Below are 42,632 nucleotides of genomic sequence, written 5' to 3'. Positions count from 1 at the left end.
AGCAGGAAGTGGCCGAGGCAGTTGGTGGCGAAGGTCGTCTCGTACCCGTCGGGGCTGAACGTGACGTCGCCGTCGAAGCGGCCACCCGCGTTGCACAGGAGCGCGTCGAGCTCGGTCACGGACAAATCCCTGGCCGCTGCCCGGACGGACGCCAGGCTGGACAGGTCCAATGCCAGAGTGGTGACCGAGACACCGTGTGCGGCGCGCAACTCGTCGGCGACGGCCTGCATTCGGTCGGGGCTGCGCCCGACCAATATCAGATCGACCTTACGGGCGGCGAGCTCGGTCGCGGCTGCGAGGCCGATTCCCGAGTGGCCGCCGGTGATCAGGATCGTGGTCATCGTGTTCCGGTTCCGTCAGGAGGGCGCCGAGGACGGATTGGCCTAGGTCCTCTGCTCGGGCCTCAGTGTCCATTGCTGGTTGGCGGCGTCGGTTCTAGGCGGTGCCCGGCCCGGTTTGTGAGAGGCGGACCATGGCGCGGTAGAGGGCGGTGGGCCTCGGGGCTTCGGGCAGCGGGGGGATTGGTGCGCCGGGCGCGGCGTAAGAGCGGATCATGTGGCCGACGAGGCGGCGCCAGGTGTCGGGGGCGGCGTCGCCGGTGGCGGTGATGACTCCGGCGTTGGCGATGAGCAGGATGACGACGTCCTGGTGAGTGAAGTCCTCGCGCAGGTGCCCGGTGTCCTTGGCGCGGGTGATGAGTTCGAGTAGCCGGTTGTACGCCTCGGCGCGGCGGGCTTCCAGCGCCTTGGCGGCGGGGAAGGACATGGTCAGGACGTCGGCGAAGCCGCGGTCGGCGGCCTGCATGGCGCAGATGGCGTGGAGGTATCCGGTGAAGCCGTGCCAGGGGTCGGGGTCGGCGAGTGCTTCGGCGGTGGCGTCGGCGTAGGCGTCCATGCGGTCGGCGAAGACCGCGTTGACGAGTTCCTCCCGGGTGGCGAAGCGCCGGGAAAGCGTGGCCTTGCCGACGCCTGCCTCGCGGGCGACGGAGGCCATGGAGACGCCGAGTCCTTCGGTGGCGTAGAGGCGGCGGGCGGCGGCCAGGATGCGACAGCGGTTGCGTTCGGCGTCGGCGCGCAGTCCCGTGCCGGGCTGCTGGCCTGGCGTCTGGTCCGAAGGTGGCGAGGTCATGCCCCCAGTCTACCCAAGTGGAACGGGCGGCCCGCTTCTGCTGTACGGTGGGTGACAGAAAAAGTGGGACGCCCGGCCCACTTACCTGAAAGGACTTAAACGTGCCCAGCATCGCCATCGTCGGAGCCGGCCCCGGCATGGGCCTCGCCATCGCCCGCACCTTCGGCTCGCGCGGCTACGACGTCGCTCTCATCGCCCGCAACCGCGCCAAGCTCGACGACCTCGTCGGCCGGCTCACCGCCGAGGGCATCACCGCCGCCGCGTTCCCGGCCGATGTGCGCGACCACGGCGCGCTGACCCAGGCCCTCAAGGACGCCGCCAGCCGGTTCGGCGGCATCGACGTCCTGGAGCACTCCCCCGCTCCGAGCATCGCCTCCGTGAACCTCACCTCCCCGTCCCAGACCAGCCCCTCCGATGTGCAGGGATGGATCGACTTCCTGCTCTGCAGCGCCATCACCGCCACCCAGGCCGTCCTGCCCGCGATGCGTGAGGCCGGCGCGGGCACCCTGCTCTTCACCAACGGCGCCGGCTCGGTCGATCCCATCCCGATGCTCGGAAACGTCAACCCCGCTCAGGCGGCGCTGCGCAACTGGGTGCTCAACCTGCACAAGGAGCTGGCCGGCACCGGTATCCAGGCCGCGCACGTCGCCATCGGCGTGTGGATCGGCGCGGGCGGCCCTCCCGAAATCCCGACCGCCGAGGCCGAGGACATCGCCCCTCTCTACTGGGACCTGCACACCCAGCGCGACGAAGCCGAGCGCGTCTTCACCGCCTGACGCCTCCCAGTTATCCCCCGTTGAATCCTGATCCGCTCCATCCTCATCCGCCGCGGCAATCCCCACCGCGGCGCGACCGAAGAAGAAGGTCTCCGCTCCGATGAACGTGTTCCTGTGGATCCTGCAGGGCGTTCTCGCCGCGCTGTTCGTGGCCGCCGGCGTCACCAAGTCCACCCAGCCCCGCGAAAAGCTCATATCCCAGCTGCCGTGGGTCAGTGGCGTCTCGACACCCGTGGTGCGTCTGATCGGCGTCGCCGAACTCGCCGGCGGCCTCGGGCTGATCCTGCCGGGCGCTTTCGACATCGCCACCGTGCTCACCCCGCTGGCCGCCACCGGCCTGGCTGTGATCATGGTCCTGGCCATGGGCCTCCACGCCCGCCGCAAGGAGCTGCAGGCCATCGGATTCAACGCGATCCTGCTCATCGTCGCCGCGGTCATCATGTGGGGCCGGTTCTGGCCCTACTCCTTCTGACCACCCGGCCCCCTGCCCCTGCACAGCGGCCCGGCCCGCGACCACGCCGGCCGGGCCGCTCCCTCTCAACCCCTGTCTGCCTACCGGAGACGACCGTCGAACTCGGCATCATCTCCCTGTCCGACCTGCAGACCGACCCCGCCACAGGAAAACCGCACGACCCGGGGCGCCGCGAGTTTCCGTCCCGGCCCGATCCGCTCGCCCTCAGTTCAGGTACTGCGCCAGCCGGGTCGCCGTCACCACGGCTTGCTGAGCCGTCCGGACCGGGACCGCAGCCGCCAGTCCGGGGTGCCGGTCGTCTAGGGAGCCCCGCCCGGGTGCGTGTGCCGCGCGGGCGACTGCGTCCCGCTCGCCCGCCGGCATCCGCTTGAGAGGCACCGCTGGGGAGGACGCCCACTTCCGCGCCGCAGCTTGACGGATTCGTTCGAGCGGACAAGGAGACCCATCCTCGCCGCCGCCCTGGGAACAGGGCGCTGAGCGTCGCGCACACGATCGCCCCGAACAGCAACCCGCTCCATGGCATTTCATCCAGGCGATGGGTCGTCGCCACGTAGAGGAAGGAGCCGAGCCCGCCGCCTACGAAGAAGACGTCGAGGCCGACCTGCTCGGCCGGCACGAGGTCCTCGCCGCGCAGGGTGAGGGCGGTGATCCGGCCGCGCTGCAGTCCCACCGCGTCGATCAGCCGGTACGCCACCGTCCGCAGGTCGTTGTCATGCGCGGACGCTTCCGCAAGGCGCCGGGTCTTCTCCCAGGTGCCGCCGCCGGCGAAGCGCAGGGCCAGGGTCAGGCCGCGGGCCACCTGGTGACGGCCTTCGAACGGCTCTACCGCCACGAGCCTGCGGTCCACGGCCGCCGCCCGACCTCCGGGAACCGGGAGCAGAGCACCGGCGGCGGCATCCCGGCATCCCTTCGTCCTGGACGGCACCGGACCCGCCGGCACCGAGGACGAGGCCACGGCTCTGCCCGCAGGGGCCGGGCCACTTGCCCAGTGCAGGTCGGCGGCCTGAAGTGCCGCTGGCGGGGCAGATGCGAATTGAGCCGTCGGCTCAGTGAGGTTGGAGGGACATCATGATCGCTCTCGGCGTCCTGCTGCTCATCCTTGGTTTTCTGTTCCACATCGGGATCCTGTGGACGATCGGGATCATCCTTCTGGTCATCGGCGCGGTCCTGTGGATCCTGGGATCCGTCGGACACGCCGTCGGAGGCCGACGCCACTACTGGTGACCGTCGGGAGTACCGCTCCACTGAGCCGACGCCATCGGCTTCGACAGCGGTCTGAGCTGGACTGTCATTGCCGCCGGCTACGGTCGCCCTCGCCGCCGGAAACCGTGACCCGCGATCACGGCGATCCGGACGCAGGATCCGCCGGTCGCCGCCTACTGCGGATGGGCGGTCCATCCGGTCCCCAATGCTCCGGCCCTCCCCCGCGCCAGTCGATCCACCGCGCCTGCGCCACCTCCGCCAGGTCGATCTCCAACCCGGCCCGGCGCAGAAACTCCGCCACGTCGTCCAGTCCGTACGCCACACCGAGACTCTCGCCATCCACACGCACCCGCCGGCCACCCACCGGTGTCGGCGCCTGCACGACCACGCATATCGCTCCCGACGGGCCCGCAGGATCATCCGCACCGTGGGGGACGGCGCTGCCGCAGGGTGGCATCAGGAGACCCGCAGGAGTGTGGTGGCAGGGCGGATCGCGTCCGCACCGAACTTGGCGCGGATACGGTCACTGACTTCTTCGGCGACCAGGCGGGCTTCACGGGCCTGGTCGAGGCTGACTTGCTCGGCCACCTGACCGGTCGGCACCAGGTCCTCGCCTCGCAGGGTGAGGGCGGTGATCCGGCCGCGCTGCAGCCCGGCCGCGTCGATCAGCCGGTACGCCACCGTTCGCAGGTCGTCGTCGTGGGCGGACGCTTCCGCGAGACGCCGGGTCTTCTCCCAGGTGGTGCCGCCGGCGAAACGTAGAACTAGGGTCAGGCCGCGGGCCACCTGGTGCCGGCGGCGCAGCTGGTGGGCGAGGGTGACGACCACATCGAGCAGGGCCGCGCGCACGCCGGCGCCGTCCAGGGTGTGCCGGGGAAACGACCGGTGGATGCTCGCGGTGGCGGGCAGGGCGCGCGGGACGACGGGGCGGGGGTCGATGCCGCGGGCCCGGTCGGCAGCGGTACGCCCGGCCCGGCCGCCCAGCAGCCGCTGCACGCTGGCAGGCGGAACCGCCGCGAGCACACCGACGCAGTGCACGCCATAGTCGTGCAGCGCCTGGGCCTGGCGGTGCCCGATGCCGTGCATGGCTTCGACCGGGAGCGGCCCGAGGAACTCCGCGACCTGGTCGGGTGCGACGGTCAGGACGCCGCCCGGTCCGGTGATCTGGGCGGAGGCGGTGGCCGCGACGGTGATGGATGGGCCGATCCCGACCCGGACATCGAGACCGAGCCGGGCGAGGATCCGCACCCGCAGCACCTCCCCCAGGCGGCGGGCGTCAGCACGGTGATAGCGCAGCGCGCCTTTCAACTCCACCAGTGCCGCGGTCGGCGGCAACGCCTGCACCACCGGGGACACCTCCGCCAGCTGATCCAGGACCTGCCGGTAGAGGTCCTCCGGCAGTCGGTCCGGGTAGCCCACATGCATCACACTCGCCACCTGCCGTGCTCCAGTCCCTGTCACCGCACTCACCTCCTCCCACCCCACGTTATCGAACAAGAATTCGAACACGCGAGTCGGCGAACGCGAAGTGGCCCGTGGACCTGTGACTGTGACTTAGCGCCGTAGTTGGCCCTTTAGCGGTCTACTTGGCCCGCCTGAGCGTTCTAGGTGGCCCGTAACGCGGCAGAAGCACACCTGACCTGCGTTGATGTCTTGGCGGAGGGCGGGGGCTCGCTCAGCACAGGGCAGTGGCCTGCGACGATGTCCGGGCTGGACAGTCGGCACGCACGTTGGAAAGCGCGCGATCGAAGTCGGCCACTACGGACTGACGAATGAAGCGGGTGTGGCATGCAAACGCTGGTGGAGGGGGATGTCGCGGAGGCACTGCGCGACAGCGGCGGCGAGGCGATCCGTCTGTACGTCGCGGCCTGCGCCGAGCGCATGGCGCCGCTGTTCATAGGCCTGCGGGCGGGGGTGCCCGGGCGGGAGGCCGACCTGGACTTCTGCGTGCGGTCCGTACGCGACCTCTGGCATACCGGCCAGCCGCTGGCCGACGCTGCTGAGCGAGTAAGCGTGCTGGAGCGGTTCCCCGAACTTCAACCGAGCGAGGAGGGGATTACCGACGTCGCTGACACCTACGCCTTCTTCGGCGCCCTCGTCCTGCGGCACGCCCTGTTGGCCAACGGCACCGGGGATGCCCGTGACGCGGTGGCCTGCGGCCACGCGGCGCTCACCGCGATGGGGATGCTGGACCAGAACCTCGCGGGTGCCGGCTTCAGCGCCGAGGAGCAGCGGCTTCAGTCCCGCTCGGCGACCGGCGACGCCGCAGGTCTTTGGGAGGCCAGCGTGACAGCGGGACGGGAGCGGTTCCGTGCCGTGCTGGGTCGCACCGGGCGTGGCGGAGGCTGAGCGCCGTAGTTGGCCGCACGGGCCAAGTCGGCCGCTCAGTCACAGGTGTGACTGAGCGCCGCAGTTGGCCATTGGCGCTTCACTTGGCCACTTCAGTGCTCAGTGTCGGTCACAGGACGCCTTTGGCCGGGTAGCTGGTCCCAGCGGTTGATCAGGTCATGGGACTCGGCGGACCGTACCGGTGCTGAGCCACTGCAACAGCGTTGCTGCGAGGTGTACGGCCGCCTGAGCCGCCTCCGGCGAGATTGGGGCACTGGTGAGCAATGCTCAGTACCTGTGGATCGAGGCTCGGGAGGCGCGCGAAGGGCGTACCTTCCCGAGTGATCGATTGATGGTCACCGAGTAGGCCGACGCTGCGAACGTCGGTCGGTGTCAGCGGTCACGTAATTCCCCACGATCTGCATGATCAACATCACGTAATTCCCCATCCCTGCGATCACGACTCCCCATGGGGACGGCGAATCCGTCGGTGTGCACTCGGCAGGCCATGACCGGCCTCTACGCTGATCCGATGCGCCAGCCCGCCGAAGACCCCTACTGGAACACCAACGTTGCCCGGCACCCGGGCATCCTCCGGTCTGTTCCCGAGGGGTGCGGCGGTGCTTTGGACGTTGGCTGCGGGGACGGGCTGCTGGCACGGAAGCTTGCCGGGCGGGCGAAACACGTCACCGGGATCGACAAGTCGCCGGCCATGATCGCCTGCGCACGTGAGTCCGCTGCCGGTCACCCGCAACTCACCTTCGTCGAGGGGGACTTCCTCACCGCAGAACTTCCCTGTGCGGAGTACGGCTTCGTCTGCTCGGTGACCACGATCCATCACATGGACTTCGAGGCGGCCCTCGTCCGCATGCGTGATCTGCTGCGGCCTGGTGGCACGCTGGTGGTGGTCGGTCTGGCTCGCGAGGCGAGCGTTGCGGAGTGGGCGGCGCTGATCGCGGCTGCCCCGATCGTGCGGATCATGAAGGTGCTGCGTCGCGCGCGCGGCCCGCAGGGCATGCCGGTCGCCGAGCCGCAGATGAGCTATGGGCAGGTGCGGGCTGCTGCCTCTTGCGGGCACCGCCGGCCTCTCGCTCGTCCACCGGATGCCTCCGTTCGCCGACCGTCCGCACAGACTACCCGGCCATCTCCTACTAGTTGTAGGAGGTATGCTCCGGGCTTCGAACCGCGAACTATCACAACTTGTAGAGTTCCGCCGCTCCCGCAGGGCCACGCCGTGGAGCGCTCAACCCGCTGGAGTGCTCCCAGCCCACCTGGGCCGCACCGTCCAGGAGGGCTATCACCGGCTGCCGGCTCGGGCCCCCTGGGCCTACCAGCGGATCTCCTCCAGCACCGAGCGCACCGGTGGCGCGGGCGCTGCTGCGCACGGCGCAGGACCCGGTACTGCACGCCCTACCCGCCGGGCACCGACACCGTCGTCTCCACCTCGCTGGAGGCATTCGCCTGCAGCGCGCCCGTCTCCAGTTACCGCTGCATACCCGGGCACGGGCTGACCAACGCCGCCGCCTTGAACGAGGCCGGTGCGGCCATCTGGATACGCGACCCGGCCGACCTCACGGCGGTGCGGGTCCACCTGATCGGTGGCCCGCTCGGACGCCGACAACGGGCAACGGGATTCGCCCTGTTCGCTCAGACCCCCGACGGCTGCCCGACGGCCGAGATTGCGCGCGGGCACCGGTCAGGAGCCCCCGACCGGGGTTTCCGTCCGGCTGCACAACGGCACCGAACGAAGCACCGACTCGCCGCCACGGCCGTCCTCGCGTCCGTCGTGTGCGCCAGCGCCGTCGCCACCGGGGTGGCGACGGCGTACGACAGTCCCGACCTCCATCCACGCCATCAGCCACCGGCGACGGGCACGACGGCGCGGGGCTCGGACTGCCACTCGCACGGCGCCTGGCACGCGCCGTCGGCGGCGAGGTGTCCCACGATCGCGGTCACACCTGCGGGGCACGCTTCCGGGTCGACCTGCCTGTCGGGTGCCCGGACTCAGTCGGCCCGCTGAGTGACCGGCTCCCGTCCCGTCGGCCGCGGTGCGGCGGTGCGGCGTTCCTGGACCTGCGCGTAGGCCACCAGACTGAGCAGGATGCCCAGGAGCACGGCCGAGGACCCTGCGGTGCCGAGGTCCAGGCCGCCCTTGGCGACCGGCTTGGTCAGGAAGTCACCCGCGGTGGCGCCCAGGGGGCGGGTGAGGACGAAGGCGATCCAGAACAGCAGCACGTTCGGCACCACCGGCACCTTCATCAGGGCGACGAGAACGGCGAGCGCCCCGCTCACGAGCAGAGCGCCGCCGGCGTAACCGAGCCCGGAGCTGTCGGAGAGGAAGTCACCCATGGAGGTGCCGAGGGTGTTGGAGACGAGGATCGCCGACCAGAACAGCGCCTCGCCGCGGAAGGTGACGATGTCGCGGATCTGGAAGGTCATCCCGGACATCTTCCAGACGGCGAAGATGACCAGCAGGATCGAGATGAGGATCGCCGCCCCGGTGGGATAGCCGAGGCCAAGACCCTGAGGCCCCCAGCCGAGCGAAGTGACGCCGCCGGAAAGGAACTTGGTGCTGGCGTCCCGGTTCATGAAGTCGGACATCGTGGTGCCGGCCATGCTGGTCGACAGGATCACGGTCCAGTAGAAGAACGGGTTGTAGCGGCTCGACCTCAGCTGGACGACCAGCGTCACCACGAAGAGCAGGAACAGGGCGATCGTGGTCAGGAAGTAGCCGAGTTTCAGGGTCTGGGCGAAGAGGTCCCCGGCCGTCTCGCCGAGAGTGGTCGCGGCGACCTTCATGATCCAGAACGCCAGAGTGACTTCGGGTAATTTCTTCATCACCGACTTGGTCGCGCTCGCGACGTCGAGATCAGTGAACATTTCCGGTTGCTGCACGGTGGGGGGCTCCGATTCGGTCGTACGACAGAACGCCCGCCCCGCGATGGGGGCGGGCACCCTGCGTCATGAGGCGACCCCGAAGAGTGATCGCCACAACCGATCTTGGCAGCGTCAGCCTGAACGCATCCTGAACGCCGGCCGCGCCCCTGCTCAGGCCGCGTGCCGGGCGGCGCGCTGTGACTGCGTCACGTCTTTGCGGGTCACCGACAGATACACGACCAGACCGAGGACGACCGTGAGGAACAGCGCACTGGTGACGACGGTTCCCATACCCAGGCCGCCGTCGCCGGTGGGCTGGGAGAGGTAGTCGCCGATGGACGCGCCGAGCGGTCGGGTGAGGATGTAGGCGATCCAGAAACTCCACACCGCGTCCAGGTCAAGGGCGAAGTGCGCGAGGGCGACCGCGGCGATGACCAGGGCGAACAGCAGCGCGGAGAGCCAGTGGCCGAGGACCACGCGCGCGGAGACCAGGTCGCCGGCCGCGGTGCCGAGTGCGAAGGTGAACAGGACGGCGAGCCAGTAGAAGGACTCCCGTCCGGTGGTGTCGATGTGGTGGATGGACAGCGTCCGCTCACACCGGTACCAGACCACGAAGACGATCCCGAGGACGACCGCGAAGACGGTCGTGCCGGTCTCCAGTGGTACGCCCAGGTTGACGGTGAGGCTGTCGCTGATCAGCGTGCCGACGACGCTGGTCAGGGCGACGGCGAGCCAATACACCCCCGCACGACAGGCGGCGGTACGGAACTGCACCACCAGGACGACCGCCAGCAGCGCGCTCATCAGCACCGACACACCGGTCAGGCCGAGACCGGCCTTCTCGTCGAGCAGGCCGGCCGCGGTCTCGCCGACCGTCGTGCACAGCACCTTGATGACCCAGAAGCAGACCGTGACTCGGGGCACCTTGTTCCAGTCCGGTCGGCGGTCGGAGGGCGAGACCTGGATGTCGGCCGCCGAGGGCGTGGGCGTCTGGGAAGTCCCGTATGTCATGAGGCCGGACCGTGCCACGGGATACCTGAACGCATCCTGACCGCCGTGCGTCATCGGCTGCCCCATCCGCCTCACCCGAGCACTATGAGTGACATGACGACTCGTGATCACGGCTCCTGCATAGCGGCGTTACGCCCCGTCCCCTCCGCCGCCCTTGAAGAAGGCCGCCTTGAACCGTCCAACTGCCTCCCCACCGTCTGCCGACCCGGTGACGATCTGGCTGCGCCGTCGGCTCGGCCGGGCCGTCGTGCTGTCCTACGTCGCCGCCCTCCTCCTGCCCGACCCAGGCCTGTGGCTGCGTCGCGACCACACCGTGCCGATCGGCGCCGTCACCGCCCTGCCCCTGAGCACCGCCCCGCTGCTGCTGTCCCTGGTGCTCTTCTCCGCCGGACTCCAAGTACCCGTCCGCGAACTGGGCCGTCTGCTCCGCAAGCCGACCGCCCTGGTGGCCGGGATGGTTCTCCATCTCGTGATCCCGCTCCTGGTCATCCCCGTCGTCGCGTTCGGACTGCACCGCACCCCGGACAGCGACGGCGGCAGCGGACTGATCACCTCGATGATCCTGATCGTGGCGATGCCGGTGGCCGCCGGAGCCACCGTCTGGACCGGCAAGGGCGACGGCGACCAACCCGCCATGGTGGGGCTCGTCCTCGCCTCCACACTCCTCAGCCCGCTCACCATCCCGCTGATCATCACCACCCTGGTGCCGCTCCTCGACGGCGGCTACGCGGACACACTGGCAACGACCGGCCATACGGCCCAGGGCGGCTTCGCTCTCGTCACCGTGGTCCTCCCCTGTGCGTTCGGCATCCTGTTCCGACTCGCGCTGCCGACGGCGTGGCTCAGCCGGGCTCTGCGCGTGATCGTGCCCGTGGCGCTGCTCGGATCGCTCGTCCTGACCTATGTCAACGCCAGTGGCGCCCTGGGCTCCTTCCTCGCGCATCCGCGCCCGCTGCTGTTCGGCGCGGCACTGGTCGTGGCGGCGCTCGTCTGCCTGCTGTCCTTCGTGCTGGGCCGGACCGCCGCTCGGCTCCTGCGCCTGGACGCCCCCGCCTCCTCCTCGCTGACCCTCGCCTGCGGGATGAACAACAGCAGCGCGAGCGCGGTCCTGATCACCACCACGCTGCCCGACAAACCACACCTGCTCCTGCCCGTGCTCGCCTACGGGCTGCTGCAGAAGACGGCCGCGAGCCGGGTCGTGCGGACAGGGGCTCGTCGGCACCCGCCCTGCCCTGCGTCACCGTGAACTGCGCTCAGTGCGCGACGCGGTAGAGGTGTTCGGGGCGGCCGGTGGCCCCGTAGCGAAGTTCGAGGCGGACCATGCCCTCCTTGACCAGGTAGGAGAGATAACGCTGAGCCGTGGCGCGGGAGACTCCGGTGCGTTCGGCGGCCTCCGCGGCCGACAGGGCGTCGGGCGCGCCGCGCAACGTCTGGTGCAGCAGGGCGAGCGTCGGCGCGGAGTGCCCCTTCGCGGGGACGCGGGGCACGGCCGGCGGCCGGGCGGCGCTGAACAGGGCGTCCACGTCGGCCTGGTCGGTCTCGGGGACCGTGCCCAGGGCGTCCATACGGTGCTGGAGCTCCCGGTAGGCGGTGAGCCGCTCGGCGAGGTCGGGCGCGCCGAAGGGCTTGACCAGGTATCCGACGGCGCCGAGCTTCATCGCGATCCGTACCGAGGTGATGTCCCGGTCGGCGGTGATCATGATGGCGTCGGGGCGGTCGCCGCCCTCGTCGCCGCTCAGCCGGCGCAGCACGTCCAGTCCGCTGCCGTCCGGCAGGAAGACGTCGAGCAGCAGCAGGTCGGGGTGGAGGTCGCGCACCGCGGCCAGCGCCTCGGCCACCGTCGCCGCCTGGCCGACCACCTCGAATTCCCGGACGCGGGTCACGTAGTCGCAGTGGATGCGGCTCACCCGGAAGTCGTCGTCCACCACCAGGGTCCGGATCACCAGCGATCGCCTCCCGCCACGCCGTCCAGTACCGGTGAAGCCGTCGTGAACAGGGCGCCCCGTGGGCCTGGCGCGGTGTCGGGCACCGGCAGCATCACGGTGAAGACGGCGCCGGGCCCTTCACTGACGGCGATCGTGCCGCCGTGCCGCTGCACCAGCCGGTGGACGAGCGCGAGGCCGAGGCCGCGCCGGGCGGTGCCGCGGTCGGGGCGGGTCGACCAGCCGTCCTCGAAGATGGACTCGGCGGTGTCCGGCGGGATGCCGGGGCCGGTGTCGGCCACCTCCACCCGCACTGCGTCGACGGCCTCGATCAGCGACAGTGCGACCTCGGCACCGCCCGAGGGCGCCGGTCCGGTCGCGGAGGCGTCGATCGCGTTGTCCAGCAGGTTGCCGATGATGGTCAGCAGCCGAGGCAGGTGCGGCGGGTCCTCGCCGAGGGCGGAGTCCTCGCTGAGCACGATCCGCACCCCGCGCTCTGCGGCCACCGTGGTCTTGGCGACGATCAGTCCCACGAGCAGCGGGTTGCCGATCCGTTCCCGTACGGACTCGGTCAGCGCCTGCTCGGCACCGGCCGTGTCGACGGCGAACTCGTAGGCGGCGTCGTGGTCGCCGATGTCCAGCAGCCCGGCCACCGTGTGCATACGGTTGGTGAACTCGTGCTGCTGGGCGCGCAGCGCGTCCGTCAGCCCGCGCACCGAGTCGAGCTCGCGCAGCAGACCGATGATCTCGGTGCGATCGCGCACGGTGACCACGGCGCCCAGTTCCCGTCCGTGCAAGGCGACCGGCATCCGGTTGACGACCAGGCAGTGGTCGTCGGTGAGCACGCTGATGTCGCCGCCCGCCAGGGTGCCGTCCAGGGCTCGGCGCAGCCGCCCGTCGGGCAGGACCTCCGCCAGCGTGCTGCCAAGCGCGGTGCCCAGTCCGAGCAGGTCGCGGGCCTCGTCGTTGACCAGCGTGATGCGGCCGTCCGGGTCGAAGGCGACGACTCCCTCACGGATTCCGTGCAGCATCGCCTCCCGGTCCTGCAGCAGCCCGGCGATCTCCTCCAGCTCCAGCCCGAACGTCGTCCGCTTGAGCCGTCTGGCCAGCAGGAACGCGGCCGTCGAGCCGAGCGCGACGGCGATGGCGCTGTACAGGCCGAAGGTGGGCAGCTCGCGCCACAGCTCACCCAGCACATAGTGCTCGGGGAGCCCCGCGGACACTTCGCCGACCAGCTTGCCGGTGGGCCCGTACAGCGGGGCCTTGCCGTTGGCGGAACGCCCCGTCGCGCCCTGGTCGGTGCCGACGTGCGTCCTGCCGTCCAGCACCACGATCCGGTCCCCCGTCGGTTCACCGACCAGCGCCGGGTCGGGGTGCGAGTGACGGATGCCGCGCAGGTCGAGCACGACCACGTACGACGCGCCCGAGGCCTTGCGGATCCGCTCGGCGACCGTCTGCACCACATCGCCGCCGCCCCCGTACTGCATGGCGTGGCGGATCTGCGGTTCCGCGGCCGTGGTCTCGGCGATGGCCAGGGCCCGCTTCTCGTAGGCACGGTCGATCTCGCCCCGCTGCGCGAAGGCGAACAGCACGAAGCCGATCAGCCCGGTCAGTGCCAGGATGGCCAGTTGGTTGGCCAGAATGCGCGCGGAGAGCCTCCCCTTCCCACCGCGGCCGATCGGGATACGGATGCGTGTCACGCGTGTCTCTGCCTGTCGTACGGGGCCCGGGCGCGGCCCCTGCGCCGTACCCGTGGTGGCGTGATTGTGCCCCCGTCACCGGCCTTCTGCCCACCCCCGGCCGGCTGAGCAGAACGAGCAAAAGCACGGCTAACACGGCTAACGCGAGATACGGATGAAACAGCGACGTAACACCCGCCGGCCTCTAGCGTCTGCCTTCCTCGACCTCCGAGGTCAGGAAGGAGACAGCCTCAGATGGCTTCACGAAACGATGTCGCGACGAGCCCCGGTGCCGGGACGACCGGCCGGGACAGCGCACGAGTCGAGATCTCAGGACTCACCAAACGGTTTCTGACTCCCGCGGGTGGAGTGTTCACGGCGCTGCAGGACGTCTCGTTCACTGTGGAGCCCGGCCAGTTCTGCGCGGTGGTGGGCCCGACCGGCTGCGGCAAGTCGACGACGCTGAGCATGGTGTCCGGGCTCGACCGGCCCAGCGAGGGCTCGGTCAAGGTCGGCGGCCATGAGGTGAACGGCGTCACCGACGGCGTCAGCTTCATGTTCCAGAGCGACGCGCTGCTGCCCTGGAAGACGGTCCTCGGCAACGTCCTGATGGGCCCGGTCTTCCGCAGGGTGCCCAAGCAGCAGGCCCAGGCCTCGGCCCGCGACTGGCTGCGCCGGGTGGGCCTGACGGGGTTCGAGGACCGCTATCCGCACCAGCTCTCCGGCGGTATGCGCAAGCGCGTGGCGATGGCAGCGGCGCTGATCAACGAACCCAAGATCCTGATCATGGACGAGCCGTTCGGCGCCCTGGACGTGCAGACCAAGGCGATCATGTCGACCGAACTGCTCGGTCTGTGGGAGCAGATCCGCCCGTCGGTCATCTTCATCACCCACGACCTCGACGAGGCAGTGGCGCTCGCCGACCGGGTCGTCGTCATGACGTCCAGCCCCGGCTCGGTCAAGGCGGTCTTCGACATCGACCTGCCCCGTCCGCGCGGCTCGGTCCAGGAGATCCGTTTCCAGCCGCGGTTCATCGAACTCCAGCACCAGATCTGGGACTCGCTGCGCGAGGAGGTGGAGCGCGCCTACGCACGCACCGCAGGAGGTACGGCATGAGCACGACGTCCACCGTCTCCACGGCCCCGGTCGAGGACGGCGCACCCGTCTCGGCCGCGGCCGCCGCCAGAAGCGCCGTCCGGCGGCGCACCGCTCTGGTGTGGGCGGGGCGCATCGGTCTCGCGACCTTCGTCCTCGGTGGCTGGCAGGCGTTCACCGCCTGGGGGATCGTCGACAAGTTCTTCTTCGGGCAGCCGTCCGGCATCGCCCAACGGCTCGTCGACCTCTTCCGGCACGGCACCGAGTTCGGGTCCTTCTACGCCAACATCTGGACCACCATCCAGGAGGCGCTCGCCGGCTTCGCCCTCGGAGCCGTCACCGGAGTGGTCGTCGGCGTCGCACTCGGCCAGAGCCGCTTCCTCGCCGACGTGCTCGGCCCTTACATCAAGATGGTCAACGCGATCCCGCGTATCGTCCTCGGCTCGATCTTCATCGTCGCGTTCGGCATCGGCGTGCTGCCGAAGATCCTGCTCGCCGCGGTGCTGGTGTTCTTCATCGTCTTCTTCAACGCCTTCCAGGGCGTCCGCGAGGTCGACCGCAACATCCTCGCCAACACCGAGGTCCTCGGCGCCTCGCAGCTGCAGATCATCCGGCACGTCACCGTGCCCTCCGCCCTCACGTGGATCATCGCCAGCCTGCACAGCGCCTTCGGTTTCGCCATCGTCGGCGCGCTGGTCGGCGAGGTGCTCGGCGCGCAGAGCGGCCTCGGCCTGGTCATCAAGACCGCGCAGAACAACTTCGACCCCAACGGCGTGTTCGCCACGATGCTCGTCATTTCGGTCATCGTGCTCGGCGCCGAGTGGCTGATCGGCAAGCTCGAGCACCGGCTGCTGTCCTGGCGCCCGCCGGCCCCGTCCGAGGCCGCCAACACCATCTGACACGTCGCCCCTTCCCCCCTCCTCCCCTCAACACCCTCAGCAAAGGAATGTGATCAGCCATGTCCAGACGACCCGCCGCCGTCGCCGCGTCCGTCCTCACCCTTGTCGCCCTCGGCGGAGTCAGCGCCTGTTCCGGCAACTCCTCTGCCTCGGCCGGCACTTCGGGCTCCACGCCGACTGTCAAGCTCATGGCCGGCGGACTCGACAAGCAGATCTACCTGCCGTACCAGCTCGCGCAGCAGCTGGGCTACTACAAGAAGTACGGCGTCAACGTCGAGCTGAGCACCGAGCAGGACGGCGGTGTCGGCGCCGAGGAGGCCATGGCCTCGGGACAGGTCGACATGGCGGGCGCCTGGTACAACCACACCATCGAGTTCCAGGCCAAGGGCAAGGCCGTCGAGGACGTCGTCCAGTTGTCCGGCGCGCCGGGCGAACGCGAGATGTGCACCAAGAAGTCGGGCGTCACCTCGGGCGCCGACTTCAAGGGCAAGACCCTCGGTGTCACCGACCTGGGGTCGGGCACCGACACCCTCACCCAGTTCCTGGCCGCCAAGAAGGGCGTCAAGACCAGCGAGTTCCACCGGATCGGAGTCGGCGCGGGCTCCACCGCCATCGCCGCGCTGCAGAACGGGAAGGTCGACTGCGTGATGACGACGCAGCCGACGGTCGCCGCGATCCAGAAGAAGGGCGTCGGTACCTCCGCCATCGACCTGGCCACCACGCGGGGTGCCACGGCGGCGCTGGGCGGTGCCTTTCCCGCGGCCAGTGTGCTCGCCCGCACCGACTGGGTGAACTCGCACAAGGACACCGTGCAGAAGGTCGTCGACGCGCTCGTGGCCACCATGCACTGGATCAACACCCACAGTGCGGCCGACATCGCGAACAAGCTGCCCGCGTCGTACGTGTCGAACCAGTTGGTGACCAAGGCCGACTACATCGCGGCCCTGACCGAGGACAAGGGTCAGTTCCTCCCCGACGGCCTCATGCCGGCCGGCGGTCCGAAGACCTCCCTGGCGACGGAGAAACTGGTCGGCAACGTGAAGGGGTCGGTGGACCTCGGCAAGACGTTCACCAACGACTTCGCCCTCCAGGCCGACAAGACCGAGGGCTTCAATACCACCACGATCCCGGCAGGCCCGAACGGCTGAACCCCCACCCGGCACGGGCCGCCCAGGTGACCTCCACCTGGGCGGCCCGTCCGTGTCGGGCCGGGGCTCACCTGATCGCTCAGCGGACCGGCAGTGCCGTGGTGTGCTCCTCGCGCACGGCCTGCAGGGAGCGGGGGTTCAGACCGAGCAGGCTCAGGATCGTCGGTGCGATCTGCTTGGTCTGCACGCTCGCGGAGTCGCGCACGCCGTCCGGAACCGAGGCACCCGACACCACCAGCGGAACGTCGAGGTCGTCAGCGTGGGCGCCTCCGTGCTCGGCGATCTTCTTGGTGCCGCCGGTGTAGACAACGCCGTACTGCGCGAGGCCGAAGATGTCCGGGACCCGGGCGTCGCCGGCTTCGACGTGGAAGTAGCGGGCCGCGGCCTTCCCTGCGTAGACCTTGCTGAGCCCGCCGCGCGTGAAGCCCTTGGGCGCGGCATTGATGTCGGTCCCGGTGCCGCTCTGCGCCAGCAGGTACCTCTTGGCGAACTCGGCGGCAGCCTGCGAGCGGTCGGTCAGCCAGAGCAGCATCGCGTCGTCGTCCACGGAGTGCGCGACCAGCTCGCCGGCGGCGGGATGGAGTTTCTTCCAGGCGGCGTTGAGGCCGTCCAGCAGCGGGCCGTCGTCGATCCGGGTGAGCGCGGTGGGGTCGGTGGGCGACTGACCGTGCTTGGCGGACAGGATGACCGTGGTGCTGCCGGCCAGGTGCTGCATGGCGATCTCAGCAGTCAGGGCACCGATTTGCGCGTTGACGAAGTCCAGGTTCTTCGCCAGCAGCGGTCCGGGCACGTTCTTGGCGGTGTAGCCGCCCTTGAGGCCGTCGGAGGCGGGCAGCTTCTGCGCGGTGGAGACCGACTGGAAGTTGAGGCCGAAGATCGCCGGGGTGCCGACCTTGTGGGTACGGCTGTGGTCGTAGCCGTCGATCTCGTTGAGGACGGCCTTCACCTTGTAGCCGTCGTACTGCTCGGTGGCCTTGTTGTCCTTGGTCCAGTCGACGCCGGCCTGGTAGCCGAGGGCATCGCTGTTGATCTCGGGCGTGAACAGGTCCTGGATGCCGGTGCCCGAGGGCCCGTTGAGGATTTCGTACGCCGCGTGCTTGTCCGACCACGCGGTGCGCAGGCCCGCGCTGCGGGCCACCTCGAAGACGGTGTTCACCTTGAGGTAGGAGTGCGGGTAGACCGGTTGGCAGGTCTTGGGGTCGACCGGCAGTTTGGAGGCGTTGATCAGGCTCGCCGGGTGGCCCGTCATCGACAGGATGCTGTCCGGCAGGCCGGTGAGTCCCTGACCAGCGTCGATGGAGGCCTGGTTCTTGTCCAGGTCCTCCGTGAGGTCCACCTCTACACCCGGCTTGACGGCCTTGCAGCTGGTGGTCCCGGCGGGCAGGAGCGCCGCGTTGTAGGTGTCGTCGTAGTAGACGCCGGTGGTGCCGGGGCCGCCGCCGGTGGCCTGGGCGACCATGCCGGGGAAGGAGTCGGACGGCGTGGTGGTCCTGGCGTGGGTGTACTCCACACCGCCGCCGACCAGCCGGGCCAGCGCGGAGTTCGGGTTCCGGGAGACGTACCAGGCCAGGTCCGACTGGTGCAGTCCGTCGACCGAGATCAGCAGGACGTGCCTGGCGGGGGCCTGATGGTGGGAGGCGGCGAACGCCGAGGGCTGGACGGCGGTCACGCCGGTCAGGACTCCGGCAGCAGCGAAAACGGCTGCGAGTCTGTCATGACTTCTGGACATTTGTGCATCTCCCGGCTCTTTGGGGCGCGTTGCGAGGGCCCGGCCCATCAGAGTCGCGCCTTGCGTACCGGAAACGGCGCATGTGTGAACGCACACGGAAGAAGCGGTCGTGTGTTCATCAAGCAGGTCTGCTTTTCTTCAAGACCGAAGGACGGCGACAGACCTGTCGAGCAGCCACGGCCCCCCTCACCCGGACGACTCCTGTGCCTCGTCCCGGTCGACGGGAATGAGCAGGGTGAAGGTGGCGGGGCGGGCACTGGCCAGGGAGATCCTGCCGCCGAGCGAGACGGCCAGGTCCCGGGCGAGAGCCAGGCCGATACCCGCTCCCGGTCCGCCCTCGGTGTGCCCCCGGTCGAACAGCCGGGCCGGCTCGCCCGCCACGGCACCCTCGTCGCTCACGTCGAAGGCCAGGGCGTCCTCCAGGTCCCGCACAGTGACCCGGACGGTGCCGCGCCCATGCACGCGGGCGTTGTCCAGCAGGATGCCGAGCACCTCCGACACGGGCGCGCCCGGGACCAGGACATCGGTCGGTGTGCCCCGTGCGGCGCGCTCCAGGCGTCTGCCGTCCCGGGCGAACAGTCCGTGCCAGCGTTCCTCGGCGTCCCGCAGCAGTTGCCCCACCGCGATCTTCCCGGCTGCGGAGGAGGACACCTTGCCCACGCCCGACAGACGCAGCACCTCCTCCACCGTGTAGTGCAGGCGGTGGGTGGTGGCCAGTGCTTCGGCCAGGACGGGTCGCAGCCCGGCGTCGTCGTCCTGGGCGAGGCCCGCCTCCAGGGCGAGTTGCAGACCGGTGAGCGGGGTGCGCAGCTGGTGGGAGGCGTTGGCGGTGAAGTCGCGTTCGTGGCGGAGGAGTTCGGAGAGGCTGTGCAGCATCTCGTTGTGGGTGCGGGCGACCTGGTCGATCTCAGCGATGCTGCTGGGGGCGGCACGGGCGTTCAGGTCGCCCTCGGTCACGGCCCGGCAGTGGCGGGAGAGGTCCTCCAACGGGGCTGCCAGCACCCGTGCCTGACGGCGGGCGACGACGACCGCGACGGCCAGCGCCAAAGCCGCCACCCCCAGCAGCACCACCCACGCGACGAGGACGCGGTCGCGCACGGAGGCCGCGGGGGACGAGGCCCGCACGACGCCGATCACCTTCTCGGCGTGGGAGACGGGCACGGTGACCACCAGGTCGCCGCCCGAGTGGCCTCGTACGGCCTCTCCGCCCAGGGCACGACGGACCGGGGCGTCGCCCGAGCGGGGCCCGCTGCCCGCCCGCAGCCGCGACTGCGGGTCGTACAGGCCGAGGCGCCCGCCCGCCGGGGGCCTCGGCAGTTCCGCCGGGTCACCGGCCGCGTAGTCCGGGCTCACCCGTACGGCCCCGGCCAGGGCGGACCGCTCGAGGGTGTCGCGCTGGCCGGCGTACAGGGATGCCCTGATGGCCAGGGCGAGCGGGACCGCGAGGAGGACGACGGCGACCAGAGCGGCGGTCAGGGCGACTCGCACCACGCGCTGTCTCATGGCCCCATCATGCGGGCCGTTCACCTGGACGGTCGTGCTGCGCCACACGCTTTTGCCGTCCTCTAACCCGTCGCGGGCGGGGCGTTAACCGGCCTCTCCCTAGCGTCGGTGCTGTGGATCGTCCGGTCCGAGGGCTCCCCCTGGAGGGCAGTGGTCATGGCAGCACGCACACGGACGTACGCGGTCGTCGGACTGGCCCTCGTGGCAGCGGTGACTGCGGGCTGTTCCGGGACGGGCTCGGGCTCGGGCTCCGGTTCGACGACGTCCCCGGCCGGTTCCTCCTCCGGAGGCGGCGGCGGGCAGAACAACGCGGCGCCCACCGAGTCCAACCCTCCCGGCGACATCCCCGACAACCAGGCCTTCGTCGCGTACCGGCCGAGCGGCGGTTCCTTCACCGGCTTCACGGTCAAGGTGCCCGAGGGCTGGGCCCGCACCGGCCAGGGCAGTACCACCGTGTTCACGGACAAGCTCAACTCCGTGAAGATCGCGGCGGTCTCCGCCAACAGCGCGCCGACGACCGGCTCGGTCACCGACAAGGTGATACCGCAACTGCGCTCCCAGGTACCGAAGTTCGCCGCTCCCAAGGTGTCGGAGGTAACGCGGCACTCCGGCCGCGTGGTCCTGCTGACCTACCAGGGCGATTCGGCGAAGGACCCGGTGACCGGCAAGGTCGTGCGGGACGCGTTCGAACGGTACGCCTTCTATCGCGCCGGGCACGAGGTCGACCTGACCCTGTCCGGCCCGGTCAAGGCCGACAACGTCGATCCCTGGCGCATCGTCAGCGACTCCTTCGCGTGGCGGTGAGCGCGGTGCCAGTCGACTCGTACGACTCCCGCGACTCGGCCGACGATGTGCTGACGGCCCGAGAGCTGTACCGCTTCTACCGGGCCGGCGAGGAGGAGACGCTCGCGCTGCGCGGGGTGTCCCTCACGGTGCGACGCGGTGAGACCGTCGCGGTGGTGGGACCTTCCGGGGCCGGAAAGTCGACTCTGCTGGCGTGCCTGGCCGGACTCGACGAACCCTCCGGCGGCGAGGTCCACGTGGGGGACATACGGATCAGCCACCGGCCGGAGACCGAGCGGGCCCGGCTGCGCGCCCGGCACATCGGCGTCCTGCTGCAGACCCGCAATCTGCTGCCCCACCTGAACGTGCGCGACAACGTCCGCCTGCCGCAGCAGACGCTGGGCCGCAGGGCCCCCGTCCCGGCCGAGACCCTGCTGGCGCAGGTGGGACTGGCCGGGCGGGCACGTGCCCTGCCCCGGCAGCTGTCCGGCGGCGAGCTGGCGCGGGCAGGGCTCGCCGTCGCCCTGGCCAACGCGCCCGCCGTCCTGCTCGCCGACGAACCGACCGGTGAACTGGACGGCGAGACCGAACAGTTGGTGCTCTCCCTGCTGCGGGAGCGGGCCGCGGAAGGCTGCGCGGTGCTGCTCGTCACGCACAGCGCGGAGGCGGTCCGGGTCGCGGACCGGGTGATCACCCTGACAGACGGCAGGGCCACCGGTGCCCCGCCGTCACATGACCGCGAGGAGGCACCCGATGTCGTCGGATGACGTGCTCGTCAGCTGCACGGACGCGGCCCTGACCTTCGGCCGGGGAGCCCAGGCGGTGGTGGCCGTGGCCGGCGCCGACCTGACGATCCGGGCCGGGGACCGGCTCGCGGTGGTCGGCCCCTCGGGATCGGGGAAGAGCTCGCTGCTCCATCTGATCGCCGGACTCGAACAGCCCACCCGCGGCACCGTCACCCGTGCCTCCTCCCTCGGGCCGTACGACATCGGCCTCGTCTTTCAGGGTGACAGCCTGATCCCCGCCCTGAACGTGGCCGAGAACACCGCCCTGCCCCTGGTCCTCACCGACCACGCGGAGGACGAGGCCAGGCGGACCGCGCTCGCCGCGCTCGCCCGGGTGGACGCCGCCGACCTCGCAGCACGGCTGCCCGAGGAGATCTCCGGCGGCCAGGCCCAACGGGTTGCCGCCGCCCGGGTGCTGGCCCAGGCGCCCCGCCTGATCCTCGCCGACGAACCCACCGGCCGCCTCGACCACGCCACCGGCGCCCGTGTCCTGGACACCCTGCTGACGGCCGCCGACCACACCGGCGCGGCCCTCGTCGTCACCACCCACGATCCGGCCGTCGCCGCGCGGCTCGCCGTCCGGCGCAGCATGCGCGACGGACGGCTGCTCGCGCCCGAGGAGGTGTCATGATCACCGCATGGGCTCGCGGGCTGGCCCTCCACCGCACCGGCCGGCTGCTGGCCGCCGTGGCAGGCGTCACGCTGGCGGTCGCCCTCGTCGCCGCGCTCGGCTCCTTCCTCACCGCGTCCAAGGCGACCATGACCCAGCGCGCCCTGCGCTCGGTCGCCGTGGACTGGCAGGTCCAGGTACAGCCCGGCGCCGACCCGAACGCCGTCCTGTCCCTCGTCCAGAAGACTCCCGGCACCCGCACCGCGCTGCCCGTCGGCTTCGCCCACACCAGCGGCTTCACCGCCCGTGTGCAGGGCAGCACCCAGACAACCGGCCCCGGTGTCGCCCTCGGGCTGCCCGACGGCTACCGTGCCCGCTTCCCGGACGCCGTCCGTACGCTGTCGGGCTCCTCCACCGGCGTCCTTCTGGCCCAGCAGACCGCCTCCAACCTGCACGCCGCCCCGGGCGACACCATCGGCATCCAGCTTCCCGGTGCCGGCCTGCGCCGGGTGAAGGTGGACGGCGTGGTCGACCTGCCCCAGGCCGACTCCCTCTTCCAGACCGTCGGCGCCCCCAGCCAGTCGCAGCCGACCGCGCCCCCGGACAACGTCATCCTGCTGCCCGCCGCCCGGTTCGCCTCCCTCACCCGCGGCGCCACGGCCGTCACCGCCCAGATCCACGTCGCCCGCGGCAACACCGGGCTGCCCTCCGACCCGGCCGCCGCGTTCTCCTCGGTCACCGGTGCCGCCCACAACCTGGAGGCCCGCTCGGCAGGCACCGCCCTGGTCGGCAACAACATCGGCGCCGCCCTCGACTCCGCCCGCCAGGACGCCCTGTACGCCCAGGTTCTCTTCCTCTTCCTCGGCGTGCCGGGCGCGGTCCTGGCGGCCGCGCTGACGGCGGCGGTCGCCTCGGCCGGCGGCGAACGGCGGCGCCAGGAACAGGGGCTGCTGCGACTGCGCGGGCTGCGCCCCCGGCAGATCACCGGTCTCGCGGGCCTGGAAGCCGCCCTCATCGGCCTCGCCGGGGGCCTCGCGGGGCTCGGTGTCGCCGCGCTCACCGGCCGTCTCGCGTTCGGTGCGGCCTCGTTCGGCGCGAGCGCGGGCTCGTGGACCGTCTGGTACGCGATCGCCTTCGTGCTGGGAGCCGCGGTGGCCGCCGCTGCCGTTCTGGTCCCCGCGCTGCGGGACCTGCGCACGGTCACTGTCGCCGACGCCCGCAAGCAGGAGGGCGTACGCCCCTCCCGGTCGCCCTGGTGGCTGCGGTACGGCTTGGACTTCGTGCTCCTGATCGGCTCGTGGCTGGTCTTCCGTGCCTCCTCCGGCAACCAGTACGCGCTGGTCCTCGCCCCCGAGGGCGTTCCCAGCATCTCCGTGTCGTACTGGGCCTTCCTCGGCCCCGCCCTGCTGTGGATCGGCGCGGCCCTGCTGCTGTGGCGCCTGACCCTGCTGGTCCTCGCACATGGCCGTCCCGTTCTGACCCGGCTGGCCCGCCCGCTGACCGCGACCTTGGCCGGGACCACCGCGGCCGTACTGACCCGGCGCCGGCGACCGCTCGCCCGCTCGGTGGTGCTGCTCGCTCTGGCTGTCTCCTTCGCCGTGTCCACCGCCGTCTTCAACGCCACGTACCACCAGCAGGCCGAGGTCGACGCCCGGCTCACCAACGGCGCCGACGTCACCGTCACCGAACCGCCCGGGGCACGGGTCCCACCCGCTTCCGGAGCGGCCTTGAAGATCTCGGGTGTCCGGCACGTCGAACCCCTTCAGCACCGCTTCGCCTATGTCGGCTCCGACCTCCAGGACCTTTACGGCGTCCGCCCGGACACCATCGCCAAGGCCACCTCGCTCCAGGACGCCTACTTCGCCGGCGGGACCGCCCGGCACCTGATGCAGCGCCTTGCCCAGTACCCGGACAACCTGCTGGTCAGCGTCGAGACCGCCAAGGATTTCCAGCTCTCCCCCGGCGACACCGTCAACCTGCGCGTCCAGGACGCCCGCACCAAAGCCCTGCACACGGTCCCCTTCCACTACGCGGGCATCGCCAAGGAGTTCCCCACCGCCCCCAAGGACAGCTTCTTCGTCGCCAACGCTTCCTATATTGCGAAGGCCACCGGCAGCGACGCGGTGGGCGCCTTCCTCCTAGACACCGGTGGCAGCCACCAGAAGCAGATCGCCGCGCAGCTGCGCGGGCAGCTAGGCACCGGTGCCACCGTCACGGACCTCGCCCAGACCCGCGGGACCGTCGGCACCAGCCTGACCTCGGTCGATCTGGCGGGCCTGACGCGCATCGAACTCGCCTTCGCCGTGCTGCTGGCCGCGGGCGCCGGTGGACTCGTCCTCGCCCTCGGGCTCGCCGAACGCCGCCGTACCTTCGCGATCGCCACGGTCCTCGGCGCGCGGGCACGTCACCTGCGCGGCATGGTCCTCACTGAGGCCCTGCTGCTGGCCGCCGGCGGTCTCGCCGGAGGCGCCCTGATCGGCTGGGCCCTGTCACAGATGCTGGTCAAGGTCCTGACCGGCGTCTTCGATCCGCCACCCGCCGGCCTCTCGGTCCCCGGCGCCTACCTCGCACTCACCGGCACCGCCGCCGTCGCCGCCATCGTCGCCGCGGCCCTCAACGGCATCCGCACCACCCGACGCCCCGCCGTGGAGGAGCTCCGCGACCTGTGAACACTCCCCGCACGCACGACGGGCCCGTCACCCCGTCCACTTCTAGGCTGTGGTCCATGCGCACGCCCGCCGCACCGGACCGCCATCGCCACCGTGTCCTCGTCGTCGAGGACGACGACACCATCGGCCGCCATCTGGATGCCGGCCTGCGCGGCCACGACTACGCGCCGACATGGTGCCGGACAGGGGCGGGCGGGCTGGCCGAGGCCGCGCGGGCACCGTACGACGTGCTGCTGCTGGACCTGGGGCTGCCCGACATGGACGGCCTGGACGTGGCCCGGGATCTGCGGGCCCGCCTCCCCGATCTGTTGATCGTCGTGCTGACCGCACGGACCGAGGACATCGACGTCATCGCCGGACTGGATGCCGGGGCCGACGACTATCTCGTCAAACCGTTCAGCATGACCGTGCTGCTCGCCCGGCTGCGAGCGCATCTGCGGCGGCAGGCAGTGGCTGCCCCGGCCCCGAAGCCGGTGCGGCTTGGCGATCTGGTCGTCGACGTCTCCGCCCGGCGATGCGCGCTGCACGGTGTTGAGATCCCCCTGCGGGCCAAGGAGTTCGACCTGCTCGCGGTGCTGGCCGAGCGGGTCGGCAAGGCGGTGTCGCGGGAGACATTGATGGCCGAGGTGTGGGACGAGAACTGGTTCGGACCGACCAAGACACTCGACGTGACAATGGCGGGCCTGCGACGCAGGCTGACCGAGGCAGTGCAGGCCGGGGGCGGACCTGTCCGCCTGCCGGAGATCACCACGCTGCGAGGGCACGGATACCGGCTGGAACGGCAGCCGGATCCGGTGGATTGAGAAGCGGCTGACGTGTCCGCGAGCAAGGACAGGTGGGGAACGTGACGTCGAGTGCGGCATCGCTCGTACCGGTCAACATCACCCTCGGTGTCCTGCTCGCCGCTCTGCTCCTGGCGGCGGCCGTGGTCGCGGGGCGGTTCCAGCTCGATCCGTACCCGTACAAGAGCCGGGCCAGGGAGATCCTCGTCGCCGGGCTGCGGGCCGCGGCCCAGCTCGCCGTCGTGTCAGTGGTCATCGCGTGGGCCGTCAAGTCCGTGGCAGGGCTGCTGGCGTTCCTTGCCGTCATGTTCTCGGTGGCGGTGCGTACGGCAGGACGGCGAATCACCGGCGACCACACCTGGTGGCTCACGGCCGCCCCGATCGCCGCCGGCGTGGTGCCGGTCGTCGCGGCACTGCTGCTGACGGGGCTCGTCCCGCTGCGAGGCATTGCACTGATCCCGATCACGGGCATCCTCATCGGCGGCGCACTCACCGTGACCGTCCTCGCCGGACGTCGTGCCCTGGACGAACTGACCCAGCGCCACGGGGAGGTGGAAGCCGCGATGGCCCTGGGCTTCCTGGACCGGGACGCACGGATGGAGATCGCCCGCCCTGCGGCATCGGAGGCACTGCTGCCGGGCCTCGACCAGACGCGGACGGTGGGGTTGGTCACCCTCCCCGGTGCTTTCGTCGGCATGCTGATGGCAGGGGCGAGTCCCGTGATGGCCGGGGCGGTGCAGTTGTTCGTCCTGATCGCGCTCATGGCAGTGCAGTCCGTCGCGGTCGCGGTGACGCTCGAACTCGTGGCCCGCCATCGCCTGCACCGCCCGCCGACCGGATCGCCACGCAGGGCGAGGCGGCCGATGAAACGGCTGCCACGTCGCTGACGCCGGGGACATGCAGGGCCGCTGGAGCGGACCGTGCAAGGGCGTTCCGCCGTCTCAGAGCACTGAACGGCGGGCAAGCACCCCCAGGACCAGCAGCCCCGGTGCCATCGGCAGCCATCCGGTGAGCAGGCGGTAGCCGATGACCGCCGAGATCGCCGTCTGCCCCGGCGCTCCGGCGGCCGTGAGCGCGAAGGCGAGCGCCGCGTCCAGCGACCCCAGGCCACCGGGCGTGGGAAGCAGGGCCGCAGCCCCGCTGGCAACGAGGTACGCCATCACGACATGGCTGGTGGGCAACGCGAGACCGAGCGCACGGACGACGGCCACGACCACTCCCGCGTGCAGCAACGCGAACGCGACCGACCCGCCCCACAGCGCGCAGGCCCGCCCTCCGGAGCGATGCACCTCCCGCACGTCGGTCACGGCCCGCCCCACCGCCCGCCTGATCCGACCGCTGGTCATCACCGCCGGCACGATGATTGCCGCCACTAACGGCACCAGGACCAGCACGTGGGGGATGCGTGCCGACAGCGGGACAGCGCCCGGTGATGCCACCAGCAGGACGACGCCCAGCACGCACCGGACGATCCCGCCGACAGCCGCCTTCACCGCCAGCGCGGTCGCCGAGCGCCTGGTGGACAGACCGCACCGCGTGAGGAACCGCAGGTTGACCAAGCTCGCCCCGGCTCCCGCGGGCAGGATGTGGTTGGCGGCGCAGGCCGCGAACTGAGCGGCCACCAGCCGTCCCTTCGGCAGCCGCTCGACGACCGCCCCCTGCTGCGCCACGGCGGCGCACACCCACGTGGCGAGAGTGGCGAAGCAGGCGAGCACGAGCCACTCCCCGTCGGCGGCGGCCAGTTGGTCGGTGCCGCTGTCGAGGGTGGCCCGGTGCGCCGCGAGCATGCCGCCGGCGGCGGCGAGCACCACGAGGGTGATGCCCAGCCGGACGTAGGGGCGCCTGCCCGCGGTCACGGTCACGCTGTCGGACACGGTCACCGCGGTCACCGCCCCTGCCGGACGACGGGAGCGACGTAGGCGTGGAGAACGCCGGCCCGCTTCATGGGCCAGGTGCGCGCGTAGGCGGGCGGACGGTCGCCGGGCTGGGTGAGGACGGCGAGGGAGGTCCGGTGGGCGGCCCGGGCCAGCGCGGCCGCGGTGGTGCTGGTGTCGTGGCCGTCGGTCTGTGCCGAGCCGCAACCGGTGTAGAAGGCGATGGGCACGGCCTCGTAACCGCTGAGCAGGCACGGTGGCCGCACGCCGAGCGTGTGGAGGGCTGAGGCGGTGCGGGACCAGTTCTCACGGTGGGCGGCGGAACTGCGCACGGTGTGTTCCAGGACGACGTACTGCACGGCCAGATGAGCCGCCAGACAGGCCGCGACGAGGCTCACGGCGACGATGCGTGCGCTCCCCCGGGTCGGGGCGCTGACCAGGTGCGCGAGGCCGTGGGCGACGGGGAGGGCGAGCAGGGCGTAGGCGGGCAGCAGGAAGCGGGGGGCCGCGTAGCCGATGAGGAACAGGTAGGGGACGGCGGCCGTGACCGCGCAGGCCAGCGGCAGCAGGACGGGCAGGGCGCGGCGGGCCCGGACGGCGGTGACCGCGCCGAGCGCGGCGAGGGCGGGCAGCGCGAACCACCACACGGTCACCACCGGGTTGGGGGCCGATCCGGTGCAGGGGCGGCAGAGGGTACGCCCGCCGAGACTGTGCAACTGGTCGACGACCGCCAGGTGCAGACCGAGACCGCCCTGGATGCGGGAGGCGTCGGAGAGGCGTTGCCCGAGGCCGCCGTAGCTCATGTATGCCTCGATCACCCACTCACCGGCGCCGGCCAGCAGACCTGCGGCCAGAACGGCGAGAAGGCGGGGGCGGCGCATTGCGAGGGCGAGGGCGAGCAGGGGAAGCATCACGTACACGGCGTCCATCGGGCGCATCCATGCCATCAGCGCCGCGCCCGCGAACACGCCCCACCAGGCTGCCCGGTCCCCTGCGTTCGCGCGGACCCGCAGGAAGGAGCCGACGCAGGCCAGGGCGCCGACGGCGACCCAGTAGTTGGGCATGGCCTGCGGGCCGTAGAACAAGGTCACCCAGAGGGAGGCGAACAGGGCACCCGCCAGCGCCAGGACGCGCGGCATGACGTGGGCTCGCCAGATACGCAGGGCGAAGTAGAGGCCCAGGCCGGAGAGGACCGCCAGGTAGACCCTGAGAAGAGCGGTGGAGTCGGACCACGACGCGATCGGCACGGCGAGCAGAGGGACGCCACGGGCGCGGGGCGCGCTGAAGAAAGCGGCGGGAACCTGGCCGCTGACCTGGCTGACGTAGACCGTCTCGTCCCAGCCGAGACCAAGATCCGGTCGTACGAGGACGATCTGGGCGAGCGTGAAAGCTCCCGCGACCGCCGCGAGCCAAGGTTCGCCCCACCGGCGCCGAGGCCGGGCCGTCCACGGCGGGAAGCCGGTGCGAGAGGCACCGGTCAACGTGACGTTCGGGCCGTCGGCCATCCTGCACCTTTCGTCGTCACGCGCCCCGGAAAAATGATCTCCTACACGTCGTAGAAGGCCACTGCACCGTACGGCTCGTCGGTTAGAGACGGGTGAGAGGAGTCGTCTCCCTCCACCCCTGTCCACGGTGAGGGGACGGCGGCCCGCAGCCCACACGAGAGGGCCCGAACGGCGTAACGGCCCCATTCAGGTTGCGTTCATGCTCGGAGTGCGATCGTGCGGATCATGACCGCAGAACCTGTCCTCGACGAACGCCCCCTCACCCCCGCACGGCAACTGGCGAACAAGGTGCCGGAGGTGACCGTCTATTTCTGGATCATCAAGGTGCTGACCACCGGCATGGGCGAGACGGCGTCGGACCTCCTGGCCCGCAGGCTCGGCCCGATCCCGGCGGTGGCGCTCGGTGGCCTCGCCCTCGTGGCATCCCTGGCCGTGCAGTTCGCGCTCCGCCGGTACGTCGCCTGGGCCTACTGGACAGCCGTCGTCATGGTCAGCGTTTTCGGCACCATGGCCGCCGATGTCCTGCACGTCGGCCTCGGCGTGCCGTACGCCGTCTCGACCCCGGCGTTCCTCGTCGTCCTGGCCGCGGTCTTCGCCCTCTGGTACGCGAGCGAGCAGACCCTCTCCATCCACACGATCAGGACCCGGCGCCGCGAGGCGTTCTACTGGGCGGCCGTCCTGGCCACCTTCGCCCTCGGCACCGCCACGGGCGATCTCACCGCCACCGTCGGCTTCGGCTACCTGGGATCGGTCGCCCTATTCGCAGCCGCCATCTGCGTACCCGCCCTGGCCCACCGCTTCGGGGCCCTCGGCGCGGTGACCGCCTTCTGGGCCGCCTATGTCATCACCCGCCCCCTCGGAGCCTCCCTCGCCGACTGGATGGCCCTCCCCCACACCCGCGGCGGCCTCGCCCTCGGCCTGGCACCGGTCACCCTCGCCTGGACGGTGGCGATCATCGGATTCGTCGGCTACCTGGCCGTGTCACAGCGCGACAGGGGCGCGCACGCGGCGGGATGAGCTAAGAGGTTGCGCGGATAGGCGGCTGCTGGGACCGATGGACGCGAACAGGCACAGGTTCCACGATCATGGAGGCGTAACTCTCTGTGACCATCGAAGGGCTTGTGCCTGCGCTGCCATCATGGCGTTGGCGTTTGGACGACGAGGCTTTTCGGCCTCTGGGATCAAACCGCGCAGCATGCCGAAGAGCTGACCTTCGTCACGCCGCTGAGGCTGCTGCTTGCAGGGCAGCCGCCGCCCCGTGCGAGAGTGGGTCACCGTGCCCGAAGACCGCCGTGTCGACCTCCAGCTTGGCAAGCCGGTGCAGCGACTCGACGGCCCGGGCGCGGTCGGTGTTGAAGACACCCAGCATGGTCCGGCCGACGTTGGCGACTGCATCCCCGGCGAACAGCGCCCTCGACCCGGGCAAGTGGAGCGCGATCGACCCGTCCGTGTGCCCGGGCACCGCGACCACCACCGCCCCGCCGCCGAACTCCAGCACGTCGCCGTCCTCCACCTCCCGATCCACCCGGCACGGCGGGGCCGGCGGCAGCGGCGGAAGGGCCTCCCGGATCGCCACCTCAAATTCCTCCAGTACTGGCGGCGCCCCGGCCTCCTCGCCCCGGATCACCGGCGCCTCCAGCCGATGAGCCACCACCTCCGCACCGTGCCGGGCGGCGAGTTCGGCGGCCGAGCCCGTATGGTCCTCGTGCCAATGCGTCAGCACGATCCGCCGCAGCTCGCCGTCCAGAACTTCCTCGATCTTCGCCGCGCAGTCCACCGTCCCGGTGTCGATCAGGGTCAGCTCGCCGTCGTCCCGCCACAGATAGGCCGCCCCCACCGGGAAGCGGAGCATGCGCAGCCTCGGCAGTACCTCGATTACATCCATGCCCCCAGCCTGCACAGCTGCCCTGGCGGGCGTGTCTTCGTTCGCTGACGGCTCACCAGGTGTGCGCGTGATCACACGAGACAACGCGCTTGCTTCGCACGGCCGAGGTAGAACGCCCGGTGGTGATCCAGTCTCTGGCCCCACAAGATCCTGCGCACCGAGGGTTGGTCATGGGCGGCGGTGCGGGCGTTCGTCCCAGCGGTGGGCCGTCCATGCCTGGCGGATCAGGCTACGTACGGTGATGATGGCGTCGGCGAGGTCGAAGAAGGCGTCGATGACGGTGGCCCGGCGCTCGTAGCAGTGGGCGAGGCGGTGGAAGGCGTTCTGCCAGGCGTGGGTGCGCTCCACGTGCCACCTCTGGCTTGCCTGGATCGGCGCTTTCTCGCCTTTGTGTGCGATCCGGCCGTGCAGGCCGCGTTCGTCGAACAGTGTGCGAGTCTTGTTGGAGTCGTAGCCGGCGTCCAGGTGGACGGTGATGTCGTCGGGTAACGGTCCGAGGTCGTCCAGGCGGTCCAGGGTCGGAGAGAGCAGCGGGGAGTCGTGGCGGTTGGCTCCGGCCAGGACGCGGCCCAGCGGAATGCCGTAACCGTCCGTCATTCCGGAGCGTTTCAGGCCCTGTTTGCCGCGGTCGACCGAGGACCGCCCGGCGACCTCGCCGCCGCCGGGGGCTTTGGTGATCGAGCCGTCGACGGCGATCTGGTCGAGGACGAGGCCGACGATGCGGTCGTAGGAGTCCAGGGCGATCTGCTTGAGCCTGGCGAAGACGCCGAGCCACATCCACTCGTTGCGGCGGTTGCCGGATCGTGGTGGCCGAGCAGGTCGTGTCGGCGATCGCCTCGTAGGAGCAGCCGAAGCGCAGGAGTTGCAGCATCTTGTCGAAGACGATGCGGTCGCTGACGCGTGGGCGGTGGCAGCCCAGCGGATGGTCGGGGTGGTACTCCGGTCGTTCGGGCAGCAGGGCCGCGAATTGGCCCCAGAGCGGTTCGGTCAGCCATGATGGCAGCACAGGCACAGGTCTCCCCAGTGATCACAGAGCGTCGCAACTCCATGATCGCCAGGACCTGTGCCTGTCTTGCTGTCGGGACCAGCACCGCGCCTATCTGCGCGACCTCTAAGCCCGCGCAAGGTGTCGGCCCGGCGTGCTCTGCTGCGGGACACGGGGCGGTCAAAGCCATCGGCACCGGCTTCGACCGCCCCGACGGGCTTCGCTGAGAGGGGGTGGACGGTCAGCCCATGTCCGTCAGGAGGGCGCTCAGTTCCTTCTCCTGCTGCGCGGGCGGCATCGGCGGGTTCGAGTGGTCGATGCCGAAGGTCCCCAGCACCTTGTCCATCTGCGCGTCGATGGAGGTCCACCCGGTCTCGTCCAGCGGCTCCAGCGAGGCCTGGTCGGCATCCCACAGGTCACGCAGCGACTGTGCGGCCGCGTGCGCACCGTTCGCGTTCCCCGAGCGTGCGTCCTTGAGCGAGGTGGAGGCGAGAGCCTTCAGGGCGGCGACCTTGGCGGGCGGGAACTTCTTCACCGCCTCACCAGGGGCCATCTGGACCGCGGAGGTGTTGTCCTCCTCCGGTGCCGGGCCGGTGTGCGGCTGGCCGTGGGCCCAGATCAGCAGGCCTGCGGTGGCGACGGCAAGCAGCGCGAAGCCGGCCAGGCCGACGCGTTCCTTTCGCAGGTCGCCGGTGGCGTGGACGGCGTGGGCCGCGTCGTAGGTCTCGGTCACGTCCGAGCGCGTCACCGTGAGGTAGACCACGGTGGCCAGGATCAGGCCGAGGAAGATCAGACTGGTGGTGAAGGTGCCCAGCGCGAGGCCGGTCGGCTCGCCCGGCTGGGCGACCTTCGGGGAGGCGAGCCAGTCGCCGATGTTCGCGCCCAGCGGGCGGGTCAGGATGTAGGCGAACCAGAAGGACAGCACCGGGTTCGCGCCGAACTTCCACAGCAGCGTGATCGCGGCGATGAGGCCGAGCGGCAGCAGCACCGAGGCGCCCGGGCTCCAACCGGTGAGCTCGAGGGTCCAGTCGCCGGTCGCGGTGCCGAGCGCGAAGGTGACGAGAACGGCGAGCCAGTAGAACGACTCGCGCGGCAGCGTGGTGACCGAGTGGATCGACAGCGTCCGCTCGCGCAGCCACCACACGCCGAAGACCACCGCGAGCAGCACCGAGAAGACCGCGGAGCTGATCCACAGCGGCACGTTGAGCTGGTCGGTGAGGATGTCGGTGTACAGGGTTCCCGTGACGCTGACAACGACCACGGTCAGCCAGTAGGGGAACGGGACGTACCGCTTCAGCCGCAGCTGGACGGCCAGGACCACCACGAACACCCCGGTGAAGATCCAGGCCGTGTTCACCAGGCCGACGCCCAGCTTCATGTTGATCCAGTCGGCGAAGCTCTCACCCACAGTGGTGCACAGGATCTTGATCACCCAGAACCAGATGGTGACCTCGGGGACCTTGTTGAGCATGAGGCGCCCGCTGCGCGTGCGCGCTTCCGCTGTCGTTGTCATGCGGCCAGGTTCACGCGGGGAACCTGCAAGCAACCTGACTACGTGATCGCACGCACGGCCGGGAGCGTCACCTCGACATGCCCGCGGCCGTCCGCGATCGCACGGACCTCCACACCGGCCGAGGCGGCGATGCGCCGGACCACCGGCAGCCCCAGCCCATATCCGTCGCCGCCGGTCACACCCGCCTCGAAGACCCGCTCGACGTCCGCGGGATCGAACCCCGGGCCGTCGTCCAGGACATCGACCACGACGGCCGCACCCTGGTTGCGCGCGGTGATCCACACACGCGTCTGCGCATGCCGCAGGCCGTTCTCGAGCAGGGGAGACAGCAGCGACACGGCGACGTCGGGTGCCACGGCCACCTCGATCTTCGCGGGAAAGGCGACCTCGACCGCGCGATCGCCGATCGCCTGCCGCGCGGCGGAGCGCAGATCGCACCGGGTCCCCTGGTCCGTGCGGGCGCGTGCGGCGCGCAGGATCGTCGTGATCGCCGCGTCGAGGCGGTCGACCTCGCTCAGTACCGCCTCCGGCGGCACCGGGTCGCCGGACAGCTGAGCCAGCTGCGCCTCGCCCCGCAGGACCGTGAGCGGTGTCCGCAGTTCGTGGGCGATCTCGTCGGTGAGCCGGCGTTCGTCCGCCAACGCGTTGTCGACGCGCTCCAGGAGGCGGTCCAGGGTCTGTCCCAGTTCCCCGAACTCGTCGCGGGGGACGCCGAGGTCGAAGCGGCGCCCGGGTTCGTGATGGCCCCAGTCGTCGGCGAGGGCGGCCATTTCGTGCACGACCCGCAGCGCGCGGTGCACCACGAGATGCGCGACACCGCCGGCGAGGACGATCGTGAGGCCGCCCAGGATCAGCGACAAGGTCAGACTGCGCTGCTCGGACGTCTCATAAGGCGTGAGGTCCACCCGGACGACCACCATCACGTGGTGGCCGTCGACGGGGACCTGCCGCGCGTACAGGAGGGAGTCACCGACGGTCGCGGTCTGCGAGCGCCCCGAGTCCACCAGCTCCTCGACCCGCCCGACCATGCTCGCCGGTACGTTACCGTCGACCAGGCGGCCGTCGGCATACACCCAGGCGACCTCGTCCAGCGCCTCGCTGCCGTTCTCCGTGAGTACGACGCGGCCGCCCTTGGCGGTGACGTTCGCCGCGACCGCCTCGGCGCGCGTACGGGCCAGATCGTGCGCGTCGGCGTCCGTCACCCTGCTCAGCAGCACGTGCGAGACGACGACCAGGATGGCGACCACGGCGGTGGCGATCAGGACGGTGAGCGCGACGACGCTTCTGCGGAATCCCGTCACTGCCATCGGTAACCCACACCGCGGACCGTCGCCAGACGCCCGGCCACGCCCAGCGGACCGAGCTTCGTCCGCAGCCGGCGCACATAGGAATCGAGGGTGTTGTCGCTGACGTGCGCCCCGTGCGGCCAGCCGGCGGCGACGAGGGCATGGCGGCGCACCGCGTCGCCATGCGAGGCGATCAGGCGGCCCAGCAGACGGAACTCGGTCGGGGTCAGGCTCATGCTCGCCGCATCGTAGGTCACCATGTGCTTCGCCGGATCGAGGACGACCTCGTGCGATGCGGGCGCCACGGTGGCCCGGCGCAGCAGCGCCCGGACGCGGACCAGCAGTTCCGGGATGTCGAAAGGTTTGGTCATGTAGTCGTCGGCACCCGCCTCGAAGCCGCCCACCTTGTGATGCAGACCGTCCAGGGCGGTGAGCATCAGCACCGGCACGTCGACGCCGCGAGCCCTCAGGGCCAGGCAGACATCGCGGCCGTCGGCGTCCGGCAGCCCGAGGTCCAGGACGACCAGCTGGGGCGCCGGTGCGAGCTGCCGCAGCAGACTGTCTGCCGTGGCGGCGACGGAAACGGTGTGACCGTCGTGCTCCAGGGCACGCCTGAGGATGCCGCGGACCGCCGCGTCGTCTTCGCACACCAGGATGAAAGCCACGTGCCGACCCTAGATTCTCGCATCTCAATACTCCATCCTCCCCGGCCGGGTACACACCGGGGCCCGGCCGGCCGAGGCCAGCTCGACTGCACAGTCCCCCAGGTCGCCGACGATCTGGCGCACGCCGCGTCCGTCGGCGTCAGCCGCAAACTCACGGTGGTCAGGGACAGATTCCGGGTCACCGTCGTCGGTCACTGGCTGGTCGGCCTGCTCACCGGCCGCGCCGCCACCGTTGTCCTCCTGCTGCGCCGCTTCAACCGGGGTGTGGGCCGCCCGAACGCCGAAGCCGCCCCGCCACCAGGTGAAGGGCGCCGCTCATGCTTGCAGCAGGGTGCGCCCGAGCCAGTCGGAGGAGTTGCGGGCACCGGGCAGGGCATAGAAGTAGCCGCCGCCGGTGGGGGAGATGTAGTCGACGAGGGGTTCGTCGATCAGGCGGGTCTGGGTGGCTTCGAACTGCCGTTTGACGTCCTGCTGGTAGCAGCAGAAGACCAGCCCCATGTCGAGGTTGCCTACGTTGTCGACTCCGCGGTCGTAGTTGTAACCGCGGCGCAGGATGCGGGAGGTGTCGGTGGCGGCGGTGCGCGGGTTGGCCAGCCGGATGTGGGCGTCCAGCGGGATCGCGTTGCCCTTGGGGTCCTTGGCGTACTGGGGGATGTCGGTCTCCTCGGCGCCGTCCAGCGGGGCGCCGGTGTCCTTGCGGCGGCCGAACATCAGCTCCTGCTCGCTGAGCGACACCCGGTCCCAGAACTCCACCAGCATCCGGATGATGCGGATCACCTGGTAGCTGCCGCCCCTCGCCCAGGCGGGCTCGCCCTGGCCGTCGCCGACCCAGATCACGCGGCTGGTCTCACGGGTGGAGGTGACGACCGGGTTGGCGATGCCGTCCTTGAAGCCGAGCAGGTTGCGCGGGGCGCCGGTCGGACGCGGGGTGTTCTGGAACCCGTCGATGCGCCACTTGATCTGCATGGCGCCGCGGGTGTGCTTGGCGATGTCGCGCAGCGCGTGCAGCACGGTGTCCTGGCGGTTGCCGCAGATCTGCAGGGAGAGGTCGCGTGGCACTCGGCGGAGTCGAGGTTGTCGTTGGGGAAGGTCCTCATCGGCGTGAGGTGGGCCGGCTTGGCCTTGGCTAGGCCGTAGCGTTCGTCGAAGAGGGAGGCGCCGACGCCGACGGTGACGGTGAGCGCGTCGGCGGGGACGGTCGGGCCGAGGATGCCGTTGTCGGAGGGCGGGGGCGCCGACGCCCAGGTCGGCGGGGGTACCGCCCGCGGTGAGGAAACGCGCCCGCTCCGTGATCGTCCTGAACAGGCCGGCCAGTTCCGCGCGGGACGGCGCGATGACGTCGAAGGAGACGAATGTGGCCGCCGTCGGAGTGGGGGTGAGGATGCCCGCCTGGTGGGCGCCGTGAAAGGGCACCTTGGCCGCGTTCGTGGTGTCCGCGGCCTGCGCCCGGGGCGCGTCGGCCTGGCTGAGGGCGAATCCTCCGCCCGCCAGGACCGCGCCGGCGGCTCCGGCGCCGAGCGCCGACCTCACGAAGGCGCGGCGGCCGTGACCGGCGGGGCAGCCGCCCGGCGGGGCGGGCGTTTCGGCGGACGGCATCGGGTGGTTCCCTTCCATGGATGCGGACGCTGGTACGGGGTGCTCGGCGGTCATCAGGCGGCCTTCCTGATCTCCAGGAGGGCCGGGACGGGCGACAGGTCCTCGAGAAGGTGTCCGGTGGCTCCGTTGATCCGGGCTCGGGTAGTGGCGTCCAGGTGGTCCACGGGGGTCCAGGCGGTGCCGTGCCGCGCGACGTCGAGGAGCGTCTGCAGACGGGCGATGTCCGCGTCGACGGTCGGCAGCAGCTCGGGTGCGCGAGTGGTCAGCAGCGGCCTGAGTACGGTGAGCAGCTCGCGGGTGCCGGCTGACGGTCTCCAGGACGCGCACACGGGGACCGCTGGTATCGACGGTCGTGGCGACGGCAGCCGCACGGCTCAACAGCTCGTCGTCCGCCTGGTGCTGCAAATGCCGGTCCATCACGGTGTTGAACACGACGGTGAGGACGGTCATCAGGAGCGCGGCGGTGGTCAGCGCCACGAGCGAGAGCCGGCCACGCAGCGTGTGAGGAGCCAGGCCACGCAGGAGACGGTTCATGACAGCCGGTGCCCGATCCCGCGTGACGTCTGGAGGCTCAGGCCGCTGCCCGCCTCGCGCAGCTTGCGCCGAAGGCGGCTGAGGTACTGGTCCAACGTGTTGTCGCTGACCTGTGCGCCGTCCGGCCATGCCGCCCTGACCAGGTCCCGGCGGCGGACGATGCCGCCGCCCGCGGCCACGAGCGTGGCCAGCAGACGGAACTCCGTCGGGGACAGGTCGACGTCGACTTCGCCGACCCTCGTGCTGTGCCTGGTCGCGTCAAGGACCAGGTCTTTTGCCGTGGCGACGACCGAGGGCGTGGCGCGCTTGAGTGTGGCACGCAGCCGGGCGACGAGTTCGGCGAGATGGAACGGCTTGGGCAGGTAGTCGTCGGCCCCGGCGGAGAACCCGGCCAGCCGGTCGGTGAGGTGCTGACGGGCCGTCAGGAAGATGATCGGGGCGACGAACCCGTTGGCGCGCATCGCCTGGCACACGTCCAGGACGACTGCGGCGATGCCGTCTGTGGCCAGCCGAAGAGCGGTGGCGCCGTCAGCGGCGAGCACTGGCTCGAAGTCCTCGTCGGCCAGGCCGCGGCGCAGCACGTCACGAAGGGCGTGATCGTCCTCGACGACCAGAATCTTGTGGCGCATGGTCCTCCGTCGGATCTTCGGCCGTATGGGTCGTGCCTGAGACGAATGATGTGGGCAGCCACCGGGCCACCACCCACAAGCACATTCCGAGCCACCCGGTGGCGAACAGCCAGCCACCGACGACGTCTGCGGGCCAGTGCACCCCGAGGTAGACGCGGGTCAGCCCGACCGACGCGCCCCAGCCGCCGGTGATCAGGACGAGGGGAACCCTGCCGCGCGGCCCTCGCACACAGACGGCGATGACGAGCAGTCCCGCGGCGAGGGCCGCCGTGGTGGCGTGACCGGAGGGGAACGCCCATCCGGAGGCATGCGTGTCCCACTCCGTCCGGGACGGCCGGGACCTGGCGACGAGTTCCATCACCCCGTACCGAAGGGCCTGGCCCACGGCCAGGCAGACCAGACAGAGCGCGACGGCGAGCGCGCGCTGCCTGAGGGCGCGCCCCGCGATGATTCCGGCCAGCACCGCCAGCGCGTAGGGGACGACACCCGTCCCGGTGGCGGTCACTCCGCGGGCGAACGCCACCGCCGCGGCCGGCCGGTGGCCGACGGACCACGACAGGAGGTCGGCGTCCGCGAACAGCGGTATGCCGTCGTGACCCACCACGACCATGGTCAGTACACCGAACGCCGTCCACGCACCGAGGCTGCAACTGCCGGCCAGGTCGGCGACGTCGCCGCGCTTCACGACACCACCAGCAGCGGCCGCAGGCGGGTGGCGGTGAGCCGCAGGGCCGCGGCCTCCGCACGCCCTCGCAGGGCGGACATGACCAGTAGCGCGACCAGGGCGCCCACCACGACCCCTGCCAGCACGTCGTGGGGATAGTGCACGCCGACCCAGACCCGAGAGGCGGCCATCGCGCAGGCGGCCACCACCGCGACCGCGCCGAGCCGGCGGGAGACGAACAGCACGGCGACGGCGGCCGCGGCGGCGATCGCCGCATGGTTGCTGGGGAAGGACCAGTCGCCGGGCGCCGGACACGCCTCCAGCGGGGTCACGTGCAGGCTCTGGCAGGGCCGGTCCTCGCGCACCAGCAGCTTCAGGGCCGCGTCCACCCCGTACGCCACGACGACGACCAGGGGCACGGCAAGCGCCGTCACCGACGCCGTGGCGCCCACCCGCCGGGCCCGCCACCAGCCGACGCCCATGAGGACCGCGAACAGGGCGAGCCCGTACGTCGACCACGCCGACACCGTGTCGTCCAGCCACGCGGGAGCGTGCCGGGCGAGGTCCACCACGTCGGTGTAGGCCGAGCCGTCGACCGCCGAGCCATTGCGAGCGAGGATCATCCGCGGGCCTCCTTGGCCTTCGCCGCACGGCGCGAGCGGTACACCTCGGAGGCAACCGGAATCAGCGACACGGCGACGATCACCGCGACGATCGGCAGCAGATAGCGGTCCACGTTCGGCACGGAGGAGCCCAGCGCGTATCCGGCCAGGGTGAGGCCCAGGCTCCACAGCAGCCCGCCGGTCACCTGCCACACGGTGAACGTGCGCACCGGCACCCCCAGGGCGCCCGCCATCGGGTTCAGCACCGTACGCACCACGGGAACGAACCGGGCCAGCACGATCGCCTTCGCATACCCGTACCGCTCGAGCAACTCTTCCGCGCGTTTCGCGCCCTCCCGCAGGCGGGCCGAGCGGCTGCGGGCGAGCAGGGCGCCGCCCGCTCTTCGGCCCAGGAGATAGCCGCATTGTGAGCCCGCGAGCGCGCCCACCGCCGCGGCGATCAGTAGCGGGGCGAGCGACAGTTTCAGGCCGCGGTCGTCGGCGCCGGTGCACAGCAGACCGGCCGTGAACAGCAGTGAGTCGCCCGGCAGGAAGAAACCGATCAGCAGGCCGGTCTCGGCGAACAGCACGACACCCACGCCCAGCACACCGAACGCGGCCAGCAGTGACCGGGCATCCAACACATTGACGGCGAGCTGCGACGAGAGGTGCATGGCTGTCGTCATCGTCGGGAGACCCTTCATCGCGTTCTGGACCGTCGGATGCGGCAGAACGGCGGCGTCCGACAACTGACTACAATCATGTAGACGGTCTACTGCACTGTAGACGATGACGGAATAAGGAACGTTCCCATGGCCGATGCCGATGCGAGGGACGAGAGGCGGCCGGCCGGCGAGCTCGAAGCCGCCGTCATGGCGGCGCTGTGGGCGGCCGGGGCCCCGCTCACGCCAGGACGAGTGCAGACCGAACTCGGCTCCGGTCTGGCCCGGACGACGGTGGCGACGATACTGACACGTCTGCACGAGAAGGGCGTCCTCAGCCGCGAGCGGGAGGGGCGCGGCTACGCCTACTTCCCCGTCCAGGACGCTCCCGGACTGACCGCCCGCCGCATGCACACCGAGCTCGACCGGGACACAGACCGGGAGACGGTCCTGGCCCGCTTCGTCGCCCAGCTCGACCCCGGCGACGAACAGCTCCTGCGGCGGCTCTTGGAGGGGGACGAGTGATGACCGCCCTGCTCCTCGTATCGCTGATCCTGCCCTTCCTCGCACCCACACTGGCCCGCCGGACCCTCCACCGTCTCGTCCCCGCCACCGTGCCGTGGGTCCTCACCGTCTCGACCCTGGCACTGGCAGGAACCTGCGTCGCCGCAACCCCCGCGGCACCCGCGCGCCGCGACGCGTTCCTCATGGTGGTCTGTGCGGTTCTGTCCGTCGCCGCCGGAACCGCCGGTGTCGTCGACGTCCACCGCGGGGTCGAGATCGCCCAGGGCGAGAACGGCCCGTGACCACTTCGCCTCCTGCGGCCGACCGCGCTGTGCTCACCCCCCCACCCGCCGCCTGGCCACTCTCAGGCGAGTGCCGGTTCGAATAGTTGCAGCAGGTCGCCGGTGGCGGCGTGCGCTACCGCCGGCATGTGCTGCGCCGGTACTCGCTGACCTGGGAGAAACCCGCCCGCTGACCCCGACAGTGACGGCGGTTTTCCCCATCTTGGGCGGTTTGAACGTCATGTGATTCTATATGGCGGTTCCTCCTGATTGGCCATGGGTAGCGCGGAGTCCGGGACCGAGGGACCTGGTCGCCGCGGAGCTGTCCGCGTTCCTCGCCCCGCGCTTCGGCAGGCCGATGGGCAGCCCGGATGGCAAGGAGAACGTTCGTCGTGGTCGACATCACCGAGATCTACGTCCACTGGTACGCGGGCCGCTCGAAGAGCGCACTGGCCGCGTCGCTGGGATTGGACCGCAAGACGGTCAGGAAGTACCTGGCCCCGGCGGAGGCATCCGGGATCATCCCGGGCGGCCCGCCGATGAGCGAGGCCGACTGGGCCGGGCTGATCGAGGGCTGGTTCCCCGGGCCTCGTCGACCGGAGACTGCGGCAGGTCACCTGGTCCGACATCGACGAACACCGCGACTACATCAAGGAGTTGTTGGGAACGGTGACGGTCTCCACGATCCACCAGCGGCTGAGGGACGAGCACAAACTGAAGGTGTCGGTCTCCTCGTTCCGCCGCTGGGTGCACGCCACACTGCCCGACGAGGTGAGCCGCTCGCAGGTCACCGTCCTGCGCGACGAGATCGAGCCGGGCGAGGAGGCCCAGATCGACTACGGCTTCCTGGGCCAGTGGACCAACCCCCGCACCGGCAAACGGCACCGCGTCTGGGCGTTCGTGATGGTGCTGCCCTGGTACGGCCCGACGTGCTCATCCTCGACGACTTCGCCATGCGCCAGCTCTCCGCGGCCCACGCCGACGACCTCTACGAACTGGTCAGCGAGCGGCAGGGACGGTCTCTGATCATCACCAGCAACAGGGCGCCCAGCGACTGGTATCCCCTCTTCCCCAACCCTGTCGTCGCCGAGTCACTCCTCGACCGACTGATCAACGCCAGCCACCAGGTCATCGTGAACGGCCCCAGCTACCGGCCCAACAAGCGGCCGAAGGGCCCCACCGACCCGACCGACCCGAAGCGATAGCCGACCGCCAAGCCCTGCGGGCCGGCCCGTCCCGGCCCGCGGTGACATGATCCTCTCCGGCTTATGCACGAACCGGAGAGAGGATCATGCTGCACCTGCTGTCACTGCACTACACGGCACCGGAACAGGCTACGGAGCCCTTCGTCCCCGGCCACGTCGCCTACCTGGAACGACACCACCAGGACGGCACTTTCCTGGTCTCCGGCCAGACCGTCCCCACGTCGATCGGCGGAGTGATCATCGCCCACGGCGTCGACCGCTCCACGATCGAGCAGATCACCTCGCAGGACCCCTTCGTCGTCAACAACGTCGCGGAGTACACCATCACCACGATCACTCCCGGACGGGTGCACCCTGCCTTGAGCTCAGTGCTGACCCCGGGCTGTTGACGATCGCCGGTCCTCGCCACTCGGCCCCCTCCCGTCCTCGATGAACAGTGCACCCCGGACGGGAGGGTGGGGAATTACGTGACCACGCCCCTGGGGAATTACGCCGTCGTCGACAGTGCGTCGGCATGTGCTCGCGGACCCATGCGTCGAGGTTCTGCCCGGCGGTTGTGGGCTCGTACGCGGCCTCGTGCAGGCGCCGGCCGCGGACGGCAGCGCCGGGCGGAGCAGGGTAGAGCGGCTCCTGTAGGGCGAGCTGCCACTCCGCCACCGCCTCCTTGTACCGCTCGTGGGCGGACTGCTTCTTCATTACGCAGGTCCACTCCCAGCAGGGCCACCGACCGCACCGCACCCGTTCACCAAGGCGTCCGGGGCTGAGGCGGTGGTAGCGCAGCGCCCCCTTCAGCTCGACCAGAGCGGCCCCGGGCGGGACGGCCTGGACCACCGGGGAGACATC

General features: G+C 70.7%; 41 protein-coding genes and 4 pseudogenes. 22 read left to right on the top strand and 23 right to left on the bottom strand.

Features of this window, described 5'->3' with window-relative positions; all coding sequences use genetic code 11:
• Together ABZT03_RS32680 and ABZT03_RS32675 are read right to left on the bottom strand one after the other, a co-directional pair.
• Positions 1 to 341: SDR family NAD(P)-dependent oxidoreductase (locus tag ABZT03_RS32680; protein ID WP_356046124.1), on the bottom strand; the 341-nt coding region annotated here is incomplete at its 3' end.
• Positions 342 to 435: 94 nt separating this feature from the next.
• Entirely contained in the window at positions 436 to 1,128 is a 693-nt protein-coding gene (locus ABZT03_RS32675) for a helix-turn-helix domain-containing protein (RefSeq protein WP_356046123.1), read from the bottom strand.
• A gap of 101 nt (positions 1,129 to 1,229) precedes the next feature.
• Between ABZT03_RS32675 and ABZT03_RS32670 the strand changes: the two genes are divergently transcribed.
• Together ABZT03_RS32670 and ABZT03_RS32665 are read left to right on the top strand one after the other, a co-directional pair.
• Positions 1,230 to 1,904, top strand: a complete 675-nt coding sequence (locus tag ABZT03_RS32670; protein ID WP_356046121.1) for an SDR family oxidoreductase — start codon at positions 1,230 to 1,232, stop codon at positions 1,902 to 1,904.
• A 100-nt stretch (positions 1,905 to 2,004) separates the two neighbouring features.
• A complete protein-coding gene (locus tag ABZT03_RS32665; protein WP_356046119.1) occupies positions 2,005 to 2,376 on the top strand; it encodes a DoxX family protein in 372 nt (123 codons plus the stop codon).
• Here the strand turns inward: ABZT03_RS32665 and ABZT03_RS32660 are convergent.
• Positions 2,342 to 3,175 (bottom strand): hypothetical protein, encoded by an 834-nt coding sequence (locus tag ABZT03_RS32660; RefSeq protein WP_356046126.1) that lies wholly within the window; start codon positions 3,173 to 3,175, stop codon positions 2,342 to 2,344. The two genes, ABZT03_RS32665 and ABZT03_RS32660, sit on opposite strands and share 35 nt — an antisense overlap.
• Positions 3,176 to 3,444: 269 nt before the next feature.
• Here ABZT03_RS32660 and ABZT03_RS32655 point away from each other — a divergent pair, with 269 nt between their 5' ends.
• Positions 3,445 to 3,600: a DUF6131 family protein gene (locus tag ABZT03_RS32655; RefSeq protein WP_356046117.1), complete on the top strand. Its 156-nt coding sequence runs from the start codon at positions 3,445 to 3,447 to the stop codon at positions 3,598 to 3,600.
• Between the two features lie 435 nt (positions 3,601 to 4,035).
• Here the strand turns inward: ABZT03_RS32655 and ABZT03_RS32650 are convergent, their stop codons facing one another.
• Positions 4,036 to 5,004, bottom strand: a complete 969-nt coding sequence (locus ABZT03_RS32650; protein WP_356046125.1) for a hypothetical protein — start codon at positions 5,002 to 5,004, stop codon at positions 4,036 to 4,038.
• Positions 5,005 to 5,367: 363 nt separating this feature from the next.
• On the opposite strand from ABZT03_RS32650, the gene ABZT03_RS32645 reads away from it, so the two are divergent.
• The 3 genes and pseudogenes from ABZT03_RS32645 to ABZT03_RS32635 all read left to right on the top strand — a co-directional run.
• Positions 5,368 to 5,928, top strand: a complete 561-nt coding sequence (locus ABZT03_RS32645) for a hypothetical protein (protein WP_356046115.1) — start codon at positions 5,368 to 5,370, stop codon at positions 5,926 to 5,928.
• A 448-nt stretch (positions 5,929 to 6,376) separates the two neighbouring features.
• Positions 6,377 to 6,877: pseudogene (locus ABZT03_RS32640) on the top strand (class I SAM-dependent methyltransferase); the annotation flags it as partial.
• An 893-nt stretch (positions 6,878 to 7,770) separates the two neighbouring features.
• Positions 7,771 to 7,902 (top strand): annotated as a pseudogene (locus ABZT03_RS32635) (ATP-binding protein); the annotation flags it as partial.
• Positions 7,903 to 7,911: 9 nt separating this feature from the next.
• On the opposite strand, the gene ABZT03_RS32630 reads toward ABZT03_RS32635, so the two are convergent.
• Both ABZT03_RS32630 and ABZT03_RS32625 read right to left on the bottom strand, forming a co-directional pair.
• The gene (locus tag ABZT03_RS32630; RefSeq protein ID WP_356046114.1) at positions 7,912 to 8,787 is read right to left on the bottom strand and encodes a hypothetical protein; all 876 of its coding nucleotides are present in this window, start codon (positions 8,785 to 8,787) and stop codon (positions 7,912 to 7,914) included.
• 168 nt (positions 8,788 to 8,955) lie between these two features.
• A complete protein-coding gene (locus ABZT03_RS32625; RefSeq protein ID WP_356046112.1) occupies positions 8,956 to 9,795 on the bottom strand; it encodes a hypothetical protein in 840 nt (279 codons plus the stop codon).
• A gap of 169 nt (positions 9,796 to 9,964) precedes the next feature.
• On the opposite strand from ABZT03_RS32625, the gene ABZT03_RS32620 reads away from it, so the two are divergent.
• Complete coding sequence (locus ABZT03_RS32620; protein WP_356046110.1) at positions 9,965 to 11,041, top strand: sodium-dependent transporter; 1,077 nt, start codon at positions 9,965 to 9,967, stop codon at positions 11,039 to 11,041.
• A 7-nt stretch (positions 11,042 to 11,048) separates the two neighbouring features.
• Here the strand turns inward: ABZT03_RS32620 and ABZT03_RS32615 are convergent, their stop codons facing one another.
• Positions 11,049 to 11,738, bottom strand: a complete 690-nt coding sequence (locus ABZT03_RS32615) for a response regulator (RefSeq protein WP_356046108.1) — start codon at positions 11,736 to 11,738, stop codon at positions 11,049 to 11,051.
• Positions 11,735 to 13,417 (bottom strand): sensor histidine kinase, encoded by a 1,683-nt coding sequence (locus ABZT03_RS32610; protein ID WP_356046106.1) that lies wholly within the window; start codon positions 13,415 to 13,417, stop codon positions 11,735 to 11,737. The genes ABZT03_RS32615 and ABZT03_RS32610 overlap by 4 nt, the downstream gene beginning before the upstream one ends.
• Before the next feature lie 234 nt (positions 13,418 to 13,651).
• Here ABZT03_RS32610 and ABZT03_RS32605 point away from each other — a divergent pair, with 234 nt between their 5' ends.
• Genes ABZT03_RS32605 through ABZT03_RS32595 form a run of 3 tightly spaced genes read left to right on the top strand, consistent with a single transcriptional unit; the run spans position 13,652 to position 16,538 of the window.
• Complete coding sequence (locus ABZT03_RS32605; RefSeq protein WP_356046104.1) at positions 13,652 to 14,512, top strand: ABC transporter ATP-binding protein; 861 nt, start codon at positions 13,652 to 13,654, stop codon at positions 14,510 to 14,512.
• Positions 14,509 to 15,390 carry an ABC transporter permease gene (locus tag ABZT03_RS32600; protein ID WP_356046103.1) on the top strand — a complete coding sequence of 294 codons (882 nt, stop codon included), beginning with the start codon at positions 14,509 to 14,511 and terminating at the stop codon, positions 15,388 to 15,390. The genes ABZT03_RS32605 and ABZT03_RS32600 overlap by 4 nt, the downstream gene beginning before the upstream one ends.
• 59 nt (positions 15,391 to 15,449) lie before the next feature.
• Positions 15,450 to 16,538, top strand: a complete 1,089-nt coding sequence (locus ABZT03_RS32595; RefSeq protein ID WP_356046101.1) for an ABC transporter substrate-binding protein — start codon at positions 15,450 to 15,452, stop codon at positions 16,536 to 16,538.
• 79 nt (positions 16,539 to 16,617) lie between these two features.
• Here the strand turns inward: ABZT03_RS32595 and ABZT03_RS32590 are convergent, their stop codons facing one another.
• Both ABZT03_RS32590 and ABZT03_RS32585 read right to left on the bottom strand, forming a co-directional pair.
• The gene (locus ABZT03_RS32590; protein ID WP_356046098.1) at positions 16,618 to 18,207 is read right to left on the bottom strand and encodes an alkaline phosphatase family protein; all 1,590 of its coding nucleotides are present in this window, start codon (positions 18,205 to 18,207) and stop codon (positions 16,618 to 16,620) included.
• Positions 18,208 to 18,453: 246 nt separating this feature from the next.
• Complete coding sequence (locus ABZT03_RS32585) at positions 18,454 to 19,770, bottom strand: HAMP domain-containing sensor histidine kinase (RefSeq protein WP_356046096.1); 1,317 nt, start codon at positions 19,768 to 19,770, stop codon at positions 18,454 to 18,456.
• A gap of 156 nt (positions 19,771 to 19,926) precedes the next feature.
• On the opposite strand from ABZT03_RS32585, the gene ABZT03_RS32580 reads away from it, so the two are divergent.
• Genes ABZT03_RS32580 through ABZT03_RS32555 form a run of 6 tightly spaced genes read left to right on the top strand, consistent with a single transcriptional unit; the run spans position 19,927 to position 26,286 of the window.
• On the top strand, positions 19,927 to 20,574 hold the full coding sequence (locus tag ABZT03_RS32580; RefSeq protein ID WP_356046094.1) for a hypothetical protein: 648 nt from the start codon (positions 19,927 to 19,929) through the stop codon (positions 20,572 to 20,574).
• A gap of 5 nt (positions 20,575 to 20,579) precedes the next feature.
• Positions 20,580 to 21,320 (top strand): ABC transporter ATP-binding protein, encoded by a 741-nt coding sequence (locus ABZT03_RS32575; RefSeq protein WP_356046092.1) that lies wholly within the window; start codon positions 20,580 to 20,582, stop codon positions 21,318 to 21,320.
• Positions 21,307 to 21,969, top strand: coding sequence for an ABC transporter ATP-binding protein (locus tag ABZT03_RS32570; protein WP_356046091.1), 663 nt, complete (start codon positions 21,307 to 21,309; stop codon positions 21,967 to 21,969). The genes ABZT03_RS32575 and ABZT03_RS32570 overlap by 14 nt, the downstream gene beginning before the upstream one ends.
• On the top strand, positions 21,966 to 24,617 hold the full coding sequence (locus ABZT03_RS32565; protein ID WP_356046089.1) for an FtsX-like permease family protein: 2,652 nt from the start codon (positions 21,966 to 21,968) through the stop codon (positions 24,615 to 24,617). The genes ABZT03_RS32570 and ABZT03_RS32565 overlap by 4 nt, the downstream gene beginning before the upstream one ends.
• Positions 24,618 to 24,673: 56 nt before the next feature.
• The gene (locus tag ABZT03_RS32560; RefSeq protein WP_356046088.1) at positions 24,674 to 25,420 is read left to right on the top strand and encodes a response regulator transcription factor; all 747 of its coding nucleotides are present in this window, start codon (positions 24,674 to 24,676) and stop codon (positions 25,418 to 25,420) included.
• A 41-nt stretch (positions 25,421 to 25,461) separates the two neighbouring features.
• The gene (locus ABZT03_RS32555; RefSeq protein ID WP_356046087.1) at positions 25,462 to 26,286 is read left to right on the top strand and encodes an ABC transporter permease; all 825 of its coding nucleotides are present in this window, start codon (positions 25,462 to 25,464) and stop codon (positions 26,284 to 26,286) included.
• Positions 26,287 to 26,340: 54 nt separating this feature from the next.
• Here the strand turns inward: ABZT03_RS32555 and ABZT03_RS32550 are convergent, their stop codons facing one another.
• Positions 26,341 to 27,279 (bottom strand): YbhN family protein, encoded by a 939-nt coding sequence (locus ABZT03_RS32550; RefSeq protein WP_356046085.1) that lies wholly within the window; start codon positions 27,277 to 27,279, stop codon positions 26,341 to 26,343.
• 5 nt (positions 27,280 to 27,284) lie between these two features.
• Positions 27,285 to 28,778, bottom strand: coding sequence for a hypothetical protein (locus tag ABZT03_RS32545; RefSeq protein ID WP_356046084.1), 1,494 nt, complete (start codon positions 28,776 to 28,778; stop codon positions 27,285 to 27,287).
• Positions 28,779 to 29,003: 225 nt separating this feature from the next.
• On the opposite strand from ABZT03_RS32545, the gene ABZT03_RS32540 reads away from it, so the two are divergent.
• Positions 29,004 to 29,795, top strand: coding sequence for a hypothetical protein (locus tag ABZT03_RS32540; RefSeq protein ID WP_356046083.1), 792 nt, complete (start codon positions 29,004 to 29,006; stop codon positions 29,793 to 29,795).
• Positions 29,796 to 29,994: 199 nt separating this feature from the next.
• Here ABZT03_RS32540 and ABZT03_RS32535 read toward each other — a convergent pair whose 3' ends face one another.
• From ABZT03_RS32535 to ABZT03_RS32485, 11 genes and pseudogenes are all read right to left on the bottom strand, one after another.
• On the bottom strand, positions 29,995 to 30,663 hold the full coding sequence (locus ABZT03_RS32535) for an MBL fold metallo-hydrolase (protein WP_356046081.1): 669 nt from the start codon (positions 30,661 to 30,663) through the stop codon (positions 29,995 to 29,997).
• 168 nt (positions 30,664 to 30,831) lie between these two features.
• Positions 30,832 to 31,675, bottom strand: a pseudogene (locus ABZT03_RS32530) (IS5 family transposase).
• A 214-nt stretch (positions 31,676 to 31,889) separates the two neighbouring features.
• Positions 31,890 to 33,161 (bottom strand): hypothetical protein, encoded by a 1,272-nt coding sequence (locus tag ABZT03_RS32525; protein ID WP_356046080.1) that lies wholly within the window; start codon positions 33,159 to 33,161, stop codon positions 31,890 to 31,892.
• Positions 33,162 to 33,199: 38 nt separating this feature from the next.
• Complete coding sequence (locus ABZT03_RS32520; protein ID WP_356046078.1) at positions 33,200 to 34,468, bottom strand: HAMP domain-containing sensor histidine kinase; 1,269 nt, start codon at positions 34,466 to 34,468, stop codon at positions 33,200 to 33,202.
• Positions 34,459 to 35,112: a response regulator transcription factor gene (locus ABZT03_RS32515; protein WP_356046076.1), complete on the bottom strand. Its 654-nt coding sequence runs from the start codon at positions 35,110 to 35,112 to the stop codon at positions 34,459 to 34,461. Before ABZT03_RS32515 ends, ABZT03_RS32520 begins: the two co-directional genes overlap by 10 nt.
• Positions 35,113 to 35,427: 315 nt before the next feature.
• Positions 35,428 to 36,708: pseudogene (gene efeB, locus ABZT03_RS32510) on the bottom strand (iron uptake transporter deferrochelatase/peroxidase subunit).
• 53 nt (positions 36,709 to 36,761) lie between these two features.
• A complete protein-coding gene (locus ABZT03_RS32505) occupies positions 36,762 to 37,037 on the bottom strand; it encodes a hypothetical protein (RefSeq protein ID WP_356046074.1) in 276 nt (91 codons plus the stop codon).
• A gap of 201 nt (positions 37,038 to 37,238) precedes the next feature.
• Positions 37,239 to 37,871, bottom strand: coding sequence for a response regulator transcription factor (locus ABZT03_RS32500; RefSeq protein WP_356046073.1), 633 nt, complete (start codon positions 37,869 to 37,871; stop codon positions 37,239 to 37,241).
• Positions 37,825 to 38,556, bottom strand: coding sequence for a phosphatase PAP2 family protein (locus tag ABZT03_RS32495; RefSeq protein WP_356046071.1), 732 nt, complete (start codon positions 38,554 to 38,556; stop codon positions 37,825 to 37,827). The genes ABZT03_RS32500 and ABZT03_RS32495 overlap by 47 nt, the downstream gene beginning before the upstream one ends.
• A complete protein-coding gene (locus ABZT03_RS32490) occupies positions 38,553 to 39,158 on the bottom strand; it encodes a phosphatase PAP2 family protein (protein WP_356046069.1) in 606 nt (201 codons plus the stop codon). Before ABZT03_RS32490 ends, ABZT03_RS32495 begins: the two co-directional genes overlap by 4 nt.
• Positions 39,155 to 39,823, bottom strand: a complete 669-nt coding sequence (locus ABZT03_RS32485; RefSeq protein WP_356046067.1) for a DedA family protein — start codon at positions 39,821 to 39,823, stop codon at positions 39,155 to 39,157. Before ABZT03_RS32485 ends, ABZT03_RS32490 begins: the two co-directional genes overlap by 4 nt.
• 126 nt (positions 39,824 to 39,949) lie before the next feature.
• Between ABZT03_RS32485 and ABZT03_RS32480 the strand changes: the two genes are divergently transcribed.
• From ABZT03_RS32480 to ABZT03_RS32460, 5 genes are all read left to right on the top strand, one after another.
• Positions 39,950 to 40,324, top strand: coding sequence for a BlaI/MecI/CopY family transcriptional regulator (locus ABZT03_RS32480; protein WP_356046065.1), 375 nt, complete (start codon positions 39,950 to 39,952; stop codon positions 40,322 to 40,324).
• Complete coding sequence (locus ABZT03_RS32475; RefSeq protein ID WP_356046063.1) at positions 40,324 to 40,605, top strand: hypothetical protein; 282 nt, start codon at positions 40,324 to 40,326, stop codon at positions 40,603 to 40,605. The genes ABZT03_RS32480 and ABZT03_RS32475 overlap by 1 nt, the downstream gene beginning before the upstream one ends.
• 648 nt (positions 40,606 to 41,253) lie before the next feature.
• Complete coding sequence (locus ABZT03_RS32470; protein ID WP_356046062.1) at positions 41,254 to 41,610, top strand: hypothetical protein; 357 nt, start codon at positions 41,254 to 41,256, stop codon at positions 41,608 to 41,610.
• Entirely contained in the window at positions 41,538 to 41,789 is a 252-nt protein-coding gene (locus ABZT03_RS32465; protein ID WP_356046060.1) for an ATP-binding protein, read from the top strand. Before ABZT03_RS32470 ends, ABZT03_RS32465 begins: the two co-directional genes overlap by 73 nt.
• Positions 41,790 to 41,875: 86 nt before the next feature.
• Complete coding sequence (locus tag ABZT03_RS32460; RefSeq protein WP_356046058.1) at positions 41,876 to 42,178, top strand: YciI family protein; 303 nt, start codon at positions 41,876 to 41,878, stop codon at positions 42,176 to 42,178.
• Positions 42,179 to 42,632: the final 454 nt, after the last annotated feature.

Origin of the sequence: Streptomyces sp. NPDC005574, assembly GCF_040605435.1 — a bacterium.
Classification (GTDB): domain Bacteria; phylum Actinomycetota; class Actinomycetes; order Streptomycetales; family Streptomycetaceae; genus Streptomyces.
This window is presented reverse-complemented; position numbering and strand designations above follow the sequence as displayed.

Bases quoted from the DNA above. Each gene is read 5' to 3' on its own strand.
- ABZT03_RS32490 (WP_356046069.1), bottom strand. From the start codon at position 39,158: ATGATCCTCGCTCGCAATGGCTCGGCGGTCGACGGCTCGGCCTACACC.
- ABZT03_RS32600 (WP_356046103.1), top strand. From the start codon at position 14,509: ATGAGCACGACGTCCACCGTCTCCACGGCCCCGGTCGAGGACGGCGCA.
- ABZT03_RS32540 (WP_356046083.1), top strand. From the start codon at position 29,004: ATGACCGCAGAACCTGTCCTCGACGAACGCCCCCTCACCCCCGCACGG.
- ABZT03_RS32535 (WP_356046081.1), bottom strand. From the start codon at position 30,663: ATGGATGTAATCGAGGTACTGCCGAGGCTGCGCATGCTCCGCTTCCCG.
- ABZT03_RS32500 (WP_356046073.1), bottom strand. From the start codon at position 37,871: ATGCGCCACAAGATTCTGGTCGTCGAGGACGATCACGCCCTTCGTGAC.
- ABZT03_RS32565 (WP_356046089.1), top strand. From the start codon at position 21,966: ATGATCACCGCATGGGCTCGCGGGCTGGCCCTCCACCGCACCGGCCGG.
- ABZT03_RS32605 (WP_356046104.1), top strand. From the start codon at position 13,652: ATGGCTTCACGAAACGATGTCGCGACGAGCCCCGGTGCCGGGACGACC.
- ABZT03_RS32545 (WP_356046084.1), bottom strand. From the start codon at position 28,778: ATGGCCGACGGCCCGAACGTCACGTTGACCGGTGCCTCTCGCACCGGC.
- ABZT03_RS32650 (WP_356046125.1), bottom strand. From the start codon at position 5,004: ATGCATGTGGGCTACCCGGACCGACTGCCGGAGGACCTCTACCGGCAG.
- ABZT03_RS32475 (WP_356046063.1), top strand. From the start codon at position 40,324: ATGACCGCCCTGCTCCTCGTATCGCTGATCCTGCCCTTCCTCGCACCC.
- ABZT03_RS32480 (WP_356046065.1), top strand. From the start codon at position 39,950: ATGGCCGATGCCGATGCGAGGGACGAGAGGCGGCCGGCCGGCGAGCTC.
- ABZT03_RS32645 (WP_356046115.1), top strand. From the start codon at position 5,368: ATGCAAACGCTGGTGGAGGGGGATGTCGCGGAGGCACTGCGCGACAGC.
- ABZT03_RS32525 (WP_356046080.1), bottom strand. From the start codon at position 33,161: ATGACAACGACAGCGGAAGCGCGCACGCGCAGCGGGCGCCTCATGCTC.
- ABZT03_RS32560 (WP_356046088.1), top strand. From the start codon at position 24,674: ATGCGCACGCCCGCCGCACCGGACCGCCATCGCCACCGTGTCCTCGTC.
- ABZT03_RS32665 (WP_356046119.1), top strand. From the start codon at position 2,005: ATGAACGTGTTCCTGTGGATCCTGCAGGGCGTTCTCGCCGCGCTGTTC.
- ABZT03_RS32585 (WP_356046096.1), bottom strand. From the start codon at position 19,770: ATGAGACAGCGCGTGGTGCGAGTCGCCCTGACCGCCGCTCTGGTCGCC.
- ABZT03_RS32580 (WP_356046094.1), top strand. From the start codon at position 19,927: ATGGCAGCACGCACACGGACGTACGCGGTCGTCGGACTGGCCCTCGTG.
- ABZT03_RS32630 (WP_356046114.1), bottom strand. From the start codon at position 8,787: ATGTTCACTGATCTCGACGTCGCGAGCGCGACCAAGTCGGTGATGAAG.
- ABZT03_RS32485 (WP_356046067.1), bottom strand. From the start codon at position 39,823: ATGACGACAGCCATGCACCTCTCGTCGCAGCTCGCCGTCAATGTGTTG.
- ABZT03_RS32625 (WP_356046112.1), bottom strand. From the start codon at position 9,795: ATGACATACGGGACTTCCCAGACGCCCACGCCCTCGGCGGCCGACATC.
- ABZT03_RS32520 (WP_356046078.1), bottom strand. From the start codon at position 34,468: ATGGCAGTGACGGGATTCCGCAGAAGCGTCGTCGCGCTCACCGTCCTG.
- ABZT03_RS32465 (WP_356046060.1), top strand. From the start codon at position 41,538: ATGCGCCAGCTCTCCGCGGCCCACGCCGACGACCTCTACGAACTGGTC.
- ABZT03_RS32655 (WP_356046117.1), top strand. From the start codon at position 3,445: ATGATCGCTCTCGGCGTCCTGCTGCTCATCCTTGGTTTTCTGTTCCAC.
- ABZT03_RS32595 (WP_356046101.1), top strand. From the start codon at position 15,450: ATGTCCAGACGACCCGCCGCCGTCGCCGCGTCCGTCCTCACCCTTGTC.
- ABZT03_RS32570 (WP_356046091.1), top strand. From the start codon at position 21,307: ATGTCGTCGGATGACGTGCTCGTCAGCTGCACGGACGCGGCCCTGACC.
- ABZT03_RS32460 (WP_356046058.1), top strand. From the start codon at position 41,876: ATGCTGCACCTGCTGTCACTGCACTACACGGCACCGGAACAGGCTACG.
- ABZT03_RS32675 (WP_356046123.1), bottom strand. From the start codon at position 1,128: ATGACCTCGCCACCTTCGGACCAGACGCCAGGCCAGCAGCCCGGCACG.